Genomic DNA, 57,671 nt, shown 5'->3' on the forward strand with positions numbered 1-57,671 from the left:
GAATCGTGGGACCAAGGACTTATTAAAATGTATGAAGGTCTCGCTAATGATTTTGCATACACGGCGCCAAAAGCGATAATGGCTTTTTTAGATAATCATGATAAAAGTCGGGTGTATACCGAACTCAATGGCGATCTCGAAAAAACGAAAATGGCCTTGAGTTATTTGTTAACCATGCCTAGAATTCCTCAAATTTATTACGGTACCGAAATTTTAATGGATGATTTTGATAATCCAGGAGATCATGGGCTTATCCGTACAGATTTTCCGGGCGGCTGGCATGGAGACCAAGTCAATGCTTTTACGGGCAAAGGTTTATCGACAGCACAGAAAGAGATGCAGTTGTTTTTAAAACAGATTCTTAATTATAGAAAGACGAGTATGGCCTTGCAAGAGGGGGAAACCTTGCATTTTGCACCTGAAAATGGAATTTATGTTCTAGCGCGTAGTGTGACTAATGAAACCGTAGTTCATATTATAAATAAGAATGAAAGTCCACAAGACTTAGAGCTCTCTCGATTTGAAGAGTTAGGACTTCAAGGGAAGACCTTGACCAATATTGTAACCCATGACAATATTGTTTGGGATAAAACCCTACAATTAAAAGCGAAAAGCAGTGTCATACTATCCTACAAGGTAGCAGAAAGCTTATAGTTTTAAAATCTATTTATGAGAAATTTACTTTTAATATTCAGCATAGCGTTATTTACGATTGCCGTAACGGCTCAAAATTCAGACCGTAGGTTTGAAGCCTTTACGTGGCATGAGGATAGCCAACCGACGGTAGTTGTTAATGATGGAGTTTATGTGTTTAAAGCGTATACTTCAGAAATCATAGAAACCACATTTATTCCAGAGGGCGAGGCGCGTAATACCAAGTCGCATGCCGTGGTGGCTAAGCCTGATTTTTCCATTTTTGAAGTTTCAGAAGCTGATAAAAGCATCACCATACGTACTGATGCCGTAAAGATCGTGATTACTAAAAGACCATTTCAGATTGCCTATTACTATAAGGATCAACCGCTAATTTCAGAAAAAAAAGGCTATGTCAAAAATGACAGTTTAGAAACCCTTGAATTTAATCTTACCAAAGATGAAGTCTTATACGGCGCCGGCGCAAGAGCTTTAGGAATGAACCGTCGCGGTCATCGCCTGCAACTTTATAATCGGGCGCATTATGGTTATGAAACGCATAGCGAATTAATGAATTATACCATGCCCGTCGTCTTATCTTCAAAACAATATATGCTCCATTTTGATAATGCACCAATCGGATTTTTAGACTTAGATAGTAAAGGCGATAATACTTTAAAATACGAAACCATTTCTGGGCGTAAAACCTATCAGCTTATTGTTGGAGATTCTTGGTATGATATTACGAATAATTACACCAAATTAACGGGGAGGCAACCCATGTTACCGCGTTGGGCATTGGGGAACTTTTCTAGTCGTTTTGGTTACCATTCTCAAGAGGAAGTGGAGATGACCATTCAAAAATTTAAGGATGAAGATATTCCTGTGGATGCTATTATTCTCGATCTATATTGGTTTGGTAAAACCCTTAAAGGTACGATAGGGAATTTAGAAGTGTTCCGGGATTCATTTCCGGATTTTGAAGGTATGGTAAAACGTCTTAATCGTAAAGGTGTAAAAACCATCACCATCACAGAACCTTTTGTGTTAACGACCTCTAAAAAATGGGATGAAGCGGTTAAAAAAGAAGTCCTTGCCACCGATAGCACAGGGCAAGCGGCGCAATACGATTTTTACTTTGGAAACACAGGGCTTATAGACATTTATAAACCAGAAGGCGAACAGTGGTTTTGGGACATTTATAAAAACATCCTTAATATGGGTGTTGCTGGCATATGGGGCGATTTAGGAGAGCCTGAGGTGCACCCCGATTGGGTACAACACCATACCGGTTCGGCTAATGAAGTTCATAATATTTACGGACACGATTGGGCACGTTTAATTTACGAAGGTTATCAGCGCGATTTCCCAAATACAAGACCGTTTATTCTTATGCGTGCAGGCTATTCCGGTTCTCAACGTTACGGCATGATTCCGTGGTCTGGTGATGTCAATAGAACTTGGGGAGGCTTACAAAGTCAGCCTGAAATTGCCTTACAAATGGGTATGCAAGGTTTGGCGTATATGCATTCGGATTTAGGTGGATTTGCAGGCGATAATTTAGATGATGAACTCTATGTGCGCTGGTTGCAATACGGTGTTTTTAATCCTGTGTTTAGACCACACGCTCAAGAAGATGTGCCTAGTGAACCCGTTTTTAGAAGCGAAAAAGCAAAAGCTTTAGCCAAAGAAGCCATTGAATTACGTTACAAATTGTTGCCTTACAATTACAACTTGGTGTATGAAAATAATCAATTTGGAAAACCCTTAATGCGTCCTCTGTTTTTTGAAGAATCCGATAATCCTGAATTATTCAACTATTCAAAAACCTATTTATGGGGAATTGACATTTTGGTGTCCCCAGTGTTAGAAGCAGAATTAACGGAACAGGAGGTTTATTTTCCGAAAGATCAGGTCTGGTTTGATTTCTATACCCATGAGAAAATTGAAGGTGGACAAACAAAAACGATTCAACTAAAAGAGAATTCCATCCCCACCTTTGTGAGGGCAGGGGCTTTTATTCCAAGCTCAGCGGGACTTCAAACCACATTAGATTATAAGGATACATTTTATGAGCTTCACTATTATTACGATGAAAGCATTACGACGAGTGCTCGAGATATTTATACAGATAATGGTTTAACACCTCAGCCTATAGCGGATGAGAACTACGAAATACTGAAATTTAAAATGCAGCAGGACGCTAAGCAATTAGAGTTTCATATTAATGATGTTATAGGAGAAAACACCAAAGCGAAGGACCGCGTATTTCAACTTATAATACATGGCCTTCAAGAAAAACCTCGAAAAGTACGTGTCGGAAAAAGCCGTGAATTTACTTGGATTGAAGCCACTAAAACCCTTCAGATTCCTGTAGAACGTCGTCCACATGAAAATACTGTAGTAAAAATTAAATTAAAAAAATAATCAGATGCAGATAAAAACTCTTAACGCTATGGCACTGGTTTTTGTGTTATTTTTAGCTTGTAAAAATGAAACCAAAGAATCAGATATGCAGCCCCAATTAAATAACACTAGCCTGAAAAAAGAAATGAAGAAAAAAGAAGTCGTGTATCAGGTCTTTACACGTTTATTCGGTAATACAAATACCAACAATAAACCTTGGGGAACTTTAGAAGAAAATGGGGTTGGGAAATTTAACGATTTTACGGATAAAGCCTTAAATGAAATTAAAGATTTAGGAGTGACGCACATTTGGTATACAGGTGTTCCGCATCATGATGTTATTACAGATTATACCGCATATGGTATTTCTAACGACGACCCAGATATTGTGAAAGGGCGTGCCGGTTCTCCTTATGCTGTTAAGGATTATTATAATGTAAATCCGGATTTAGCTAAAAATGTGGACCAACGTTTAGAAGAATTTGAAGCCTTAATTGCACGTTCTCATAAGGCCGGTTTAAAAGTGATTATTGATATCGTTCCTAATCACGTGGCACGGAACTATCAAAGTCTGACGAATCCTGAAGGAACGACGGATTTTGGTGCTGAAGATGATACCACAAAAACCTATGATGTTAATAACAATTTTTATTACAATCCTGGGGAAGCTTTTAAAGTTCCAGAATGGAAAAATGGCTACCAACCTTTAGGAGGGGAAGCCCATGTTATGGCTGATGGGAAATTTAAAGAAATACCTGCAAAATGGACAGGAAACGGCTCTAGAGCATCACAGCCCGATATGAACGATTGGTACGAAACCGTAAAAGTGAATTACGGGATTAGTCCTGATGGAGAAAAAGGTTATGACGAGTTACCAGAAGGGTTTGATAACGAAGATTACAAAAAACACTACGAATTTTGGAATGCTAAAACCGTTCCAAGTTCTTGGATAAAATTTAAGGATATTGCCTTGTATTGGACGGCAAAAGGAGTTGATGGTTTCCGTTATGATATGGCAGAAATGGTGCCTGTAGAGTTTTGGAGTTATATGAACTCACACATTAAAATGGAAAATCCAGACGCATTCTTACTCGCTGAGGTGTACAACCCGAGTTTGTATCGCGATTATATCCGTAAAGGAAAAATGGATTATTTGTATGATAAAGTCCAGTTGTACGATACCTTAAAACACGTGATGCAAGGCCACGGAAGTACGGATAACGTGCCGCCAATTTTAGACGATTTAAGAGATATTGAGCATCACATGCTTCATTTTTTAGAAAACCATGATGAGCAACGTATAGGAAGTCCAGATTTTGCAGGTCATGCAGAAAAAGGAAAACCAGCCATGGTAGTTTCAGCAACATCATCAACGGCACCAACCATGATTTATTTCGGACAAGAATTTGGGGAGCCAGGGGCAGAAGATTTAGGTTTTGGAGATCCAACACGAACTTCAATTTTTGACTACGGAAGTGTACCAAGTATGGTACGTTGGGTCAACGATAAAAAGTTTGATGGCGGACAGTCTACTCAAGAAGAAAAAGAACTTCGTGATTTTTACAAACGCCTGTTGAATTTCACTATTAATAGTTCGGCTTTAATGGGCGACTATCAAGATATTCAGCATTTCAACCAGCAACACACCGAATGGTATAATGATAAAGTACTGTCATTTGTCCGTTGGAGCTCTGATGAAAAACTGATTATCATTTCAAACTTCAATGCCGATAATACCTATGGATTTGAATTACAATTACCTGAAGATTTAGTTCAGAAATTAGAACTTACAGACGGTGAATATGAGGTAAAAGACCAATTGTATCAGCAATATACTTCAACATTAAAAGTTGAAACTGGCAAAGCGGAAGTAAGAATAGATATTAAACCTCTAGAGTCGTTTATTTTAAAAATTAAATAAAGTCTAGTCCTCGCAGGTTTCAAAACTCTAGCAGGACGTAAAACAAAGTAAGTCCTAGCAAGTTTTATAACCCTAACAGGACATAAGCAAAGTAAGTCCTCGCAGGTTTCAAAAACCTAGCAGGATGTAATCAAAGTAAGTCCTAGCAGGTTTCAAAAACCTAGCAGGACATTCAATATAAAAACCAATCGTCACTACGATTAAACATAATCGGCAAGATTTCACAACCCTTGTCGGTTTTAAAAAATTGATTTAACCAAAATAAAGAGCCCCACATTAGTGGGCAAAATATATATGAAAAAACTATTTTTATTAACCTTAATCCTAATCGCTTTGAGTTGTAAAAACAATGATACGGAACACAAGGTTGCTGTTGCAGAGCCAGAACAAACTATTGAAACACCTTTTGTTTGGGAAGGTGCTAACCTCTATTTTTTATTAACGGATCGGTTTAATAATGGAGATCCTACTAACGATGTTAATTTTGATAGGACAGAAACTCCAGGGAAATTGAGAGGTTTTGAAGGGGGAGACCTTAAAGGTATTACTCAAAAAATTAAAGAAGGCTATTTTACCGATTTAGGCATTAATGCCATATGGATGACGCCGATTGTAGAGCAAATTCATGGTGGTACTGATGAAGGTACAGGCTTAAGTTATGGATTTCATGGCTATTGGACTAAAGACTGGACGGCTATTGACCCTAATTTTGGAACGAAAGCAGATTTACACGAATTGGTAAAAGAAGCCCACGCAAAAGGGATAAGAATTGTTTTAGATGCTGTGATTAATCACACAGGACCTGTAACGGAAAAAGATCCGGTATGGCCAGAAGAATGGGTAAGGACAGACCAGCAATGTTCATATGATAATTATGATAATACCATTAGCTGTACTTTGGTTGCAAATCTTCCGGATATAAGAACAGAGCGTAATGAGGATGTCGATTTACCACCGCAATTAGTGGCTAAATGGAAAGCTGAAGGACGCTATGAACAAGAGGTTAAAGAACTCGATGCGTTTTTTGAGCGTACCGGACATCCACGAGCACCACGCTTTTATATTATGAAGTGGTTAACCGATTATATTACAGAATTTGGTGTAGATGGTTATAGAGCAGATACCGTAAAACATACGGAAGAATATGTTTGGCAAGAGTTTAAGGTAGAATGTGATTATGCCTTTTCACAATTCAAGAAAAATAACCCAGATAAAGTACTTGATGATAACCCATTTTATCTGGTTGGTGAAATCTATAATTACGGGGTAAGTAGTGGACAATATTATGATTTTGGAGACAAAAAAGTGAATTATTTTAATCCGCCGAGTTTTCAAAGTTTAATTAATTTTGAATTTAAGTACAACGCAAAAGAGAAAAGCTACGAAGCCTTATTTGCCTATTATTCTGAAATTTTAAAGGATGAATTAAAAGGTTTCGGAACGCTTAATTATTTAAGTTCTCATGACGACGGAAGTCCGTTTGATGCTGAAAGAACAACGCCTTATGTTACCGCTAATACATTGTTATTGGCACCGGGAACTTCACAAGTATATTATGGTGATGAATCTGCACGATCTTTGGTGGTAGAGGGGACCCAGGGCGATGCCACCTTACGTTCGTTTATGAATTGGGAGGCGATTGCTACAGAACCTGAAACAAAAGCCATTTTAACACACTGGCAAAAATTAGGGCAATTTAGAGCTCAGCACCCTGCAGTTGGGGCCGGTGCGCATCAAATGCTTTCAGAAGCGCCTTATTATTTTTCTAGAAGTTACCAAAAAGGGGATTTCAAGGATAAGGTGGTTATCGGTTTAGAGCTTAAAAAAGGTAAAAAAGTGATTGATGTTTCTAAGGTCTTTCAAGAACGCGTTATGTTACGTGATGCCTATTCAGGAGAAACAGCAACTGTAGAAAACGGGACCATTACTTTAGATACAGAATTTGATGTGGTACTTTTGGAAAAGGAATAAAACAATTACAGGTTAAGACCAAGACCAAGACCTAGCAGGTTTTTCAAACCTAGCAGGTCTTATTAACAAATTAAAGACCTACCTAACAGGTCTAAATAAAAAGTAACAAATAAACGAAAATGAACCTATTAGGTTTTTTGCGTTGATGACAATCAGTAATCCTAAAACTTAGCAGGTCCAAAAAAGATAAACATGAAAATCTACATTTCAATTTTAGTAATGGCATTAGCATTAGTCTCGTGCAATTCTGAAGAAAAAAAAGTCACAGCAATCACATCGCCTAATGCTAATGTGAAGGTTAATTTTAATGTCAACACTGAAGGACGACCATTTTATACGGTGCAATTCAAAAATAAAACGGTTGTTGATACCTCTTATTTAGGTTTCGAGTTTAAAGATCTGCCGGCATTCCATAAAAATTTCATCATAAAAAACACAAGTAGTTCAAGCTTTAATGAAACGTGGCAAATGCCGTGGGGAGAACAGTTAGATGTGGTTAATAACTATAACGAACTTAAGGTTGAACTTCAAGAAAAGACAAGTCCAGAACGGTTTTTAAACATTGTTTTTAAAGTCTATGATGATGGTTTAGGATTTCGATATGAATTCCCAAAACAAAGTCGCTTAAAAGGGGAGGTGTATATCACGGAAGAGCACACCGAATTTAACCTTACAGAAGATTATAAAACCTTTTGGATTCCTGGAGATTGGGATATCTACGAGCATTTATATAACACCACTAAACTGTCTGAAATTGATGCTTTAAAACTTGCTAATCATAAGAATTTAGCACAAACTTACATTCCAGAAAATGCAGTCAATACGCCAGTAACTATGGTAGGAGGTGACGGCACGCATTTGAGTTTTCATGAAGCGGCTTTAGTTGATTATTCAGGGATGACGTTAAAAGTAGATACCGAAAATCTTAATCTCGAAAGTCATTTAGTCGGGTCGGAAAATAGAGATTATAAGGTGAAGCGTAGCATGCCATTTAACACGCCTTGGAGGACCATCCAAATAACGGATAATGCACCAGATTTAATAGAATCTAAACTGATAGTAAATTTAAACGAACCGAATAAATTAGAGGATGTATCTTGGTTTAAACCTATGAAATATACCGGGGTTTGGTGGGAAATGCATTTGGGAAAATCATCTTGGGATTATGGTATGACGCAAGATATGAGTACTTGGACGGATGGCGGAACTTCTAATGGAACGCACGGCGCCAACACCGAAAATGTAAAGCGTTTTATTGATTTTTCAGCAAAACATAATATCGGTGGAGTTTTAGTTGAAGGTTGGAATACAGGTTGGGAACATTGGATTGGTTTTGAAGATCGTGAAGGCGTTTTCGATTTTGTAACCACATATCCGGATTATGATATTGATGAAGTGGTCCGTTATGGAAAGGAAAAAGGAGTGGATATTATTATGCACCATGAAACTTCTGCAGCTACAGAAACCTATACCAAACAACAAGATACGGCTTTTGCTTTAATGCAGAAGTACGGGATGCATACCGTTAAAACGGGCTATGTGGGTAAAATTTTACCTAAAGGCGAATATCATCACGGGCAATATATGGTGAATCATTATAATAACACCGTTGAGAAAGCCGCGAAGTATCAGGTGGCAATCAATGCCCATGAACCTATTAAAGCTACAGGATTAAGACGTACCTATCCTAATACTATTTCTCGAGAAGGTTTAAGGGGTCAAGAGTTTAACGCTTGGGCTACCGATGGAGGAAATCCTCCAGAGCACCTTCCTATTGTAGCGTTTACGAGAATGCTGTCGGGACCGATTGATTTTACACCAGGGATTTTTAATATTAAATTCGATGAATTTAAGAAAGACAATCAGGTGAATACAACTATTGCGCAACAGCTAGCCTTGTATGTGGTGATTTATAGTCCGGTGCAAATGGCTGCCGATTTGGTAGAGCATTACGAAGCCAACCCAGGACCTTTACAGTTTATTGAAGATGTTGGTGTCGATTGGGAAACTACTAAAGTCTTAAACGGTGAAGTGGGCGATTATGTAACCATTGCAAGGAAAGAACGTGGTACGGGCAATTGGTTTATTGGTGGTATTACAGATGAGAATTCTAGAACTATAGACCTAACATTAGACTTTTTAGAAGAGAATCAAACCTATGAGGTGCGTATTTACAAGGATGGTGAAAAGGCGCATTGGGATGATAATCCTTTAGATATCGTGATTGAAAATGTAGTGCTTAAAAAAGATGCAACCTTAACGTTAAAGTTGGCTGAAGGTGGTGGTTTTGCTATGAGTTTAAAAAAGAAATAATAGCACCGAGAATTCGGTTAAAATGTTCGTTTTTACATTAATTTTGCGCTGTAATCATAGCACCTAGTTTACGACTAACTTATTTTTCGTAACTTAGGTAAACATCAATAATTTAGAATTGGACATTAACAATCACATAGAATCCCCTTTTACTATTAAAGTGAGCTTTAATAAAATGTTAGAACGGTATGAAGAATTAATTCATGCCGATAACGATTTTATTGCTGGTAACGCTAAACGTGTCCTTGCTATAGCAGAAGAACATCCTATTTTAAGAGAAGGGTTTAGTGAATTTTCTGTGTTTAAAACGCATGAAAAGGAAATTGAAGGCATTTTACAAGATGCTTTTAATCCGTTGTTAACACAGAATGAAATTAAAACAGCGGCCTTGCCGTTTTATAATTTTGTTTTTAATCCATCAGAACGCTTTAAGTCTATTTTAAAATCGGCAGGCGAAGATTTTGAATTAGAGATTAGAAATATGCCTACCGAGCAAACCTATATTATTGCTTGTAGCATTATTCTTAATTTTTGTTATGGCTATTCCTTAAACTTTAAACGTCCGTTTTTCTACGAAATTCCAGATGAACATGGCGTTATGCATTACTATAAGATTTTATATAATGCAGATTTTACCGAAATAAAACCGAAGCCTGGTGCACCAAAAATTACGCAAGCAGACTACGATGAGCTCATTGATAATTTTGATAATATTGACTTATGGAAGGAGAAATTTCCGCCTAATAGTTATGAATTTGAAGGCTTTATTATTTCTAACATGTTCGATGTTACGGATGATCAATCGATTTCCAATATTAAATCGGGCTTAATTAAAGAAGTGAAGGGGAAAGATCGAAATTTTCTCAATAATTTCCAAGAGATATTTCGTTCACTTTTAGGCTTAAAATCTATCAAAGTTGGTTTTTCAATGTATGTTAAAGAAACCGATTCTTTTGAACGTGTTTATGGGGTTGGTGTCAATAGTTATTTGCTTAATGAATTAGAAACGGCCCATTGTTCAGATGCACTTTGTAATTGGTCGTATAACCAATTATTGGTGGAAAAAAAGTATTTCTCGGTGTCTGATGTTAAACGGGCATTAGCTAAAAATGATAAGCAGCCACCACATATTAAAGTTCTAGATCAGCAGAATATTCAGAGTGCTATTTTTGCGCCTATTGCTAATGAGAACGGTTTAATGGGGATTTTAGAAATTGTTTCTGAAAAACCTAAGGTACTAAATAGTATCAATGCGAATAAATTAGAGGACGTTATGCCGTTTATAGAATCGGCTATAGAACGCTCAAAAACGGAAGAGGCCAATTTAATTGAAGCTGTAATCCAAAAAGAATGTACCTCAATTCATTCTAGTGTGTATTGGAGATTTGTTGAAGAGGCTAAAAGTTATATTAGAGCTCAGACCAATAAGAACGAATCGGCAACCTTTAAGAAAATCACTTTTGATAATGTTTATCCGTTATACGGACAAATTGATGTGAAAGGTTCTTCTGATGCCCGTAATTCTGCGACCCAAAAAGATTTGCTGTTACAGTTAAATCTTGCGAAGAAAATTCTTCAAAAGAGTATTGATGAAAAAAACTTACCTATATATGAGCAGGTGATGTTTCAGGTGTCAGAATTTGGTAAAGACTTAACCACTAATTTTAAGGTAGATAGTGAACATGAAATTTCACTTTATCTAAAAAATGAAATTAAGCCTATTTTCGAATTAATAGCGAAAACCCAACAGGCCCTTCAACCCGATATAGAAGATTATTTCAATAAAATTGATTCAGATCTCGGCGTTATTTATTACTACCGTAAGCATTATGATGATACCGTAAAACTGATCAACAGAAATATGTCTTCGTTATTAGACGAAAAACAGATAGAGGCTCAAAGGATGTATCCGCATTTCTTTGAACGCTTTAAAACCGATGGTGTTGAACATAACATGTACATAGGGGAGTCTATTACAAAAGAAGATAGCTTTGATATGCTCTATCTGTACAATTTAAGGCTATGGCAGTTGCAGGTTATGTGCGAAATGGAAAATCAGTATTACCACGGTCAGCACGAATATCCTACGGCCTTAGAAGTGGCTTCTATGATATTGGTTTTTAATCAGCCCTTATCGGTTAGGTTTAGAATGGATGAAAAGCGTTTTGATGTCGATGGAACTTATAACGCCCGTTATGAAGTGGTGAAAAAGCGTGTGGATAAAGCGTTTATCAAAGGCACTGAAGAACGAATTACTCAAGCCGGAAAAATTACAATTGTCTATTCGCAAAAAGAAGACGAAGCAGAATATGTAAGGTATATTAAGTTCCTACAATCTAAAAACGTCTTGGCAGACGATCTGGAATTTATAGAGTTAGAAGACTTACAGGGTGTAACGGGTTTAAAAGCCTTACGCGTAAGTTTACTGTATCACAAAGATCATGACGAGAAAAACTTTTATACTTACGATGACTTAATGACTACGATAGCTTCTTAAAAGCGGCTATCGTCATGTTATTTTCTAAGGTGTTGGATTGCTGTATTTGAGTGGTTTCCGGAATAACATCATCAATATCTACCCCAGGATTGTTTTTTATAGCAATTGCAAATGAGATGAGCGATACAATAATACCAATCATAAAAACGGTATAGGTAATACGTAGTAAGCGGTATTTACGTTCTAAAACCACGCCTAAAAAGTATAAATCCTTGGTTAATGCTTTGTAGATATAGTCTTTATCGCGTACCATTTCTTTAATGGCCCACTCAAACTCATCAAGTTCCATTTTATGGAAATTTCCGAAGAAACTTAGATTCACTTTCTGATCAATAACATCTTGCTTGGTAAATTGACCACTTGTAACATTAGGGCGTGTAGCAATAATGGATAATATCATTGAGATAACACAGAACAAGGTGAATATAACCGTTGGCCAAGTCAGGTAAGGATTGTTATCTAATTTAGAAATAAGGTTCGCTAAAACCACCGAAATGATAATGGCATTTACCGATAATAAAATATTGGCCTTAGTATCGGCAATATCACTTAGTTTTATATGATTACGTAAAGCGGTTCTGTAAAAAGTCTGAACGCCACGCTCTGGACTTTCATTTTTATACTGGGTTTTATATTTTGCTTTTAGCTTTTCAACATTTAATTTCTTTTTGCGCTTTTTTTTCTTTTTCAGCAACTTTGCTAAGTTCTTATCCTTAGTTGCTTGCCAGTTTTTTAAAGCGTAATCGGTGTAATATTTATGTTTTTCGGTGAGAACTTTGATGTTTTCACGTCGCCATTCCGAAGGCTTAAAACTCTTTTTTCCTAGTAACTCTAACTCTTTTCGTAAAAATTCGGAAGCTTCATTAAAGTATTTCTTTCCAAAGTGAGAGGCATCAGCATCTCGTAAAATTTTCTCAAGTTGTGTTTCAGGTTCTACATTAATATCCGTAGCTAAAATACATTTACTAACCTCTTCTATAACCGAATTGTCTACGTCTTTATCTTTTAAAAACGCAGCAGCAATCTTTACACTCTCTTTTTCATGGTCTTCACAACTCTTAGTGTAGCCTGTATCATGTAAAAGGGCACTTAATTCTAAAATTAAAATCTCCTCATCACTTAATTCTGAATGCTCAACAATCTCTCTAACGCTTTTTAAAACCCGTGTGGTATGGGTGTAATTATGGTACAAAAACGAATTAGGAAGCTCTGTCTTAAGCAGGTTGAATACAAAATTTTGAGTGTCTTTAATTAAAGAATTTGACATGAGGTGCTTTAGGTTTTAGTAATCAGGTGAATTTACAAAAAAGTTCTAAGACTTAATAAGATGTTTCACAAATGAGTTACAATCAAATCGTATTTTTATAAAAAAAATAACTTTTGAAATGTTCTGAGTTAATAGTCGACTGATATGTGGTAACATTTCATTTTTTATTATCAGAAATTTACACTGCGCAACAATGCCCTATATGAAATTAAATATACGAGATACTTTTAATTGTGAATTACCTTCAGATCCACAACGTGAAAACTCTAGACGTCAGGTTCATGAAGCAACACATTCATACGTCAAACCAAAAGTACCTTCGCAACCTCAGCTGCACCATGTTTCTAAGGCTATGGCCGAAGCACTTGGGTTAACCGATGAAGATCTTAAGTCTGATGAATTTTTAAAAGTATTCTCAGGAGCAACAATTTATCCAGGAACGGAACCTTATGCCATGGCATATGCCGGACACCAATTTGGGAATTGGGCGGGGCAATTAGGCGATGGGCGCGCTATCAATTTATTTGAAGTTGTGCACCAAGATCAGCGCTGGGCCGTGCAACTTAAAGGTGCCGGAGAAACACCATACTCACGCCAAGGTGACGGTTATGCCGTTTTAAGATCTAGCATTCGCGAATACCTTTGTAGTGAAGCCATGCATTATTTAGATGTGCCCACAACACGAGCCTTAAGTTTAATGACTTCTGGCGATGAGGTGCTTAGAGATATGCTTTATAATGGCAATGCCGATTATGAAAAAGGTGCGATTGTGTGTAGACTCGCTCCAAGCTTTATAAGATTTGGAAATTTTGAATTATTCGCCGCTAGAAACGATATTAAAAATCTAAAAAAACTAACGGATTATACCATTAGCCATTTTTATCCTGAATTAGGGCCACCAAGTAAGACGAGCTATATTGAGTTCTTTAGGACGGTGACCCAAAAAACTTTAGATCTTATTATTCATTGGCAACGAGTAGGATTTGTACATGGCGTAATGAATACCGATAATATGTCTATCTTAGGCTTAACCATAGATTATGGTCCTTATGGTTGGTTAGAAGATTTTGATTTTGGTTGGACGCCAAACACAACAGACAATCAAAATAAACGCTATCGTTATGGCAATCAGCCTAACATGGGACTTTGGAATTTACTGCAACTTGCCAATGCTTTGTATCCCCTAATTGAGGATGCCGCACCTATAGAAGCCATTTTAAAGCAATATCAAGTTGATTTTGAAACAAAATCCTTGCAAATGATGCGCTCTAAATTAGGCATCCAAAAGGTCTCAGAAGAGGACGCGCAACTTATGATGCAATTGGAAGATTGCCTTTTGTTGTCTGAAACCGATATGACTTTATTTTTTAGGCTGTTGTCGCAATACAAAAAAGGAACTCCAGAACTAGGGGTATCCTTAATTAAAGACGCCTTCTACCATCCTAATGAAATACAAGCAGAACGCTTACAGCAATGGGAGACTTGGTTTAAGGCTTATGATTCAAAATTACAAAACGAGACGCTTACCGATGTAGAACGTCAAACCAAAATGAATGCCGTTAATCCCAAATATGTATTACGCAATTATATGGCTCAATTAGCTATAGATAAAGCCGACGGTGGCGATTTTAGTTTGGTAGTGGAGCTGTTTCAGGTGTTAAAGTCACCTTACGAGGAGCAACCACAATATGAGCAATGGTTTGCCAAACGACCAGATTGGGCGAGACATAAAGTAGGCTGTTCTATGTTGTCTTGTAGTTCTTAATAGTAACAAATAAAAAAATAAATGATGGATTTCTCAAAGCTTAAAGTACTGTATATTAATTGCACTTTAAAGAAGGCACCCGCAAAAAGCCACACTGAAACACTTATGCAAGTTTCTCAGAATATTCTTAAAAAAGAGAAGGTAGCCTTTGAGACCATTCGTTTAATAGATCATAATGTGGCGTCCGGGGTTTACCCTGATATGACCGAACATGGTTGGGAACAGGATGCCTGGCCAAAAATTTACGAGAAAGTAAAAGAAGCTCATGTTTTAATTATCGGAACTCCAATATGGTTGGGAGAGAAATCTTCTGAAGCTCAAAAATTAATAGAACGGCTTTATGCGATGAGCGGAGAGACCAATGAGAAAGGCCAATATGTGTATTACGGTAAAGTAGGAGGCTGCATGATCACCGGAAATGAAGATGGTGTAAAACACTGTGCAATGGGAATTCTGTATGCGCTGCAACACGTGGGTTATTCTATACCACCTCAGGCTGATGCGGGTTGGATTGGAGAAGTTGGACCAGGGCCGAGTTATGGGGATAAAAAATGGAAGGACAAGGAAATAAATCCACCAGTAGGTTTCGATTCTGAATTTACCAATAGAAATACCACTTTTATGACTTATAATCTGTTGCATCTGGCAAAAATTTTGGATGAAAATGAAGGTTATAGTAATTACGGAAACTCGCGTGAAGCATGGGATAGCGGTACGCATTGGTCTTTTGAGAACCCAGAATACAGATAAAATTTTAGATGGAGCCACTAATTGCGTTTCCATACCTCTTTTAACCATTTAAAAATAAACGCCATGAAAGCCATTTGGAATTCAAAAGTTATAGCTCAAAGTGATGAAACCATTGTTATAGAAAACAACCATTATTTCCCGCATGAGAGTCTTAATAAAGCATTTTTTAAGCCTAGTAAAACTAAATCTGTTTGTCCCTGGAAAGGAACGGCGTCTTATTATACCGTAGACGTTGAAGGCAAAGAAAATAAAGATGCCGCCTGGTTTTATCCAGAAGTATCGGAATTAGCAAAAGGAATTAAGAATTATGTGGCGTTTTGGAAAGGCGTTCAAATTGAAGATTAAACGGAGGATATGAAAAGTACAAAACTAAAAATACAAAATAGAAAAGGACTAACCTTAAATGCTCATTTAGAAGTCCCGGCCAATCAGAAACCGAATTACTACGCCATATTTGCGCATTGTTTTACCTGCAGTAGTAGTTTAAAAGCCGTTAGGAATGTAAGTCGTGCATTAACCCAAAATGGCTTTGCCGTCTTGCGTTTTGATTTTACAGGATTAGGACGAAGTGAAGGTGAATTTGCAGACAGTCACTTTTCTGCCAATGTGGAAGATTTGTTAGATGTGCATGCTTATATGGCGAAGCATTATCAAGCTCCGGGCCTACTTGTGGGGCATTCTTTAGGTGGTGCGGCAGTTTTGGTTGCAGCTTCAAAATTGGAAAGTGTGCAAGCTGTAGCAACGGTAAGCGCCCCAGCAACGGTACAGCACGTTAAGAATTTATTTTCTCATCAAGTAGAACAGACCGATGAAAAAGGTCCGGTAGAAGTTTCTATTGGAGGACGGCCTTTTGTAATTAATCAGGAGTTTGTAGCGGAATTTGATAAAACAAATCTGCCGTCCCTAGTAGAGCAATTGCGTAAACCTTTATTAATCATGCATGCGCCCTTTGATAAAGTGGTTGGTATTGAAAATGCTGAAACTTTATATAAAACCGCTCATCATCCTAAGAGTTTTATCACTTTAGATCAAGCCGATCATTTGTTGACACAAGATATTGATAGTCAGTATGTCGGGGAAATGATAGGAACTTGGGCAAAGCGTTATTTTCCTAAGGTTGAAAATATAATGCTGAATCCCGAAGGTGAACAACTTGTTGGACATTTAAATATTGTTGAAGATAATTTTACTACTTCTATTCAAACTAAAAATCACACCCTTATTGCAGATGAACCGGTCAGTGTTGGAGGAAGTGATTTCGGACCCTCGCCCTACGAGTATCTCAATGCGGCATTAGCAGCATGTACGGTTATGACCTTAAAGATGTATGCCGAACGAAAACAATGGGACTTAAAAGAAGTCTATGTTTATATCTCGCATTCTAGAAAACATAGTGCCGACTTAAATCTTGTTTTAGAACAACCGAAGTATCTCGATCATATCAGTAAAAAGTTAAAATTTATTGGCGATATTAGTGAAGAACAAGCCCAACGCTTAAAGGAAATAGCCTCACGTTGTCCAGTACATAAAACGATTGCCAGCGAAGTTATTTTTGAAACAGAAATCTTATAAATCCAATACGTGCAAGCTAAGACCATCCCTTCCATAACACCAGAACGATTTTTAGAAATCAGAAGTAAAACCGAACAGATTTGTAGCTCATTAGAGCCTGAAGATGTCGCCTTACAACCTGCCGATTTTGTATCGCCACCTAAATGGCATTTGGCGCATACCACATGGTTTTTTGAACAATTTGTGCTCTCTGAATTTGATAAAAACTATAAAGTCTTTAATCCGGATTATGCCTACTATTTTAATAGCTATTACAATACGGTAGGAGACCGCGTATTAAGAGCAGAACGTGGATTAATGACTCGGCCAACTTTAAAATCGGTCTTAGACTACAGAGCTTATGTCAATGCATATATGGCCTCTTTTATTCAAAAAGGCTTAGCGTCAGATCTTGAAGGTATTATTGAGATTGGTTTGCAACACGAGCAGCAACACCAAGAGTTATTAATTTACGATATTAAATACATCTTTGGAAATCAACCCGCTTTTCCAACCCTTCATCATACGGTGCCTTTAACGGCAGAGCCTCAAACACAAGATTTTATTCCAATTGAAGAAGGTTTGTATACCATAGGGCATCAAAATGAAGGCTTTTGTTTTGATAATGAATTAGGCCAGCACAAGGTTTTTCTTCATGCTTATAACATTTCGAATCGTTTGGTGACCAATGCAGAATATATAGAATTTATAGAAGCAGGTGGTTACGAAGATTTTAATCTTTGGCATGCTGAGGGATGGGATTATATTCAAAATGAAAAAATAAAAGCACCGCTATATTGGCATAACGTTAATGGAGCATGGATGCAATATACCCTTGGCGGTTTTACTGCAGTAGATGGTCATTTGCCTGTTGCCCACGTGTCGCTTTACGAAGCTTTTGCCTATGCGCAATGGAAAGGTTGTAGACTACCCACCGAGTTTGAATGGGAAGTAGCTTCAAGTCATTTTAACTATGGTCAACTTTGGGAATGGACCAATAGTGCTTACTTGCCTTACCCTCATTATAAAAAAGTACCCGGAGCTTTAGGCGAGTATAACGGTAAATTTATGGTGAATCAAATGGTGTTACGTGGAGCTTCCGTAGCAACCGCTAAAAACCATAGTCGAGCCACCTATCGTAACTTTTTTCAAGCGCACTTACGATGGCAATTTTCAGGAATTAGACTCGCTAAATAAATAGACCAACACAACAATAAACAACGCTTCACTAATTTTTACACCTTTATGACCAACACATTTGCACAAGACATTCTCGAGGGCTTATCGGCGACAGAGAAACATTTGCCATCTAAATATTTTTATGATGATAATGGCAGCCGCATATTTCAGGATATTATGAACATGCCCGAATATTATTTGACGAATTCTGAATTCGAAATTTTATCCATGCAATGTCAGCAAATTGTTCAAGCTTTAGAGTTTTCAGAACCTTTTAATATTTTAGAGTTAGGTGCTGGTGATGGGTTTAAAACCTTTAAACTTTTGGAGTATTTGGTCGCTCAAAATATCGATTTTAATTATGTGCCTATAGACATTTCTCAAGAAGCCATGGACATTCTTGAAAAACGCTTAAAAGAGCGCTTGCCTGGGCTTAACATAAAACCTCAAGTTGGGGACTATTTCAAGATTCTAAAAGAAAATAAGCAAAGCGAATTTCCCAGTTTATTATTGTTTTTAGGGAGTAATATTGGTAATTATTTGGAGCCAAAAGCCGAAGAGTTATTAGAACTCTTCAACAAAAACATGAAAAAAGGAGATAAGCTCCTCATCGGTTTCGACTTAAAGAAAAACCCAATTACCATTCAGCAAGCTTATTTTGATCCGCATGGCATTACCAAACGTTTTAATTTGAATCTATTATTGCGGATTAACAGAGAACTAGAAGCCGATTTTAAAATTGATGATTTCGATTTTTTTGCCCATTACAACCCAATAACCGGAGATGTAAAAAGTTATATTATTAGTCTTAGGGCGCAAACCGTACAACTTAAAGCTATTAATAAATCAATTACCTTTGATTACAATGAATTAATCTGGACCGAATTATCCAAAAAATATGCGTTAAACGAGATTGAAGCTTTAGCGCATAAAACGGCCTTTAAAGTGAATGCTAATTTTTTAGATTGCAAACACTACTTTACTGATAGTCTTTGGGAAAAAGGATAAAGATTAATTTTATAAGGATAAGAGTCAATACTTTCATTTTTAAACATCTTATTTTGTATTTTATTAAACCTATGAGAAAACACTATCTACCTTTAGCACTATTGACCTTATCGCTTTTTACAGCGTGTGCCACCTTTGAAGCCCAGTTTTTAAACGATTCTTTAAAAGAAAATAAAGCACCCGAAAAAGAAGTAGAAAGACGCTTTTATCTTATAGGCGATGCCGGAAAGGTAGATGAAGGCGAAATGTCTAAAGGCTTAAAAGGGTTTAAAACCTATATAGCAGGAAAAGAAACTAAGGACGATGTGGTGTTGTTTTTAGGCGATAATATTTATCCTGTTGGGCTTCCTGAAGAAGGAGATGCCGATAGAGCTGAAGCTGAAAAAGCTTTAGATGTTCAGGTGGAGGCTGTAAAAGATTTTAAAGGCGATGTGTTATTTATCCCAGGAAATCACGATTGGTATTCTAATGGCTTAAAAGGTTTAAAACGTCAAGAAAAATATATTGAAGATGCATTAGGAAAAAACACGTTTCAACCTGAAAGTGGCTGTCCACTTGAAGATATTGATATAGGAGATCATATCAAGCTAATTATCATAGACACCCAATGGTATTTAGAAAATTGGAATAAGAATCCCACGATTAACGATAAATGTGAAATAAAAACGAGAGAACGTTTTTTTGAAGAGCTTGAGGGTGAAATAAAAAAAGCTCAAAATAGAACTACAGTAATTGCCATGCACCACCCAATGTATACCAATGGCGTCCATGGAGGCTATTATGGGGCAGAGAAACACCTTTATCCTACACAAAGTAAAGTGCCACTTCCTGGCTTAGCAACGTTAATTACACAAGTAAGAACACAAGGCGGGGTGTCTATTCAAGACCGCTATAATGAGCGTTACAATGAATTAATGAAACGTATAGAAACCTTAACTTTTGATAAGGATAATATTGTCTTTGTTTCGGGCCACGAGCATACTTTACAGTATCTAGAAAATGAAAATATCAAACAAATTGTATCAGGGTCGGGCTCTAAAAAAGGCGCGGCTGCTTTAGGGACTCATGGTTTATTTAGTTATGGAGGTCAGGGTTTTGCTGAGTTGATTGTGTATAAAGACGGGAGCTCTTGGGTGAAATTTTTCACGGTTGAAAATGACGAGCCAACGCTTGTTTTTGAGCATGAAGTTATAGGCTTAAAACCTTCTTACGACATTTCAAAACTACCCGATACCTTTCCTAATGAAGTGACTGTATCTGTATATAGTAAAGAGGAAACTGAGAAATCTGGTTTTTTTGAATCCGTATGGGGCGATCATTATAGAGATGTATACAGTACTAAAATAAGAGCAAAAGTGGCCACTTTAGATACGCTATATGGCGGCTTAGAAATTGTACGAAAAGGGGGAGGGCATCAAACCCGCTCCATGCGATTAAAAACTAAAGATGGTCGCGAGTTAAACATGAGAGCGCTACGAAAAAGTGCGACGCAATATTTACAAACTGTATTATTCAAAGAAACTTATATTCAAGATGAATTTGAACGCACTCAGGTAGAAGATCTCGTTTTAGATTTTTACACGGCAGCGCACCCTTATGCCTTTTCTGTTGTTCCAGATTTATCAGATGCGGCTGAGGTTTACCATACCAACCCTAGACTTTTCTTTATTCCTAAGCATAAATATTTAGGGGATTACAACGAAGAGTATGGTGGCGAACTTTACATGATTGAAGAACGTCCTGAAGAAAATTATACCCACGAGCGTAATTTTGGCTATGCGGATGATATTGAAAGTACCCACGACATTATTGAAAAAGTTAGAGAAGACGAGGAGTATAAAATTGATGAGGTGGCATTTATACGTGCTCGTTTATTCGATATGCTAATTGGAGATTGGGACCGTCACCAAGATCAATGGCGTTGGGCGCAATTCGATCAGCCTAATGGCGATAAACTTTACAGGCCTATACCTAGAGATCGCGATCAAGTATTTTCAAATTTTGACGGTGCTTTATTAGATGTGATGCGTACTATAGCGGGTTCTGCAAAGCAACTTCAAATTTATGATGATAAGTTAGAGAATATTAAATGGATGAACAACGCGGGGATTAAACTAGATCGTACGCTTATTCAACAATCGGGTATAGAGACATGGGTAGAGCAGGCGCAGTTTCTTCAAGATCATATTACAGATGCCGTTATTGAAAAAGCCTTTAAAAAAGTGCCCGAAGAAGTTCAGGATAAAACTTTAGAGGAAATCAAACAGAATTTAATCGGAAGACGCGGTAATCTGGTTGATATTGCCAAACGTTACCATAATTATTTAAATGAATTAGTCATTCTAACAGGGACGGATAAAGATGATTATATAGAAGTGATCCGCCAAGGTAAAAAGGAAACCCGCGTCGTAATTTCTAGAATTAAAGGTGGGGAAAAAGAAGATACTATTGTGGATCGGATTTTTAATAAAGACATTACGAAAGAGCTTTGGGTTTACGGTTTAGATGATAAAGATGTCTTTGAGGTAAGCGGAAAAGGAAGCCGAAAAATATTTACACGTTTAATAGGAGGTCAAGAAAACGACACTTATAAAATAAAGTCGGGCCAACGCATTAAGGTCTACGATCACGAAAGCAAGAAGAATACCATTGAAGAAAATAAAGGTGCTATAGTACGCTTAACGGACGTTTATAAGTTGAATTTATTCGATTTTAATAAGAATATACTTTACCAAAGTGTATTGACTCCGGCGGTTAATTATAACCCTGATGACGGGGTGTCTTTAGGGCTGTCTTATGTTTTAACCAAAAATGGGTTTCAGCGCAATCCTTTTTCAAGTCAACACCGGTTTAAAGGGGGCTACTTTTTTGCAACCGAAGGCTTCTCTTTAAATTATGATGGTGAGTTTTCAAATATTATGAACGATTGGAATCTTCAGGTAGGAGGTCAATTTACTTCAGAAAATTACACCAATAACTTTTTTGGGTATGGAAATGAAACCGTGAATAATGATGACGACTTAGACTTGGATTATAACCGTGTAAAAACCAGTATTATTGAAGGCCATGTTGGGATTTCTAAAAAAGGAAATTTTGGTAGCGATTACGGTATTCAAGCTGTTTTTGAAGCTATAGAATTAGAGGCCACAGCGAACCGATTTATTACGGATTTTGTACCGGAGTCTTCAGAAGAATTCTACGAACGACAATATTTTACAGGTATTGAAGGGCAATTTAATTACGAGAGTTATGATACGCCTTTAAATCCGACACGTGGGATGGAATTCTTTATTCACGCTGGTGGGAAGTCGAATATCGATGACTTTGATCAAACCTATGGTTATATCAATGCCAACCTTGGGTTTTATAATGCCATATCTAAGAATAGAAAATTAGTCTTAAAAACAGATGTTAGAAGTCAGTTTAGAATTGGCGATGATATGATGTTTTACCAAGCCGCAAATATTGGTGGACACACCGGCTTACGTGGTTACAGAACGGAACGTTTTACCGGAATGAAGTCCTTAGTAAGTAGTGCTGATCTGCGATACAGTTTTAATTCGTTTAAGACTAGAGTGCTGCCTTTACAAATTGGTGTTTTTGGCGGGTTCGATGTTGGTAGAGTATGGTTAAGAGATGATACTTCTAAAAAATGGCATAACGATTATGGTGGTGGATTTTGGGTCACCGCAGCAGAGTCTCTTTCCGGAACCTTTAATTTATTTAATGGTGAAGATGGACTTCGGTTTTCGTTTGGCTTAGGTCTTAACTTTTAATCTTATATATTGAAAAGCTACCTCTATAAAATATGGAATTCTCTAGAAAAACTAGAAAGTAATATTGCTTTTTATCCTTCTATAATCAGTGCCTTAGGCTTAATGTTTGCCTTTGTCATGATTTATTTAGAAAGTCGTGGAGTCTCCAAATATTTAGTAGAGCACGCCCCCATATTAGTTGTTAATAATACGGAAACGGCAAGAAGTTTATTAACTACATTTATTGCGGGTTTAATTTCTATCATGGTATTTAGTTTTTCCATGGTGATGATTTTACTTAACCAGGCGTCAAGTAATTTCTCGCCAAGGGTATTACCTGGATTAATATCTAATAGACGGCATCAAACCATATTAGGGATTTATAACGCCACCTTACTATACTGTATTTTTATTTTAGTTTCTATCGCGCCACATGGCAAGTCTTATCAAGTGCCAGGGTTCTCCGTATTGCTATCCATCATTTTTATGACCCTTAGTTTGGGAGCGTTTATTTATTTTATCCATTCCATTTCACAAGAAATTCAGGTCAATACCATGATGGATAAGATTTTTAGAGCCTCTAAACGACGCTTAGAACATCTTATAGATTCAGAAAAACATATTGACGTAGACTTTGAAGAAACTTCAGATTGGAAAGCTATTTCCGCTGTAAGTACAGGGTATATGCAAGATGTGAATTTAAAGAGTTTAATGACCTTAGCAGAAGAGCATCAACTGAAAATTGCCATTGTGCCCGTAAAAGGCGCTTATATCTTAAAAGGTTTACCGGTTTTAAAGTATAAAGGAAAGGTTGATAAGGATAAAGACGACGATTTAGATTTAGAAAAACGATTGGTAGAAGCCATTACCTTTTCTAATAACGAGCTTATTGAAGACAACTATATTTTAGCCTTTAAGCAAATTACCGAAATTGCTTTAAAAGCTATGTCACCAGGAATTAATGACCCCGGAACCTGTATAAATGCTATAGATTATTTAACAGAATTGTTTGCCTTACGCTTGCAAAAAAAAGACCGTAGCTATTATTACAATTCGGACGATGAAGCGCTTATTCATATTCAAACGGTAAGTTTTGAAGACTTACTCTATAATGTTATGGCGGCCATGAGAACCTATTGTAAGCACGATATTATTGTAGTTCAGAAATTGTTTGTGATGTTTCAATACCTCTTACAAACCGAAAGTGTTTTAAACACGGGGTACAAAGAATGTATTATTAAAGAAGTGATTCATCTTAGAAATGACGCTTTAAATAATCACCAAAATGATAGAGATATTGAAGTGATTAAATCCTATATTGCGAAGCTTAAAAATGTAACGCCTTCAGAATATTCCTTTGATATTTAATAGGGCTTGTTTACATTTTATAGGTGAAATTCTTAATTTGTAAATCACAGTCTATGTCTAGTGTCAAGGATGTTATAATAATTGGTGGAGGAGCTGCAGGTTTTTTTGCGGCGATTAATATTGCTGAAAAGCATCCTGAACTATCCGTCGCTATTTTAGAACGCGGGAAAGAAGGATTACAGAAAGTGAAAATCTCTGGTGGTGGACGCTGTAATGTTACCCATGCCGAATTTATACCATCGGAATTGGTACACAATTATCCTAGAGGCGAAAAAGAACTTTTGGGCCCTTTCCATAAGTTTATGACAGGAGATACGATTGCTTGGTTTGAAGAGCGTGGTGTGGCCTTGAAAATTGAAGATGACGGTCGTATGTTTCCAGCGTCAAACTCCTCACAAACTATTATTGATTGCTTCCTCTATGAAGCTAAAAAGCATAAGGTAGAAATTTTATATAACCACGCTGTAAAAAATATAGAGGCTTTAGAACAGGGTTTTACCATTGAAACGTCTCAAGGTACATTTGAAACGGGTAAAATGGTATTGGCCACAGGAAGTAATCCTAAAGTGTGGAAACTATTAGAAAATTTAGGACATACCATCGTGAAGCCTGTACCTTCATTATTTACCTTCGATATTAATGACAAACGGATTAAAGATATTCCTGGAGTGGTGGCAAAAGATGTGCAAGTAAAAATCTTAGGCACTACACTAGAGTCGGAAGGGCCTTTGTTAATTACACATGTTGGTATGAGTGCTCCGGCCATTTTAAAACTCTCCGCTTTTGGTGCTGTAGAACTGGCACAAATGAATTATAACTTCAACATTGAAATAAATTTTATCGGTCTAGATGCTACAGCTTGCTTAGAAAAGTTAAAAGACTGTAAACAGGAAGAAGCAAAGAAAAATGTGGTGAATTTAGCACTGTTTAATCTGCCTAAACGCCTTTGGAAACAATTAGTATTAGCAGCTCATATTGATGAGAATGAGCGTTGGGCTAATTTAAATAAAGCGCAATTAGAAGCTTTGACAAATCAGTTAACTTCCGCTGTTTTTAAAGTTACCGGAAAAAGTACCTTTAAAGACGAGTTTGTGACGGCTGGGGGTATCGATTTAAAAGAAGTGAATTTTAAAACTTTTGAAAGTCGTCGTATTCCTAATCTCTATTTTGCAGGTGAAGTCCTCAATATTGATGCTGTTACAGGAGGTTTTAATTTTCAGAACGCTTGGACTAGTGCTTATATCGCTTCAGAATCTATAGTCTTACGATAAATACTGTTGGTTTGACTGTAGGTAGTGATTACCGTTTTAAAGTCTTCAAAGATATAAGGTTTCGTAATAATATGGTTGATGCCTGCAGCTTCCGTTTTATGCGCAATTTCATTAGAATTTAAGGCCGTAAGCGCTAAAATAGGTATGCTTGTATTAAACATTCTAATATGCTTGGTCACTTCATAACCATCCATATCGGGCATGTTAATATCCATTAAAATCAAATCAAAATCCATACGTTTTACAATGGATATCGCTTCTTTTCCGTTGGAGACCGTTTCGCAGGTATAGCCCTCAATTTTTTCAATATTTTTTTTGGTAATCAGAAGATTGATTTTATTATCGTCTACAACCAAAATACGCATGTCTTTACTAGGGGTTACAGTAGTAAGGACCTTTTTATTTTCGCTAGCCACGGTGATGAGGTCAAACGTAATTTCAAAGAAAAAGCAAGTTCCTTTATTAGGAGCCGATGTAAAATCTATTTCCGAGTTGTGACTCTCTAGTAAAGTCTTCACAATATGTAAGCCTAAACCAGAACCACTACTGTTTTTATTTAAGAAGGCTTTATTTTCAAAAGCACTAAAAACAATAGGGCGGTGTTCTTCTTTTATCCCAATTCCTGTATCTTTTATTTCAAATTTTAGGGTAATTGAATCTTCTGTACGCGCTTTTTCAAAAACGTTTATAGCAATATGTCCTTTTTTAGTATAACGAATAGCGTTGTAAGCTAAGTTGATAAGAATTTGACTAAAAGCAACCTTGTCAATAAGGATTTGTTCCTCTTCAGGCGATTCATCGATATGAACTATAAGCTCTAATCCCTTGTTTTTAGCAGCGACAGCCACAGTGCTCATAACATGCTGAACAATTTTACTCATTTTCCCAGGTTTGAGTCGGAGACTTTTCTTATCAAACTTTAAGCGGTTAGCCTGAAGAATATTATCAATTAAAATAGATAAATAGTTACTAGAGGATATTAAAGAATCTAAATACGACTGTTTCTTTTCTTCATCATTCTCTTGGTCTATTAAAGTGGCTAGCCCACTAATCCCATAAATTGGAGTGCGGAGCTCGTGGCTTAAAATGGAGAAAAATTCCAAACGATCTTTATCAATGGCTACAAATTTTGAATTGGAGGCCTTTAGAGCCTTATTCATTTTTTCAATGTTCTTTTTAGCTTTAAAATAGAAGTAAAATGTGCCTAGAGTTATAATAAATAAAATACTAAAAACGATGGTGGTAATTAAAAAGGTCTTAGAATTTTTAGCATCCTTTTGTTGGATTTCTTGCGCTAAATTTAACTTTTGTTCTGCATTGATAATTTTATGCACTAATTCCCCATTTCTGGTGGACTCGTTTTCTATTTCAATAATAGCGTCGTACTTATAGCTATCGGATTTTAATAAATATTTAGTGGCAGAATCTAAGTCTTTCTGGGCAAGGGTATAATAGAGATATTTATAATAATTAAGGGTAGCAAGCCTTCTGTAAGAACTAATATCTGAATTTAAAATGGCTTTAAAGTCCTCGTCATTAATGGCTAAGATGTCCTTGTAGTTTTTAGGATCCTTGTTATCCACCTTAATTTTAGCAATCGCATTAAAGTATTTAAACGATTGTACAAGTTTGGGTTTAAGATTTTCCTCGCGGTAACCTTTAGAACTGTTTAAGCTTGAAAAATCTTGATGCTGTAAAATTTTTACAGCTCTAGACGTGGTAGCTAATAGACTGTCGTTATTATTACTATAATAATAGCGCTTTATAAGATTGTTGAGATTTATAAAATAGGTTTCGCTATTTAAGGATTTAGATAAGGATTCTGCAATGGGATATAAGCTATCAAATTTAGAATAATTCTTACTCCCTGTGTACGCTTCAACTAAACCTGTTAACGCTACATCTTTTCCTTGGTTATCTTGAAGGGAATCAAATATATGAAAGGCTTTACGGTAATACGTTTCTGCCTTTTTATAATTAGACATCTTATTTAAGACGGTTCCTAAAGCATTGTATGCTTGAGCTTCAGTTGTAATTAAATTGTTTTTCTTTGAAAAACTAATGGCGTCATTAACGAGCATGGTAGCGACGTAAAGGCTGTCTTTGCGTACGAGCCAGTCTAGTCTGTAGCTGTCAAATGAATTAGGTTTACTCTTATGATTTGTTGCTGGCGTTTCTTGCGCATTGACATTAAAAACGGTTAAAACAGAGAAAGCCAATAAAATTATAAAAGCGTTGGATTTAGGGAAAAACATGTAATTCAACGTTTAAGGCTGTAAAACTAATGTTTTCGTATGATATAAACACACTTTATCGAATTAATTTGCATTTCAAAGATTTAAATTAACTAGAAAACAGGTTTTTGACTGTGGTTTTGGGTTTTATTTAGCTGTTATTTAATGCTTTATATTTGTTTTAAGTGGTTCTTCAAAAAAAACATATTTTTGAGATGCTTACAGCTTAAACTTTAAGCCTCAAACCGATAACGCCATTGGCGCTATAAACTTTAGTAAAACCATGAAGATCGAAGAAAAATCAGCTCAAAATTATATCGCTTTACTAAGAGGTATAAATGTAGGAGGGCACCGTAAAATAGCTATGGCAGAGTTGCGTAGCTTATTGTCTGAAGCCGGATTTACTAAGGTGAAAACTTATATTCAAACCGGGAATGTAGGCTTCCAAGCTAAAGCACAAGATAAGCTTGTTTTAAAAGCGCGTTTAGAAAAACTTATTAGGAAAGGTTTTGGATTAGACGTCCCTGTGGTGGTCCTAACACAGCAAGAGTTAAAGGTTATTTTTGACGAGAATCCTTATAAAGCGGAAGATCAAAAACAGAATTATTTTGTGCTGCTCAGTGCTGTTCCGCGAGAGGAAGACGTCTTAGAAGCGTCAAAAAAAACCTATTCGCATGATGTATATAGCATTCACGGGCAGTGTATTTATTTGTATTGTCCTCAGGGTTATGGGCAAACTAAATTCAATTTAAGTTATTTCGAAAAAAAACTTCATGTCAATGCAACCGGAAGAAATTATAATACCATAGTAAAACTATTATCTTTGTCCGATATTTAAAAGAGACATGATAGCAGAAGACTTTATTCTTAAATCTTACCACACGGATCTTCAAAACGGAACCGTTAAATGGGTTTCGCCAAGTAATATTGCTTTAGTAAAATACTGGGGGAAGAAAGCAGACCAAATTCCAGAAAATCCATCTATAAGTTTTACACTTTCTAATTGTAAAACGGTAACGGAAATTAGTTTTACTAAAAAAGAAGATGACGGCTTTCAGTTTGATGTTTATTTTGAAGGGAAAAAAAATGAAGCCTTTAGACCTAAAATTCAAACCTTTTTTGAACGTATAGCGGTCTATATGCCTTTTTTAAAAGATTATCATTTTAAAATTGAAACTTCAAATACGTTTCCGCACAGTTCGGGTATTGCCTCTTCGGCTTCAGGAATGAGTGCTATTGCTTTATGTTTAATGAGTATAGAAGCGCAGTTAAGTCAAGAGTCAAATGCCCTAAGCTCAGATTCGACCTATTTTAAGCAAAAAGCCTCGTTTTTGGCACGTTTAGGTTCGGGTAGTGCTTGTAGAAGTATAGAAGGTGAGCTTGTTGTTTGGGGCGCTAATGAGTGTATTAAAGACAGTTCAGATTTATACGGAGTTAAATTTACGGAGTCGGTTCATCCTAATTTTAAAAATTACCAAGACACTATTTTATTGGTTGATAAAGGTGAAAAACAAGTGAGTAGCACAGTGGGGCATCAGTTAATGTATGGGCATCCCTTTGCACAAGAGCGTTTTAAACAAGCCCATGATAATTTGGCCAAGTTAAAAACGGTGTTAGCTTCTGGAGATTTAGAAGCTTTTATCACTATTGTAGAGAGTGAGGCTTTAACGCTTCATGCCATGATGATGACCAGTTTGCCTTATTTTATTTTAATGAAACCTAATACCTTAGAAATTATTAATAAAATTTGGGCCTATAGAGAAGCTGAGCATTCTAAGCTGTGTTTTACTTTAGATGCGGGGGCCAATGTACACCTGTTATATCCAGAGCAAGAAAAGGAAAATGTCTTAGAATTTATTAAGAATGAATTGGTTAGCTATTGTCAAAATGAACATTATATTTGCGACGAAATAGGCTTGGGTGCCAACCAAATCTAATTTTAATACGTATATTTGTTAAAGTAATTGCTTTAAATTCATGAAGGGACCATTATTTTATTCTAAGATTCTTTTATTTGGTGAGTATGGAATTATCCGTGACTCCAAAGGCTTATCTATTCCTTATAATTTTTATAATGGTGCACTGAAACTGAGTGATAACCACACCGAGCAAGCTAAAGCTTCTAATGCCAGCCTAAAACGTTTTGCTACGTATTTAGAAGGTTTAGATAGTGATTTGGTGATCTTTAATACTAGCAAATTACACAGTGATCTCGAGGAAGGTATGTACTTTGATTCGTCTATACCTCAAGGGTATGGTGTAGGAAGTAGTGGTGCTTTAGTCGCAGCGATCTATGATAAATATGCAAGCGATAAGATTACGGTTTTAGAAAATCTTACCCGCGAAAAACTTTTAAAGTTAAAAGCGATTTTTTCAGCGATGGAATCTTTTTTTCATGGTAAATCTTCCGGTTTAGATCCTTTAAATAGTTATTTAAGTCTTCCTATTTTAATCAACTCTAAAGATAATATAGAAGCCACAGGTATTCCTTCGCAAAAAACAGAAGGTAAAGGTGCTGTGTTTTTAATAGATAGTGGTATTGTTGGGGAAACGGCACCAATGGTGAGTATTTTCATGGAAAACATGAAAAACGAAGGGTTCCGTAGTATGCTAAAAGATCAGTTTATAAAACATACGGATGCTTGTGTTGATGACTTTTTAAAAGGAGATGTAAAGTCTTTATTTAAAAATACCAAACAATTGTCTAAAGTAGTTTTAAATAACTTTAAGCCAATGATTCCTAAGCAATTTCATGAGCTATGGAAAAAAGGTTTAGACACCAATGAGTACTACTTAAAACTTTGCGGTTCTGGTGGCGGTGGCTATATCTTAGGATTTACCGAAGATATTGATAAAGCTAGAAAAGCCCTTGTGGGTCAGAAATTAGAAGTTGTTTATAATTTCTAAGGTTTTAGTCTTACCTTAGTATTCAAATTTTGTGACACGAGACTAGCGTTTGGTGTAGGCAACTCAAAAGTATTTCAGAATATTTCATTAAGACAACATGTTATCAAGACGGCAGAAACACATTTTTCTTAAATTTTTCAGCCTGTTTTCAGTAGTTCGAGGGTATAATGTACTTGTCGTTGTTATTGCCCAGTACTTAGCGGCAGTTTATATTTTTGCACATCATATTCCGGTTAAAAAAGTCCTTTTAGATCTTAATTTACTCATGTTGGTCTTGGCGTCTTCAGCAACTATCGCCTCGGGTTATATTATTAATAATTTTTACGATTCAGAAAAAGATTTAATTAATAAGCCTAGAAAAACAATGCTCGATCGTTTGGTCAGTCAGAATACGAAGCTATCGTTTTACTTCATCTTAAATTTTCTGGCCGTTATTTTTGCGAGCTATGTTTCCTTTAAAGCGGTAATCTTTTTTTCCATTTACATTTTTGCGATTTGGTTTTATTCCCACCGTTTAAAAAAACGACCTATCGTGGGTAATTTGGTCTCTGCAGTACTTACGGTAACCCCATTTTTCGTCATTTTTATCTACTATCAAAATTTTGAACCTGTTGTTTTTGCACATGGTGTGTTCTTGTTTTTACTGATTTCTATGCGCGAACTGACTAAAGATTTAGAGAATATTAAAGGCGATTTAGCTTTAAATTACAGAACGATTCCTGTGGTGTACGGAGAGAAACGTACCAAATTAATGCTAACCATTGTCGGGGTCTTAACCATTGTCTCGGCAGTATTATTGGTCTTGTTTTTCGATATAGGGCACATGTATTATTTCTTTTATTTGAGTATGGCATTAATTATACTCTATCTCGGAATCTTGTTAATTTCAAATAAAAAACCCCATTATTTAATTCTGCATAATATTTTAAAATTTATCATCGTTACGGGTGTTTTTTCAATACTACTTATCGATGTTTCTATTGTTTTAAATAGAATTTAGAATGAAGATTAGCCTATTTTTAATATTGTAGGGCATTGGGCTTAAACAACTTTAATAAATAACGGCAAGATGTAAACTATTGTTTACCTTTGCGAAAAATTTAGAACATGAGCAGAAATCAAGGAAGCAAAGGCAAAGGAAAAATTTCAGGAAGAGGAAATGCAAATAGTAAAACAAATAGTTTTGCTAGAGGTAATGCTCCCGTGAAGAAAAAAACAGTAAATAAACCATCTCAATCTGATGAGATTCGTTTAAATAAATATATAGCCAATTCTGGTGTTTGTTCACGTCGTGAGGCGGATGAGAATATAGCGCTTGGATTAGTCTCTGTTAATGGCAAGGTAGTCACAGAGATGGGGTATAAAGTAAAACGTAGTGACGAAGTTCGTTACGATGGACAACGTATAACACCAGAACCTAATGTTTATGTATTGTTAAACAAGCCTAAAGGTTTTGCGACGACTACAGCGGAAGGGAAAGGTAAAACCGTTATGGATTTGGTAGCGAATGCGACTAGTGCTAGAATTAAGCCTATTGGCCGTTTAGGTCGGAATTCTTTAGGGTTATTATTGTTTACTAATGATGATAAAGTGGTACAGAAATTTACCAATTCTAAAAATGGTGTATCACGATTATTTCAGGTAGAACTTGATAAGAATTTAAAGTTTGAAGATTTAAAAAAGATTCAAGAAGGTTTTAAAGTAGAAGGGAAGTTAGTTTCTGTTGAAGAGATTAGTTACATTCAAGGGGAGTCTAAAAACCAAGTGGGTATTAAGATTAAAAATACCGGAAATACTATTTTACGTACTATTTTTGATGAATTACATTACGATATTGTAAGAATCGATTGTGTAGCTATTGGGCATTTAACTAAAAAGGACATTCCTCGTGGACACTGGAAGCATTTAACAGAACAAGAAATTAATACCTTAAAAATGCTTTAAAAGCGTTGTATTCTATTTGAACGTATAGAGTATTAGAGACATAAGATTAAGGCTTTGTAGCGCGTTATTAAACAAGCTACGAAGCCTTTGTTGTATCTGGACGTTATGTGTTTATAAAAGCTAGTTTTTTTAGTGGTGAGATTATTAAAGCTTGAATTCTATTAAAAAACAAAACCCTAGGATTTGAATTTATTCAAACCATAGGGTTTTTATCATACTCATTATAATGAGAGGGTTTAAAACACGTTTACAGCCAATTGTATGCGGGCTAATTTTTGAGAGGGATTCCACATAGTTGTTGCTGAAACAGGTATGCTAATGTCTGAAAATTTAAGTGTTTTTGTAGCGGTAAAACCAACATTTACAAAGTCGAAATTTTGTTCGCCATCACCATAAAGATGAGTGTCACCATTTAATGAAAAGGCTGCACCGGCAAACGCATTTAGATTAACTTTTGAATCTGTGATAATAGGGTAAGACGCTTCAACATAAGTTGAGTAGCGTTGCTCACGATCTCCATTAGTATCAAATTGCGAATCTGCTGTTCCGTACAATAAGACGTCTGCTTCTAAACGTAAAGGAAATGAACCTTGAAACACATACGACGTTCTTAAATCAATTAAGTGTGTTGTGGTATTTTGGTCGTAATTCCAGATGTCTGGAGTTTCTACGCTACGGGTATTAAACAAATCCCATAATCCAATAGATAAGCCGTTGTCTGCATATTGCACGTAATAGTTAATCTCTTTATAAGACGTTCCATCACTATCGTTAGAAAAAGCCATTCCGCCCCAAAATCCGGTGGTGAAAGTTCCTATGTTATTCAATTTAAGTTGTGAAAATACAGCCGCCATTGGTTTATCAGTAATAATTAAGCCTCGCCATAAGTGATTGGTCTTTAGATCTAAATTAAAATCAATTGGACTGTCTTTAAGTTCAGGTTCTTGAGCATAGCTCATTTGCACTGTGATCAGTGCTAAGCAAAGAAATAATAAGTTTTTCATTTGTTGTACAGTTAATTGTTTAAAGCCATGTAAAGAAAAGATGCTATAAGTGCCCCGATTATTGGGCCAACTATAGGGATCCATGAATACGACCAGTCACTAGATCCTTTAAAAGGAAGGAGACTGTGTACAATTCTTGGTCCTAAATCTCTAGCCGGATTTATAGCGTAGCCCGTGGTACCACCAAGTGCTAAGCCGATAACCCATACAAGAAATGCCACTGGGATAGCGCCAATAGAACCAAGTCCTATAATGGCATCTGTAGTCCCTTCTATACCTAAGCTAATGCTTGGTCCGGCGATGTAAAAAATCACAAAGATTAATACAAAGGTTCCAATAATTTCACTCGTTAAGTTAGATACGGTATTTCTTATGGCTGGTCCCGTACTAAAACAGGCTAATTTTCCACCTTCATCGTCCGTGATTTTAAAGTGGTCTTTATAGACAACCCATACAAAGAATGCACCCAACATGGCACCAATTAATTCCCCTGCAATATATTCTGGTACAACAGACCAAGATATTCCACCGGTAGTCGCTAAGGCTACGGTAACAGCTGGGTTTAAGTGTGCGCCACTATAAGGGCCGGCCACAATAACGCCTAAAAATACACCTAGAGCCCAACTTGTTGTAATTTCAATCCAACCAGAGCCGTGACCTTTAGTGCCTTTTAAAACGGCGTTTGCAACGACACCATTACCACATATAATGAGGATCATGGTGCCTAATATTTCTGCTATTAATATTGACATTTTTATTAAGATTTATAGTTGTTGTTTAGAGTCGTTTATTCTTCAATCCAGTTTTGTGCACATTTCACGGCTTTATGCCAATAGTGAAGCATGTTGTCAACTTTTTCTTGAGGTGCTTTTGGGTAGAATTCTTTTTCTATAACCCATTGCGATTGAATATCATCAATGCTATCCCAGTAGCCTACAGCTAAACCAGCTAAATAGGCAGCGCCCATTACGGTAGTTTCTAAGGTTTGTGGTCTTATGATTTTAAATCCGAATAAATCCGATTGAATCTGCATTAATAAATTACTCGCCGTAGCACCACCATCAACTCTAAGTTCTATACTCTTTTTACCAGAATCGGCTTCCATTGCTTTTACAATATCGTAAACTTGGAAAGCAATACCTTCTAATGTCGCTCTAGCAATATGGGCGTCTGTAGTTCCTCTTGTAATTCCTAACATAGCACCACGTGCGTATTGATCCCAATACGGAGCTCCTAAACCAGTTAATGCAGGGACAAAATAAACGCCTCCATTATCTTCAGCCATTTCAGCTAAATGATTAATTCCAGGGGCGGTTCTTACCATTCTAGCACCATCACGTAACCATTGTATAGCAGCACCTCCAACAAATACACTACCTTCTAAAGCGTAAGTTGTTTTCCCGTTTATTTTCCAAGCGACTGTCGTTAGTAAGTTGTTTTTAGAATACACGGCTTCTTCTCCAGTGTTCATTAGTAAGAAACATCCTGTTCCGTAGGTGTTTTTTACCATTCCTGGTTTCGTACACATTTGTCCGAATAAAGCAGCTTGTTGATCTCCTGCAATACCAGCAATTGGAATTTTTGTTGAAAATAATGTTGTTGCTGTAGTTCCGTAAACTTCACTACTTTCCTTAACTTCAGGAAGCATCGCTTTTGGAATGTTGAAAAGGTCTAATAATTCATCATCCCAAGCCATGGTATGGATATTAAACAACATGGTTCTACTCGCGTTAGACACGTCGGTGATAAACATTTTTCCTCTAGTAAGTTTCCAGATTAACCATGAATCTACAGTTCCAAAACAAAGTTTTCCAGCTTCAGCCTTTTCTCTTGCGCCTTCAACGTTATCTAGGATCCATTTTAATTTTGTTGCAGAAAAATAGGCGTCAATAACTAAACCTGTTTTTTTCTTGATCATATCTGTATGCCCAGCATCCTTTAGCTCATCACAGTAACGTGCTGTTCTTCGGTCTTGCCAAACGATAGCATTGTGTATAGGTTCACTAGTTTCTCTATCCCAAACCACAACAGTTTCTCTTTGGTTGGTAATTCCTATAGCGGCAATAGATTCTCCGTTAATACCGTGTTGTGCAATAACTTCTGCTGCCACTGAAATTTGTGACGACCAAATGTCATTAGGGTCATGTTCTACCCAACCTGGTTTAGGGAATATTTGTTCAAAAGGTTTTTGAGATACTTTTACGATTTCTCCGCTGTGATTAAACAAAATAGCTCTAGAGGAGGTTGTACCTTGGTCAAGTGCTAAAATTAATTTGTCCTTCATTTTAGTTCGGTTTAGTGATTAGAATTTGTTGTTTATATAATGTAGTTAGACGTTGTTTTGGTGTAATCTGCAACTTGTTGCTTTTGCCAAGCATCGTCTTTGCCTAATTCAGAGGCCATGATTTTTGCGACTTCGGGTGCCATTTTTAGACTTTCTTTAGCGTCTAGTAATTGGCAACGTACACGTCTAGCAAGAAAATCTTCAATGTTTAAAGCCATTTCATTTCTTACGGCCCATACCACTTGGGCTGGTATAACTTTCATGGTATCGCTTAACGGAGTGTCCCATCCGTTTTGCTTAGAGAGTTCTACAATAGGCGCCTTGTCGCTTCCGTAAAAATATAAGGGGTCGTTATAATTGGTTATTTCTTTATAACCGTGGATTTTTAATTGTTTCGTTTTTGTTGGGATATGTTTCCAATCGTGATTCTTTTCAGCTTTATCAACAAGATCTTCTCCCATTTTTCTAAAGGTGGTCCATTTTCCTCCAACGATGGTTAATAAGCCTGAGTCTGCCGTATAGATTTTATGAGATCTAGAAATTTCTTTCGTTTTACTACCGTCAGATTTTGGTGCGGCCAACGGACGTAATCCTGCAAATACACTTAAAACATCGCTACGCTTAGGCGCTTTGGTTAAATAACGACTTGCGGTATTAAGGATAAACCCAATTTCTTCTTCAAGAGCTACAGGTTCTAAAGATTCTTCTTTTAATGGTGTATCTGTTGTTCCTACAATGACTCTGTTATGCCATGGTACTAAGAATAAGACACGGCCATCATCGGTTTTTGGAATTGTAATAGCATCATCTCCAGGTAAGAAAGATTTGTCTAACATAAGGTGAACCCCTTGACTTGGCGCAATGGTTTTATCTGCACCCGGTTTGTCCATACGTAACACATCATCAGCAAATACTCCGGTAGCATTAACAACTTGCTTTCCTTTTATTTCGAAAGTAGAACCGTCAACTTCATCCTTAGCTTTTACACCAACAACGTTTCCGGCAGCATCTTTTAGTAAGCCGGTTACACCACAATAATTTGCAGCTTCTGCTCCCATAGAAACGGCAGTTTGTAGGGCGTTTATAGCCATACGAGAATCATCAAATTGACCGTCGTAATACACAACACCCGCTGATATTTTGTCGGGATTAATAAGCGAAATACGTTTTAAAGTCTTCGATTTTGAAATTCTTTTAGAACGTCCTAAACTTAATTTTCCTGCTAATAAATCATAGAAAGTTAAGCCTACTGTATATAAGATTTCATCAAACAAACCATGAGTAGGTATTATAAAAGACTGTGTTTTAGTAATGTGAGGGGCGTTTTTAAGCATGAGTCCTCTTTCTACAACGGCTTCTCTTACGAGTCCTACATCGCCTTGTGCCAAATACCTTACACCACCATGTAATAACTTGGTTGCTTTACTTGAGGTTGATTTCGTAAAATCAGATTTTTCTAGTAGTGCTACAGAATAACCTCTTGCAGAAGCCTCAAGTGCAATACCGATTCCGGTGGCGCCACCACCTATAATTACGAAGTCGTAAGTTTTAGATTCGCTTTTTAGCGCCTTCATCATTTTATTTCTATCCATGACTTGCTATATTAATTAGGGGTTATGGTTTTGTTATGTTTTGTTTCAGAGTATAAAATTACAACAAAACGAAACTTAAAAAAAGTTTTTTATTGTTATTTTCAGTTTTTTTTCAATTCGAAACTAGATTTACGTAATAAATCGATGTGTTTTTTCTCAAATTAGGAATGTGGAGTGCTTGTTTTTTCGAATTTGATAAGTGATTTGTGAATATAAAAGGGAAAGGTTTCGAAATTAATTAGGGTTTCTATAGGCGTTTGAGGTGGAGAACTATTATTTTTGTATAAAACATAGATTATGGCCCTAAATATCATTGATCGACACAAACTGATCTTAAAAAAGCTCAAGGCTGATGGGTTTGTAACTGTAAATGACCTCAGCGAGCAGTTTAACGTATCGTTAGTGACTATTAGAAAAGATCTTAAACTTCTTGAAGAAAAAAAATTACTCTTTCGTTCGCACGGAAAAGCTATTCCGGTGAATCCTTATATTACAGAGAACCCTGTACAAATTAAGGAAAAGATTAATGCCACGGAGAAAAATAAGATTGCTATGGCTGCTGTGCAAACCTTAGAACCGCATGATAGTATTATTATTGCTTCTGGAACTTCTGTTATAGAATTTGCAAGGCACATAAAACCTTTGGAGGGTTTAACGGTATTATCGGCTTCCTTGAGTACGGCTTTAATTTTAGCAAAAAATAAAGATATTGAAGTGATGCAATTGGGAGGAATGGTTCGTCCGAGTTCGGCTTCGGTGATTGGACCTATTGGCGAAAAGATGTTGGCAGAATTTACTTTTACCAAATTGTTTTTAGGCGTTGATGGTATCGATTTAGAGTATGGGCTTACAACAACCAATCTGATGGAAGCGTCTTTAAATAAAGCGATGATAAAGGCGGCTCAGAAAATTATTGTTTTGGCTGATGCTTCAAAATTTAATAAAAAAGGGTTTGGTAGAATTTGTGAGCTCAATGAAGTAGATCAAATAATTACGGATTCTAATATTGATGCCAAAACGAAAAGCCGTTTAATTGAATTAGGGGTGGAGTTAACTATCGTTTAAAAGCTATAGGCTGTAAGTGTTGTGCTTTGTCTTGTGAGGTGTAATTTAATAGTTTGAGGTGTTGTGTATGGTGAGTTAATTTGTCAAATCGTTATTTTATTTTTCCATCTTTACATCCGTACTCATCACTATTTTAAGTTCTAAGTTTTTAAAGACTGCGATGACTTGGACCGCATTATTTTTCAATTCGTTGGTGTTGAATTGAATTTCAAATTGATTAGTCGTTTGATTTTCTAGAATAAGTTTATCAGGTTCCAAATCCGAAGTTGTGGTATAAACCTCATATTCAGGAATGGTTTCAGGGTCTTTGAAATAGAAAAACATTTTTCCAGAATTATTTGCTGAATATTTTTCCTTATCAGGATTTCCAACCATTGTTGAATTCGAGAGCTTTTCGTACGTCTCATTTTTTAATGAGTCTTTAAGTTTTTTTTATTTCGGATTTCAGTTCAGGTATTTTGTTTTTAAAATTCTCTTCATTCTCATTTTTACAAGAACCAAAAGCTATTAATAGGGTTAGAAATATTACAATTCTATATTTTTTATATGGATTAATTTTCTTCATTTTGTGAATGTTTGCCAACATCCTAATATAAGCTTCAAGACGTGGCTAGAGTATTAAAAGACCCATTGTTAAATAAAGGAATGAGGTTATTAAGACTTTGAGCTTAATTTTTGTTTTCTTCCAATAAAGAAATAGAGTAGTACGCCTAAAAAATTTCCAAAGAGGACAACCAAGGTCCATACAATTTTGTTATTGCCTTTAAATTCATATTTCAAAATATCAATAAGAGCGATAACCATAGGGATTACTCCTAAGCCAAGGGTGATTAAAATTATAATGAGTTGCCATGGTCCGATCATTAAGAAGTGATTTGTCATTGTGAATAGTTTTTAGGCCTTAAAAGTCTTAGGCTTAGTGATAATGGAGACTAATGTAAGAAAATTCAAATAGAATAACGAAAGGACATCAACTTCCTGATTATTTTATTTGAGGTAGAGGATGAGGATATTAGGTGTTACCCTTAGGTTTCTCTTGCATTTATTAGCGCATGTTGTCTTGATGATGCATTGGGTTTTTATAGCAAACCGTAAAACATTAGCACTCTAAAAGGATTTAAATACGATAATTATTGGATTTAGTTTAAGAAAGTGGAATGGTAATAAATTGTTGATAAGGTCAGTAATAATAGGTCTTTAATTGTTTACAAACGATTACAAGTAATTACAAATGGATGTAAATATGTAAATACCGAATGTTTCTTGTGAAGCTCAAGATCTTTGTAGTGTAGAATCGGAAGTGGTTCTAAAAACATAATCTGTTAAATCATTAAAACTTAGAAATTATGAACACGTTAAGAAACAAAGTACAGTTAATTGGGAACTTAGGAAACGATCCAGAAATTACAAATTTTGAATCTGGTAAAATGCTAGCGAAATTTACTCTAGCCACCAATGAAAGTTATAAAAATGCTAAAGGAGAGAAAGTTGTAGATACGCAATGGCACAATGTTGTGGCCTGGGGTAAAACAGCACAAATTTTAGAAAAATACGTTACTAAAGGAAAAGAAGTCGCTATTGAAGGAAAATTAACATCGCGCTCCTGGGAGGATAAAGATGGTATTAAGCGCTACATTACAGAAGTGGTGTGTAATGAGCTTTTAATGTTAGGCAAGTCCTAATCCTAAAAGCCTATGAGGTAAAAGAAAACTGTCGTTCCGATGGTTTTTTTTTATTCTAATACGATTTGTAATGCTTTTTTAATCTTGAGTTAATCTGCGGCTAAAGCGGGCATAGGTCTCAAAATTAGGCTCATGCTATTGAAGGACTTAATTAGATCTCATTTCTACAAGGCGTAGACACTGTATCGCGTTGTGAGTTTGACGGTATTCTTAGCTGAGCTTTAGATTGTACCTTAGTGTAAGACGATGTTATGGCGCCGTAGCATTATAATTTATAACGCAGTTTGAAACCGCTGTACCAATTTCTCGGCATTCCTGGGTAATAGTAGCGTGGTTCTGCGTCTCCAAAGCCAACAGCATTAATGAGTATGGACGAGGCATAATGTGCTGAAGTTATATTGTTGAGTCCGAAATAGAGGTCTAATGCAAGCTGTTTGCTGAGGTTGTTTTTGTAGCTTAATTTTGAATTAAGAACGGTGTAAGGCTCTGTATAAAGTGTGTTAGCATCATTCATGGGCATGGTACCAACATGTAAGCCGTTGGTGTTAAGTTGAATGTTTTTATAACGAATAACACATCCGGCATTCATTTTAAATGTAGGAACTCCCGTGAGGGCATTGCCCGAAAAGTTAGAGGCGTTATCAATAAATTTAACAAACTTATGGTCGTTAAGTTCGGTGTTTACATAGGGGGCAAGGCTAAAGTTGGCGTTGAGCTGATGTTGAGATGACAGCGTTAATTCTAGTCCTTTGTGCTGGGTTTTTCCTGCATTTCGACCAATATATTGGTCTTCTCCAACCCGATCTGCAACAAGTAAATTGTCGATATCTAAAATATAGGCGGCGATGTCTAATTTTACCTGGCGTTTAAAGAAAAAGATCTGGCTACCAAGCTCATAATTTATACCGGTTTCAGGACCTAAATCAGGATTAATGAGGCCTTCTGGGGTTAAGGTTTCTTCTATGCTAGGGGAGTTAAATCCACGACTAATATTGAGGTAGGTTTTTAAGTTTTTAGAAAATTGATAAGCAAGATTCAGGCTTGGGGCCACAATGGTTTTAAAATCACGATTAGCGTTTTTATTCAGAATTCCGGAATTAAAATGATCTCTAAATCTGTAGTTGGTGTTGTTTATATTTAAACCTATTTGGGCGCTAAACTGCGGTGTAAAAGGAAGGGTTGTAGATGCAAAAAGGTTAAGGTTTTGTCTGTATTCTACATTATCACTTAGAACTTGGCCTTCAAGACTTCCGTTGTTTCCATTGGTCTCGTATAGGTTTTCTAAAGTTTGCCAACGGTATGCATCGCTATAAATTTCGCCTCCAAAATAGAGATGGGCCGATTGGTTTAAGAATGTAAAATCTTTTTCAAACAAACTTCTTGCCCCGTAACCGTGTGAGTATTCCTCTAAAATATTAAAAGGCCGTGGTTCATAATGGTCTAAATAACTATAAAATACGGATGAGGTATTGCTAAAATCTTCTGAAAAGTGATGGGTGTAATTCAGTCCAATTAAAGTGTGCTTATTGGCCTCATAGCCTTGGGTCGTTTTCCAGGTGTAAGCGGCTTGGCTAGGGTCGTTATTAAAGTCTGTTCTACTAATAGAGCTGGCTATTTGGGCATCATAATCGATGTGGTTAATAAGTAGCCCCAGACGGCTTTTCTCATTTAATTTATAATTTGCCTGAAGCAAAGCGGCTTTTCGGTTGTAGGCACTATTCTCTCGAAATCCATCCGTTTTTAAATAATTATAACTGAAACTCAACTCTAAGTCATCATTGGCGGTAGCAAAGTTTAAACTGTTTTTAATCAGTCCGAAACTTCCTAAACTAAGCGCATTTTTTAGTTGTGTGGTTCCTTTTTCAGCATGTTTCGTGTTAAGCAATATTGTACCCCCTAAATTAGTGCCGTAAGTGCTGGCTTTTGGGCCTTTAATAAGGTGTATGCGCTGTAGGTTTTCGGCATCAAAAGCATCTATCGTGGTGCTCCCTGTGCCATTGGTAATCGGGATTCCGTTATAATACGCACGTATTTTATTTGTGCCATAGAGGGTTCTAGAGCCTACACCTCTAATGACTATTCTGTTGGTGTTTAAAGCACCATTCAGAATATATACTCCAGGAGTTTCATTAATGGCACTTACCAAATCAATGGGGCTATAGCGTTCTAAATTTTCAGCATGTAAAGTTGTGGTAACGGCAAGGAGTTTCTGTTTGTTTTCTGAATTAAAGGAAAGGTTTACGGGCGCTAAGTTCTGAACCTGCTCTAAACGCTGAAGCAGAAATGTAGCGTTAGTGCGTTTAAAAATGACGCTCTTTTGCTGATAATCCGGATGATGTAATGTGAGTTCTACGGGCGGTTTGATGGTATTTGGTAGCACAAATACACCCTTGGCATTTGTTTTGGAAATAATGTTAGGACCAAGATGAACCTCAACGCCTACAATGGGCGTTGCGGTTGCTGTCTGTACGCGGCCGTATAAGGTTTGGGCTTCTAAACCATAAATAGCAAAACTGATGTAAAATAAGAGTAGTGTTTTAAATAAAGTAACATACATAAGGTTTTAAGTATGGCGTTGTGCTATTAAATATAAGCATTAAAATAGCGTAATTTAAAACGAAGTGGTCTAAAATCAGACCCCAAGCAGATTTAAAATTTAAACATCTAATTCTACAACCTTACCTTCATTAGCACGAATGTTAAACACGGTCTGATCTTCAAAAATGAGGTATTGTCCTTTTATACCTACTAATTTTCCGGAGTATTCTGGAGTTTTAGTGAGGTTAAGACTTTTTAATTTTGTTGGATATTGCTCTACTGGAAAATTAATATGCGTTTCCGTATTATTTTCAATAAAATAAGGCTGGGCTTCTTCAGGAATATAAGCTTTTAGTTTTTGCTTCCATTCTAATAAATCTTCATCCTTAATATCGTTTTTTAACATGGTACGCCAATTGGTTTTATCGGCCACATAATCTTTTAACGCGACTTCGGTAATTCCTGCTAAATAACGGTTAGGTACTTCTACTATTTCTAGAGCTTCATGCGCCCCTTGGTCAATCCATCGGGTGGGCACTTGGGTTTTACGCGTAACGCCAACTTTAACATTACTAGAGTTTGCTAAATATACAATATGAGGTTGTAGCTGTACCCGTTTTTCGTATTCTAAGTCCCGATCTTCCTGATCTAAATGCGCCGTACTTAATTCTGGACGCATAATCCAATCGCCGGCCACGGGCTTATCAAAAAAACAAGATTTACAAAAGCCTTGTCTATAAATAGGACGATCTAAGCCACAGCTTAAGCATTGATGTCCAATAAGCTTTATGCTGATGGTTTTATTGAGTAATTGATTTACGTGGATAAAGTCGTTCTTAAAAACCAGATAATATTGAATTGGCTCTGAAAATTCGGTTTGCATTTTTGTGAGAACTCCTGAGTAAACCATAAAAGAATTTAGTATTTTTAGCATTAATTAATAGCGTAAAGATAGCCAATCCATGCCAATTCCTATTGTAAATTCTATTGCGTCTTGGTTTTTAAAAAAACGGTTTCATCAAATTGAATTGTTTTTAAAATACCCAAACGAAGTTCAGAATGAATTACTTTTTAGTTTATTAAAAATCGCAAAAGATACAGAGCTTGGTAAGCAATATGATTTTGAATCTATTAAGAGCTATCGCGAATTTAATGAGCGCGTGCCTGTTGTAAATTACGAAGGCTTTCATCCCTTAATTGAGCGCTCTCGTAATGGCGAACAAAATATCTTCTGGCCTAGACCTATTAAATGGTTTGCCAAATCTAGTGGTACGACTAATGCCCAAAGTAAATTTATTCCTGTAAGTTTTGAGTCGCTTGAAGATTGTCATTATGCCGCCAGTAAAGATTTACTGTGCATGTATTTAAATAACAATGAAGATGCACAATTGTTTACGGGTAAAAGCTTGCGTTTAGGAGGAAGTAAGGAGCTTTATAAAGAGAAGGGAACCGTTTTTGGAGATTTAAGCGCTATTCTTATTGATAATATGCCGTTTTGGGCCGAATTTAGTAGTACGCCGAGCAGTAGAGTGTCGCTTATGAGCGATTGGGAGACTAAAATGCAGGCTATTGTTGAAGAAACCATTGAAGAAAATGTGACGAGCTTAGCTGGTGTGCCATCATGGATGTTAGTGTTGCTTAATAATGTGCTCGATAAAACCGGGAAAGATAGTATTTTCGACATCTGGCCTAATCTTGAAGTTTACTTTCATGGTGGGGTAAGTTTTAACCCTTATGTAGAACAGTATAAAGCTATTTTGCCGTCCGATAAATTTAGATATTACGAAATTTATAATGCCTCTGAAGGCTTTTTTGCCATTCAAGATCAGAATAATTCTAGCGATTTATTACTGATGCTTGACTATGGGATTTTCTATGAATTTATCCCTATGGATGCTTATGGTACGGAAGCTCAAAAAATAATTCCGCTAAGTGAGGTGGAGTTGAATACCAATTATGCTGTGGTGATTACCACCAACGCAGGATTGTGGCGTTATAAAATAGGAGATACCATTCGGTTTGTGAGTTTACGTCCGCATAGAATTAGAGTTTCTGGGCGTACCAAACATCATATTAATGCCTTTGGTGAAGAACTTATTATAGAAAATGCAGAAGAGGCGTTTAAACGCGTTTGTAAACGTACGGCTTCGGAAATTGTAGATTATACGGCAGCACCTATTTTTATGGATGGTAAAGAAAAGGGGGCGCACGAGTGGATTATTGAGTTTAAAACTCCACCGAGCAATATGCCTTATTTTGAAGAGCTTTTTGATAATGCTTTAAAGTCTTTAAATTCGGATTATGAGGCCAAGCGCTTTAATAATATGACCTTAAATAAACCTAAAATTCACAGTGCTAGACCAAATTTATTTTACGATTGGTTAAAGCAGAATAATAAATTGGGTGGACAACATAAAGTACCGCGCTTGTCTAATTCGCGGGTCTATGTTGAAGAATTATTGGCTATTAATCGTGTGTAGTGCTTTGTGTTAATGCAAGGCTTATTAAAGGGGTGTCTGTGGTCTACGGCGCAATCCGTTTCGCTATACCTTGCTGATTTATGCTGTTGGTTCTTAATCGGTTTAAAAAGTATAAGCACACCTTATAACGATATTCTTAAGAGTTTTATCTAAAAGATAGAGTAAAAATTTTCTTACTTAGTAATTGCTGATATATTCGTAGCGCACTGCGGTGCAGTTATGATAACATTGTTTAAGACCACGTAAGATTTTGGCACTCAATATTTATTAATTAATCATTCCCTAAACACTAAAAAGCCACAACTTCTAAAAAGAAATTGTGGCTTTTTTATTTGTAGGGTATCTTGATTTAAGACACCGCTTTCAGTTTTTTAAGTGTAGATTTATTTAAACGATCTTCAGCATAGGCCCTAGTCACATTTAATTTCGTCTCTTCAGAACTAGGAAGGTCAAACATGGCTTCGGTTAAAATCTCTTCGCAAAGGGATCTTAAACCACGAGCTCCTAATTTATATTCAATAGCTTTATCTACAATATAATCTAAAGCTCCATCGGTAATGGTAAATTCAACCTCATCCATTTCAAACAATTTCTTATACTGTTTGATGATAGCATTTTTAGGTTGCGTTAAAATAGAACGTAGCGTTTTAGCATCTAAAGGATCCATATACGTTAATACAGGAAGACGTCCAATAATTTCAGGAATCAATCCGAAGTCTTTAAGATCTTTAGGGATAATATATTGAAGGATATTGTCTTTATCAACAACATCGGTCTTCATAGCGCTATATCCTATAGCTTGCATATTAAGACGTTTTGTTATAACACGTTCAATACCATCAAAAGCACCACCGGCAATAAATAAGATATTCTCTGTATTAACTTCAATAAATTTCTGATCAGGGTGTTTACGTCCTCCTTTTGGTGGAACATTAACTACGGTTCCTTCTAATAATTTTAATAAAGCTTGCTGAACGCCTTCACCAGAAACGTCTCTTGTAATAGAAGGGTTATCACTTTTACGTGCAATTTTATCAATCTCATCTATAAAAACAATACCGCGTTCGGCCTTTTCAAGGTTGTAATCTGCGGCTTGTAATAAGCGGGTTAAAATACTTTCTACATCTTCACCTACGTAACCAGCTTCTGTTAATACCGTGGCATCAACTATAGCTAAAGGTACATTTAACATTTTAGCAATGGTCTTAGCCATTAATGTTTTACCTGTACCGGTTTGCCCAACCATAATGATATTACTCTTTTGAATTTCAATATCATCTTCAGAAGGGGGTTGTAATAAACGTTTGTAATGATTGTAAACTGCAACAGACATAACACGTTTTGTGTTTTCTTGTCCTATAATATACTCATCTAAAAAGCCTTTAATTTCCTTAGGTTTTTTAAGCATGAGTTCTGCACTTAAGTCTGAATTACCAGACTGCTTAGATTCTTCCACCACAATACCATGTGCCTGCTCTATACAGCGATCACAGATATGAGCGTCTAAACCTGCAATGAGCAAGCTTGTTTCCGGCTTTTTCCTACCACAAAATGAACATTCTAATTCTTCCTTTGCCATCTTAATATTAGTTTAAGCTTGAAGGTAAAAACCTTCAAGCTTATTAATTTTTAGTTTATAAAAACTTTAGTCGAAAATAATGGGGATTACTTGCGCTCTAAAATCTCATCAATCATTCCATAATCTAATGCTTCTTGAGAGCGCATCCAGTAATCTCTGTCTGAATCTTTTTCAACCTGTTCAAGAGATTGTCCAGAGTGATTAGCAATTATGGTATATAATTCTTCTTTAACTCTTATCGTTTCTTTTAAAGCAATCTGCATGTCGCTTAACTGCCCTTGTGTTCCACTACTTACTTGGTGAATCATTACACGAGAGTGTTTTAAAGCAGAACGCTTTCCTTTTTCTCCCGCACATAATAATACAGCTGCCATAGACGCTGCAATACCTGTACAGATTGTAGCGACATCTGGTTTTACAAATTGCATGGTATCGTAAATTCCTAAACCAGCATATACGCTTCCTCCTGGAGAATTGATGTAAATCTGAATATCTTTAGAAGCATCTACACTTTGTAAGAATAATAATTGGGCTTGTATAATGTTAGCAACTTGGTCATTGACACCTGTTCCTAAAAAGATAATACGATCCATCATTAAACGCGAAAACACATCCATTGCTACGGCATTCATCTGACGTTCTTCAATAATGTTTGGCGTTAAGTTGGTTGGATTCATACTTGTAATTATTTTTTGGTAATAATTACTGTTGATTCCTTGATCTTTAGTGGCGAATTTTTCAAATTCTTTTCCGTAATCCATATAAATTCTAAGGCTTTAAATTAATGATAATTGTTGTTCTATTTAGACGCTAAACTATTTTCAACGCCACACTATTTCAACGAAAAAATAGTATTAAAAAAAGCGTAAAACTAGACTAGTTTTACGCCTTAAAGATACTAATAATTTTTAGCTTACCGTTTTCACGGTAATGACATTTTAAACTTTTAAGATTTTGTTTAAAATTGAAATAAAAACTAGCTATAGAATTCTTTTACGAAATCATCATAAGTGATTTCTTTAGTTTCTGTGTTAGCTTCAGCTTTATATAAGTTAAGTAATTTCTGGCTCATTAACTGCTCAGAGATACGTTTTACTTCATCTTGGTTTCCTAAGATACGTGCTGCAATGTCTTCTAACTCTTTATCAGAAGGATTCATTTGACCAAATTGAGCCATCTGTCCTTTAATCATTTCCATTGCAAATGATTTCAATTCTTCAAACTGAACTTGTAAGTCGTGCTTCTGAATTAATTTACCTTCAATAAGTTGGTAACGCATGCTTTTTTCAGACTTTTCATACTCTTCTTTAGCTTGCTCTTCAGTCATCACTTCTTCACCTGCTGTTTGCATCCATTTTTGTAAGAATGCCGATGGAAGATCGAATTTTGTGTTCTCTACTAAACTTTCAGTAACGTCGTTTAATAACTTTTGGTCACCTTGTTGCTTAAATTGCTTTTCAGAATCTTCTTTGATTTTATCTTTTAATTCCGTTACAGAAGTTACTTTTCCTTCTCCGAATAATTTATCAAATAATTCTTGGTCTAAATCAGCTAATTCACGTTCGTTAATCTCAGTAATTGTAAAGTTAACTTCGATTTCTAAACCGTGAGCATCATCATGAGGTACTTTTAAGAAGGTCATTAGATCATGATCATCATTAAAAAGTCCTTTTGTTTTTAAGGTGATAACGTCTCCAACTTTTGCTCCGATAAATTTCTTAGGATTTCCTTTTCCTTTTAATTTATCTAAAGTAAGTGTTACGGTATTTTCAATTTCTTTTTCCTCGTTAGTAAAAGTACCTGTAACTTCTGAAGTTTCAGTAACCTCTTCTTGAGAAACGATTTTACCATATTGTTTTTGGATATGCGCAATCTGATCCTCGATCATTTTGTCATCCGCTACAATATTATAGTGTGTGATTGGTGCTTTGCTTTTTAACTCTACTTCAAATTCTGGAGCTAAACCTAATTCAAACTCAAAGGTAAATGCTTCAGCATCCCAGTTTAAATCATCTTGAGCTTTTGGTAAAGGGTTTCCTAAAACATCTAGTTTTTCTTCAACTAAATATTTTCCAAGAGCATCTTGTAATAATTTATTTACTTCATCAACCAATACGGCTTTACCATATTGCTTTTTTACCATTCCCATTGGTACATGACCTTTTCTAAAACCAGGAATGTTTGCAGACTTACGGTAATCCGTTAAAATTTTCTCTACTTTATCGCTATAATCTTCTTTAGCGATATCCACTTTCACAACTGCATTTAATGCATCGATGTTTTCTCTTGTAATGTTCATTCTTATTGAAACTAAAATTGGGCTGCAAAAATACAATATTTTTTGCAACCCAACAACAGTTTTAAATGTTTGGCTTTAAGCTACTTTTTATCTTCTTTTAAGAACGATTGTAATAAAGATTGTAAAATAGATAAGAGTATACTAAAGAGTAGGGCCGTCCAGAAACTAGAGACGCCAAAACCGTCAACAAGTTTATCGGCTATTAAAATGATCACCGCGTTAATAACTAATAAGAATAGACCTAAGGTAAAAAGCGTAGCAGGTAAGGTAAAAATGACCAGAATAGGTTTTACCAATAGGTTGAGGATTGCCAAGACGAGCGCAACAATAATGGCACCGACATAACCGTCTACTGTGACCCCATTAAGGATGTTAGCAATGACAAAAACGGCTAAAGCATTTAGTAAAAGTCTTAAAATGAGATTCATAATAGTGTTGTTTTTATGGTGTTAAGCGATAAATTGTATGACAGCGGCATAGAAATCTTTTGGGTTTTCAGCATGCAGCCAGTGTCCGGCATTAGTAATGGTAATTATATTTGAATTGGGAAAATGACGCTGTATTAAAGCTTCGTCCGTTTGCCCAATGTACTCAGAACGATCACCTCTTAAAAATAAAGTTGGTTTGTCAAAAGTAGCATGCGTTGGGAAGGCTTCCCCCACTTCAGCAACATTAGCTTTTAAGACCTCTAGGTTAATGCGTAGGCCTAATTGGCCTTTCTCTACCCAATATAAATTTTTAAGTAAAAACATTCGGGTTCCGGCATCATCCACATATTCACTTAAGGCTTTATCGGCTTGGCCACGCGTTTTAAGGCTGGTAAAGTCTAAGGCACTTAAACCCTCTAAAATGGCATCATGATGCACCGGATAAAAACGTGGTGAGATATCGGCGATAATTAAGTTTTTTACCAACTCTGGATATTTAGAGGCAAAAAGCATAGCGGTTTTTCCACCCATAGAGTGGCCTAATAAAACAATATCCTTAAGCTCATGGCTGTCGCAATAGGCTTTTAAATCTTCGGCTAAAATATCATAATTAAAGTCCTCGGAGTGAAAACTACGGCCGTGGTTACGCTGATCTACAAGGTGAACCTCATAATCAGATTCTGAAAACTGCTTGGCTAAAGTTTTCCAATTGTCTCCCATTCCTAGAAAACCATGAAGGATAATAAAGGGTTGCCCTTCGCCTATAATATTAGAGTGTAATGTCATTGTTTTTGGTCTTTTGTGGTTTATTTTAGTTTCTCTAAATAAGAACTAATCACCTTTTCAACGCCCATATATAAGCTTTCAGCAATCAAGGCGTGTCCAATAGAGACTTCTTGTAAACCAGGAATGTTTTCTTTAAAAAACTGTATGTTTTGCAACGATAAATCGTGCCCTGCATTGATTCCTAACTGTAAGGTGTTGGCTAAACCAGCACATTCCATATAAGGATTAATGGCCTCTTTATTACCTAAACTATATTGGTGTGCAAAGGCTTCTGTGTAAAGTTCTATGCGGTCTGTACCTGTGGCTTTGGCACCTTCAATTTGATGCAAGTCAGGGTCTACAAATATCGATGTTCTAATTCCGTTAGACCTAAAGGTTTGAATTACCTCGGTTAAAAAATCCTTATGTTTTATAGTGTCCCACCCTGCGTTAGACGTAATGGCATCTGTAGCGTCTGGAACTAAAGTAACTTGTGTTGGTTTAATGTCTAAAACCAAATCCATAAATTTAGGAATAGGATTCCCTTCAATATTATATTCCGTATAGACTTCCGATTTTAAATCGTAAGCATCTTGGTAGCGGATGTGTCTTTCGTCGGGTCTTGGGTGTATGGTAATACCTTCTGCACCGTAACTTTGGACGTCTTTAGCAAATTGTAAGAGGTTTGGGACATCGCCTCCGCGACTATTTCTTAATGTCGCAATTTTATTGATATTAACACTTAACTTAGTCATCTGTATCTTAATTTATCTTACAAAAATACAGAACTCCGCTTTAGTTTTAATTTTTAAGAGAAAAGATTCAGTAAGCCTTAGGTTCTTTTTGTTGCTTTTTCACATTTAGGAGCTACTAAGGCTGCGAGTTCTCCTGCCTTTAAAGGCCGTATTGTGGTTATTTTTCATTAATTTGCACCTTATTATAAATACCGTTTTATGGAACTTCAAGATTACATCATAAATGATATCAAACCTTTGAGTGTTACGGATAAGGTTAGTGACGTGAAAATGCTTTTTAATCAGCTGACGTATTCTCATATTCCTATTAATAAAGATGGGGTTTATATGGGGTGTATCTCAGAAACGGATGCCCATTGTTTTGAAGCTGAAAAGACCATTGGTGATTGCCATTATGCTATGGAAGGTTTTTTTGTTAGGCCTACCACAATTTGGCTCGATGTGCTAGAAGCCTTTGCTCAAAATGACACCAATATAATGCCGGTTTTAGATGAAAAAAATAGCTATCTCGGATATTATGAACTCAATGATATTATTCACCTCTTTAATGAGACGCCGTTCTTTTCAGAACCTGGTGGGGTTATTATTGTTGAAAAAGGCATTAATGATTATTCCTTTAGTGAAATTAGCCAAATTGTAGAATCTAATGATGCTAAAATATTAGGGGCTTTTGTTTCTAAAATTGATGGCGATTTAGTAAGAATCACCTTAAAAATAGGCAATATTAGCCTTAATGAAATTATTCAAACCTTCAGACGCTATAGTTATAATATTATTTCGGGGCATGAAGATGATACGTATTTAGAAAGTCTTAAATCGCGTTCTCAGTATTTGGATAAATACCTTAATATGTAATGATAAAAGTCGCAGTATACGGTCAGAATTATTCAAAAGAAATTACACAGCAGGCTGTTGAGAAATTAATTGATGTTTTAATTGAAAAAAAGGCTGAAATTTATGTGGAAGCTGCTTTTTTGGAGACCCAATTTCAGCAGGTTAAAGCCAATGCTAAAATCAAAACTTTTGATGCCTTAGATGCCAGTTTTAATTTGCTTATTAGTGTGGGTGGCGATGGGACCATATTAAGAGCGATAACCTATGTGCGGGATTTAAATATTCCTGTTGTAGGGATTAACACCGGACGTTTAGGATTTTTAGCTACCATTCAGATTGATGATATTCAGTCGGCCTTAACCGAGATATTTAATGGTGCCTATAAAATTTCTGAACGTGCCTTATTAAGTGTTTCTACAGATCCCGAACATGAAGATGTTGTAGAAACCCATTTTGCCCTCAATGAAATTGCGATTAGTAGAAAAAATACCACCTCTATGATTACTATAGAAACCCATTTAGATGATGAGTTTCTAACTACGTATTGGGCCGATGGACTTATTTTATCTACACCAACGGGATCTACAGGGTATTCTCTAAGTTGTGGTGGGCCCGTTATAGCGCCAAATGCAAAGAATTTTGTATTAACCACTATTGCTCCTCATAATTTAAGTGCAAGACCTTTAGTGCTGCCCGATAGTAAAACGGTTACTCTAAGAGTAGACGGTAGGGAAGATCAGTTTTTAATGTCTTTAGATTCGCGTATCGTCACGCTTTCTAATACCACTACAGTGACGGTAAAAAAAGCAGACTTTGTTATAAAAATGGTAGAATTGCTAGACGAGTCCTTTTTGGCAACGCTTAGAAAAAAGTTACTTTGGGGAGAAGATAGGCGTAACTAACTGCAAATAATACAATAATTAGTTTCAAAAACAGTTTATTTATAGGACCAAATTTGCGTCAGATGACTGTACGCAAATCAGAATTGTTATATTTGCAAACTTTGAAAATTTTATGAAGTACTTTATTTTGTTTTTATTAGGTGCTATCGCCACTAGAAATGCCCATGCTCAAATTTATGAGGTTGGTATCATTGCGGGTGGAACTAACGTTATAGGTGATGTTGGAGCAACCGATTATATAGCGCCCAATCAGTTTGCTATTGGGATCTTAGGGAAATGGAATAGAAGTGCAAGGCATTCGTTTAGAGCCTCAATTTTATTTTCAGACCTTAAAGGCGTTGATGCGGAATCTGACGATCCGAGACGAATAGCTCGTGATTACGAGTTTAGTACAGATATGTTAGAACTATCAGCAGGTATGGAATTTACATTTGTGGAGTTTGATTTGCATACGCCCGGATTTAAAGGAACGCCCTATTTGTATTCAGGAATAACAATAACCAATCACGATAATTATTATTTTTCCTCTAACGGAACCTATACTTCAGAAGGAACAAGTAGTTGGGCTTTCGGTATTCCGATGACCCTAGGCTATAAAGCGCGTATTGCCAATCAGTTTATTTTGGCAGCAGAACTAGGAGCACGCTATACTTTTTCTGATGAGTTAGATGGTAGTGTGCCTGACTCAGAAGATCGCGAAACCTTAAGTTTTGGGAATACGAATAATAATGATTGGTATATGTTTTCGGGAATTACATTAACTTACACCTTTGGAAGAAGGCCTTGCTATTGCAATTTTTAAATGAGTTTAAAAGAACAAATAAATAAAAAGAAATTACCAAGCCATGTAGCAATCATCATGGATGGTAACGGACGTTGGGCAAAACAACAAGGTTTATTGCGAGTTATTGGTCATGAAAATGGAACAAAATCCGTAAGAGAAGCCGTAGAAGCTAGCGCAGAATTAGGAATTAAAAACTTAACGCTTTACGCCTTTTCAACAGAAAACTGGAACCGACCAAAGCTAGAAGTACAAACCCTAATGAAACTTTTAGTAAAGTCCTTAAAGAAAGAAATTAAAACTTTACAGGACAATAATATTAAACTGAATGCTATAGGTTGCCTTAAAGATCTTCCTAAAAAGGCACACCAAGAACTCTTAGATGTTATTGAGAAAACGAAGGAGAATACAAATATGACGCTTACTTTGGCGTTAAGTTATGGTTCTCGTGAAGAAATTGTTAATGTTATTAAGGAATTATCAGTTAAAGTTAAAAATAATATAATTTCCTCTGAAAGTATTGACGAATCAATTATTAATAAGCATCTTTACACGCAAAATTTACCAGATGTAGACCTACTTATACGCACAAGTGGAGAGCAACGAATTAGTAACTTTTTGCTCTGGCAGATAGCTTACGCAGAATTATATTTTACAGATATTTTATGGCCAGATTTTAAAAAAGAAAATCTCTATGAGGCCCTTATAAATTATCAAAACAGAGAACGAAGATTTGGAAAAACAAGCGAACAACTTACCTAACCACGCAGTATTGACGTCATTTATTCAACGCATTTGTATTGCACTCCTTTTTACAATTTCCCTTAGTGGTTATGGACAAGTAGAAGATGGAGAAACCTATTTAATTAAGGAAATTAATGTTACCGGAAACACCAATTTTAGTGCTCAAACTATTATTGCCTATTCTAAATTAAGAAAGGATGAAGAAATTCAGGTGGGAGGCGAAAAAATAGCCAATGCCGTAAAGACGTTATGGAAGTCTAACTTGTTTAGTAGTATTGATATTTATATCACTAATATAGATGGCAATACGGCCAATTTAGAAATAAACCTTAGCGATTTACCCGAGCTAAAAGAGTTGAGCATTATAGGTGTTAAACGTGGTAAAAAAGATGAGATTATCAATGAAAATAAGCTGAAACCTGGACAAAAGGTAACAGAAAACCTTATTGCAACGACTAAAAATTACCTTACTAATAAGTACCGTAAAAAAGGATATTTAAATACTAAAGTAAGAATTACAACCTCTGAAGTGGTAGACTCTGTAGAAAAAGAACGTGTTAATATGCGTTTGGTACTTGATCAAGGTGAAAAGGTAAAAATTAAGTCTATTAATTTTGATGGTAACGAGAAAATAGCAGATAAGAAGCTTCGTAAGGCGATGAAACATACGAAGCAAAAGAATTTTATTCGTATCTTAAAACGTTCTAAATATATAGAAGACGATTTTAGAGAAGACCTTGTTAGTGTTATTGACTACTATAAAGAAAATGGATATAGAGATGCAAGAATAATTTCAGATTCTATTTCTTATGTCGATGATAAAACCATTAGCCTAGATATTAAAGTTGAAGAAGGAGAGAAGTATACCTTTGGTAAAATTTCTTTCGTAGGAAACACGGTGTATTCAGATCAACAATTGTCTAATCTTTTAGGTTTAAAAGAAGGCGATACATATAATGGTGTAGAATTAAGAGAGCGTATTGCAGATAATTCTAATCCAGATGCTAATGATATTACCAATGCTTACCAAAACTGGGGGTACATGTTCTCTTCTATTAACCCTGTAGAAGTTAGTGCAGAAGGTAATGTTATCGATATGGAGATTCGTATTTCTGAAGGAAAACCAGCTTACTATAATAATGTTACTGTTGTAGGTAATGATGTGACTAATGATCACGTGATTTATAGAGAAATAAGAACACGTCCAGGAGAACTTTATAGAAAATCTGAAATTATCAGAACCATTAGAGAGTTAGGACAATTAGGATTTTTTGATGCGCAGCAAATTGCACCAAATGTAAAAAATCCAAACCCAGTAGACGGAACCTTAGATATTGAATACTCTGTAGTAGAGCAAGGGTCTAGCCAGATCCAACTACAAGGGGGTTACGGTGGCGGTGGCTTTATCGGAACTTTAGGTCTTTCATTTAATAACTTTGCGATTAAAGATATCTTTAAGAAAGATGCCTATAAGCCGGTACCTCGTGGTGACGGTCAAAGTTTAGCCTTAAGACTTCAGGCTAGTCAGTACTACCAAACCTATAGTTTCTCATTTAGTGAGCCATGGTTAGGAGGTAAAAAACCATACCAATTATCATCGTCACTTTCGTATTCAAGACAGTTTTTATATGATTCTTCAACAGGAAGTGCAGATAAGAGTAAAAGTTTTAACATTACCGGTTTAACCGTTGGATTATCAACACGACTAGCAGAGCCAGATGATTACTTCTTATTATCTCAAGCCATAAGTTTCCAACATTATAACTTAAAGAATTATAGTACAAGCTTATTTACCTTTGGAGATGGGACGTCTAACAACTTATCTTATACCATTGGTTTAAGTAGAAATAACCTTTATACAGATCCTATATATCCAACAGGAGGTTCTAACTTCTCAGTGTCAGCAAAATTCTCTTTTCCTTACTCTTTAGTTAACGGTGTAGATTATGAAGCTTTAGCTGAAGAGCGTGCCGATTCCAATACTACTGCTGAAAGAATCTCTGAAATTGACCAAGAACGTTTTAAGTGGTTAGAATTTTATAAGATTAAATTTAAGGCCGATTGGTACCAAGCCTTAACGAAAAAGTTAGTCTTGCGTCCTAGTATAGAATTTGGATTCCTTGGTGCTTATAACAGTGACCGTGGTGTTATTCCTTTTGAGCGTTTCTTCTTAGGAGGAGATGGTTTAGCCAACTATTCTTTAGATGGAAGAGAAGTAGTGCAATTACGTGGATATCCTAACCAATCGTTATCAGATGCTGATGGAGGATCTATTTACAACAAGTTTTCTTTAGAGCTTCGTTACCCTATTACCTTAGGAGCACAGGCTAAGATTTATGCCTTATCATTTTTAGAAGCAGGGTCTTCAGTGAATGATTTTAAAGATTTCGATCCGTTTAAACTTCAAAGATCTGCAGGTTTTGGACTTAGAATCTTTATGCCAGCATTCGGTTTATTAGGAATTGATTTCGGTCATGCCTTTGATGAGTCACCTTACGGGACGGCCGTTAAAAATTGGGAAACACACTTCATCATTGGACAACAATTTTAAGTTTGGCACGATATTTTCTAATATCAAAATAAGGATTTCATCAGTTTGTTAAAATTTTTAAGATTATATTTCGTTAAATTTGAAGATTAGTATTGCTAAGTAGATAATCCATTTAGTTTTACGGTTAAATTGTCTCAAACTATGAAAATACAAATGATGAAATTTAAAGTTCTTTTTTTACTCACCATATTAGGATTAACTAGCTTTAGCGTATTTGCACAACGTGGCGTTAGAATTGGTTATATCGATACCGAATACATCTTACAAAATGTACCCGAGTATCAAGAAGCCTCATCACAGTTAGATAAAAAAGTACTGCAATGGAAGTCTGAAATTGAAAAAAAGCTCAAAGCGATTCAGCAGAAAAAAAATGAGCTCGACAATGAAAGTGTACTTCTTACAAAGGAATTATATGACGAACGTTTTGAAGATATTTCTTTTGAAGAGGCTGAGGTATTAGATTACCAACAAAAACGTTTTGGGCCAGAAGGAGATTTAATGATTCAGAAACGCCAACTTATTGAGCCCATCCAAGATCAAATTTTTGCAGCGGTACAAGAAATTGCCGATTCCAAAAAATACGATTTTGTATTTGATAAGTCCGCAGATGTTGTGATGTTGTATTCCGCAGAACGCTATGATATCAGT

Annotated in this window: 45 protein-coding genes (2 of these 45 only partly in view); 29 read left to right on the forward strand and 16 right to left on the reverse strand. The window is 36.1% G+C overall.

What is annotated here, in order from left to right; genetic code table 11:
• The 6 genes from DFQ08_RS03730 to DFQ08_RS03755 form a co-directional block, all read left to right on the forward strand.
• On the forward strand, positions 1–654 hold the 3' end of the coding sequence (locus DFQ08_RS03730) for a glycoside hydrolase family 13 protein (protein WP_114308439.1). It extends 1,296 nt beyond the left edge of the window; the window shows 654 of its 1,950 coding nt (coding positions 1,297–1,950); its start codon lies beyond the left edge, outside the window; it ends in the stop codon at positions 652–654.
• Positions 655–669: 15 nt separating this feature from the next.
• Positions 670–3,060, forward strand: coding sequence for a glycoside hydrolase family 31 protein (locus DFQ08_RS03735; RefSeq protein ID WP_114308440.1), 2,391 nt, complete (start codon positions 670–672; stop codon positions 3,058–3,060).
• A gap of 4 nt (positions 3,061–3,064) precedes the next feature.
• Positions 3,065–4,960, forward strand: a complete 1,896-nt coding sequence (locus tag DFQ08_RS03740; protein ID WP_114308441.1) for an alpha-amylase family protein — start codon at positions 3,065–3,067, stop codon at positions 4,958–4,960.
• Positions 4,961–5,254: 294 nt separating this feature from the next.
• On the forward strand, positions 5,255–6,931 hold the full coding sequence (locus DFQ08_RS03745) for an alpha-amylase family glycosyl hydrolase (protein ID WP_114308442.1): 1,677 nt from the start codon (positions 5,255–5,257) through the stop codon (positions 6,929–6,931).
• 192 nt (positions 6,932–7,123) lie between these two features.
• Complete coding sequence (locus tag DFQ08_RS03750; RefSeq protein WP_114308443.1) at positions 7,124–9,244, forward strand: glycoside hydrolase family 97 protein; 2,121 nt, start codon at positions 7,124–7,126, stop codon at positions 9,242–9,244.
• A gap of 175 nt (positions 9,245–9,419) precedes the next feature.
• The gene (locus tag DFQ08_RS03755; protein ID WP_245935359.1) at positions 9,420–11,741 is read left to right on the forward strand and encodes a GAF domain-containing protein; all 2,322 of its coding nucleotides are present in this window, start codon (positions 9,420–9,422) and stop codon (positions 11,739–11,741) included.
• Here DFQ08_RS03755 and DFQ08_RS03760 read toward each other — a convergent pair.
• Positions 11,725–13,008, reverse strand: coding sequence for a Pycsar system effector family protein (locus DFQ08_RS03760; RefSeq protein WP_114308445.1), 1,284 nt, complete (start codon positions 13,006–13,008; stop codon positions 11,725–11,727). The two genes, DFQ08_RS03755 and DFQ08_RS03760, sit on opposite strands and share 17 nt — an antisense overlap.
• 202 nt (positions 13,009–13,210) lie before the next feature.
• On the opposite strand from DFQ08_RS03760, the gene DFQ08_RS03765 reads away from it, so the two are divergent.
• From DFQ08_RS03765 to DFQ08_RS03805, 9 genes are all read left to right on the forward strand, one after another.
• Positions 13,211–14,773, forward strand: coding sequence for a protein adenylyltransferase SelO (locus tag DFQ08_RS03765; RefSeq protein WP_114308669.1), 1,563 nt, complete (start codon positions 13,211–13,213; stop codon positions 14,771–14,773).
• A 24-nt stretch (positions 14,774–14,797) separates the two neighbouring features.
• Positions 14,798–15,523, forward strand: a complete 726-nt coding sequence (locus tag DFQ08_RS03770) for a flavodoxin family protein (protein WP_114308670.1) — start codon at positions 14,798–14,800, stop codon at positions 15,521–15,523.
• Positions 15,524–15,586: 63 nt separating this feature from the next.
• Entirely contained in the window at positions 15,587–15,868 is a 282-nt protein-coding gene (locus tag DFQ08_RS03775; RefSeq protein WP_114308446.1) for a DUF427 domain-containing protein, read from the forward strand.
• Between the two features lie 9 nt (positions 15,869–15,877).
• Complete coding sequence (locus tag DFQ08_RS03780; RefSeq protein ID WP_114308447.1) at positions 15,878–17,095, forward strand: bifunctional alpha/beta hydrolase/OsmC family protein; 1,218 nt, start codon at positions 15,878–15,880, stop codon at positions 17,093–17,095.
• A gap of 9 nt (positions 17,096–17,104) precedes the next feature.
• A complete protein-coding gene (gene egtB / locus DFQ08_RS03785; protein WP_245935360.1) occupies positions 17,105–18,271 on the forward strand; it encodes an ergothioneine biosynthesis protein EgtB in 1,167 nt (388 codons plus the stop codon).
• A 48-nt stretch (positions 18,272–18,319) separates the two neighbouring features.
• Complete coding sequence (locus DFQ08_RS03790; protein WP_114308448.1) at positions 18,320–19,261, forward strand: L-histidine N(alpha)-methyltransferase; 942 nt, start codon at positions 18,320–18,322, stop codon at positions 19,259–19,261.
• 71 nt (positions 19,262–19,332) lie between these two features.
• On the forward strand, positions 19,333–23,037 hold the full coding sequence (locus DFQ08_RS03795; RefSeq protein ID WP_114308449.1) for a metallophosphoesterase: 3,705 nt from the start codon (positions 19,333–19,335) through the stop codon (positions 23,035–23,037).
• 9 nt (positions 23,038–23,046) lie between these two features.
• The gene (locus DFQ08_RS03800) at positions 23,047–24,384 is read left to right on the forward strand and encodes a DUF2254 domain-containing protein (RefSeq protein ID WP_114308450.1); all 1,338 of its coding nucleotides are present in this window, start codon (positions 23,047–23,049) and stop codon (positions 24,382–24,384) included.
• Between the two features lie 53 nt (positions 24,385–24,437).
• Positions 24,438–25,655, forward strand: coding sequence for a BaiN/RdsA family NAD(P)/FAD-dependent oxidoreductase (locus tag DFQ08_RS03805; protein WP_114308451.1), 1,218 nt, complete (start codon positions 24,438–24,440; stop codon positions 25,653–25,655).
• Here DFQ08_RS03805 and DFQ08_RS03810 read toward each other — a convergent pair.
• Positions 25,622–27,910, reverse strand: a complete 2,289-nt coding sequence (locus tag DFQ08_RS03810; protein WP_114308452.1) for a response regulator — start codon at positions 27,908–27,910, stop codon at positions 25,622–25,624. The genes DFQ08_RS03805 and DFQ08_RS03810 overlap by 34 nt on opposite strands.
• Positions 27,911–28,172: 262 nt before the next feature.
• Between DFQ08_RS03810 and DFQ08_RS03815 the strand changes: the two genes are divergently transcribed.
• The 5 genes from DFQ08_RS03815 to DFQ08_RS03835 all read left to right on the forward strand — a co-directional run bounded on the left by DFQ08_RS03815 (position 28,173) and on the right by DFQ08_RS03835 (position 32,740).
• Entirely contained in the window at positions 28,173–28,727 is a 555-nt protein-coding gene (locus DFQ08_RS03815) for a DUF1697 domain-containing protein (RefSeq protein ID WP_114308453.1), read from the forward strand.
• A 7-nt stretch (positions 28,728–28,734) separates the two neighbouring features.
• Positions 28,735–29,826, forward strand: a complete 1,092-nt coding sequence (locus tag DFQ08_RS03820; protein WP_114308454.1) for a diphosphomevalonate/mevalonate 3,5-bisphosphate decarboxylase family protein — start codon at positions 28,735–28,737, stop codon at positions 29,824–29,826.
• A 40-nt stretch (positions 29,827–29,866) separates the two neighbouring features.
• A complete protein-coding gene (locus DFQ08_RS03825) occupies positions 29,867–30,796 on the forward strand; it encodes a mevalonate kinase family protein (protein ID WP_114308455.1) in 930 nt (309 codons plus the stop codon).
• Positions 30,797–30,893: 97 nt separating this feature from the next.
• A complete protein-coding gene (locus DFQ08_RS03830) occupies positions 30,894–31,796 on the forward strand; it encodes a geranylgeranylglycerol-phosphate geranylgeranyltransferase (RefSeq protein WP_114308456.1) in 903 nt (300 codons plus the stop codon).
• A gap of 107 nt (positions 31,797–31,903) precedes the next feature.
• Complete coding sequence (locus DFQ08_RS03835) at positions 31,904–32,740, forward strand: pseudouridine synthase (RefSeq protein WP_114308457.1); 837 nt, start codon at positions 31,904–31,906, stop codon at positions 32,738–32,740.
• A 236-nt stretch (positions 32,741–32,976) separates the two neighbouring features.
• Here the strand turns inward: DFQ08_RS03835 and DFQ08_RS03840 are convergent, their stop codons facing one another.
• From DFQ08_RS03840 to DFQ08_RS03855, 4 genes are read right to left on the reverse strand one after another with little or no spacing between them, the layout of a single operon-like run.
• Positions 32,977–33,744: a hypothetical protein gene (locus DFQ08_RS03840; protein WP_114308458.1), complete on the reverse strand. Its 768-nt coding sequence runs from the start codon at positions 33,742–33,744 to the stop codon at positions 32,977–32,979.
• 11 nt (positions 33,745–33,755) lie between these two features.
• Entirely contained in the window at positions 33,756–34,496 is a 741-nt protein-coding gene (locus DFQ08_RS03845; protein ID WP_114308459.1) for an MIP/aquaporin family protein, read from the reverse strand.
• A 35-nt stretch (positions 34,497–34,531) separates the two neighbouring features.
• Positions 34,532–36,028: a glycerol kinase GlpK gene (gene glpK / locus DFQ08_RS03850; RefSeq protein ID WP_114308460.1), complete on the reverse strand. Its 1,497-nt coding sequence runs from the start codon at positions 36,026–36,028 to the stop codon at positions 34,532–34,534.
• Positions 36,029–36,060: 32 nt separating this feature from the next.
• Positions 36,061–37,620, reverse strand: coding sequence for a glycerol-3-phosphate dehydrogenase/oxidase (locus tag DFQ08_RS03855; RefSeq protein ID WP_114308461.1), 1,560 nt, complete (start codon positions 37,618–37,620; stop codon positions 36,061–36,063).
• 297 nt (positions 37,621–37,917) lie between these two features.
• Between DFQ08_RS03855 and DFQ08_RS03860 the strand changes: the two genes are divergently transcribed.
• Complete coding sequence (locus DFQ08_RS03860; RefSeq protein WP_114308462.1) at positions 37,918–38,685, forward strand: DeoR/GlpR family DNA-binding transcription regulator; 768 nt, start codon at positions 37,918–37,920, stop codon at positions 38,683–38,685.
• Positions 38,686–38,781: 96 nt separating this feature from the next.
• Here DFQ08_RS03860 and DFQ08_RS03865 read toward each other — a convergent pair whose 3' ends face one another.
• Both DFQ08_RS03865 and DFQ08_RS03870 read right to left on the reverse strand, forming a co-directional pair.
• Positions 38,782–39,060 carry a hypothetical protein gene (locus DFQ08_RS03865; protein ID WP_114308463.1) on the reverse strand — a complete coding sequence of 93 codons (279 nt, stop codon included), beginning with the start codon at positions 39,058–39,060 and terminating at the stop codon, positions 38,782–38,784.
• 279 nt (positions 39,061–39,339) lie between these two features.
• Entirely contained in the window at positions 39,340–39,567 is a 228-nt protein-coding gene (locus tag DFQ08_RS03870) for a PLD nuclease N-terminal domain-containing protein (protein WP_114308464.1), read from the reverse strand.
• Between the two features lie 464 nt (positions 39,568–40,031).
• Here DFQ08_RS03870 and DFQ08_RS03875 point away from each other — a divergent pair, with 464 nt between their 5' ends.
• Complete coding sequence (locus DFQ08_RS03875; RefSeq protein WP_114308465.1) at positions 40,032–40,367, forward strand: single-stranded DNA-binding protein; 336 nt, start codon at positions 40,032–40,034, stop codon at positions 40,365–40,367.
• A gap of 265 nt (positions 40,368–40,632) precedes the next feature.
• On the opposite strand, the gene DFQ08_RS03880 is transcribed toward DFQ08_RS03875, so the two are convergent.
• Together DFQ08_RS03880 and DFQ08_RS03885 are read right to left on the reverse strand one after the other, a co-directional pair.
• The gene (locus tag DFQ08_RS03880) at positions 40,633–42,924 is read right to left on the reverse strand and encodes a TonB-dependent receptor family protein (RefSeq protein ID WP_114308466.1); all 2,292 of its coding nucleotides are present in this window, start codon (positions 42,922–42,924) and stop codon (positions 40,633–40,635) included.
• 99 nt (positions 42,925–43,023) lie between these two features.
• Positions 43,024–43,815, reverse strand: coding sequence for a DUF2797 domain-containing protein (locus tag DFQ08_RS03885; protein WP_114308672.1), 792 nt, complete (start codon positions 43,813–43,815; stop codon positions 43,024–43,026).
• Positions 43,816–43,867: 52 nt separating this feature from the next.
• On the opposite strand from DFQ08_RS03885, the gene DFQ08_RS03890 reads away from it, so the two are divergent.
• Positions 43,868–45,385 carry a GH3 auxin-responsive promoter family protein gene (locus DFQ08_RS03890; RefSeq protein ID WP_114308467.1) on the forward strand — a complete coding sequence of 506 codons (1,518 nt, stop codon included), beginning with the start codon at positions 43,868–43,870 and terminating at the stop codon, positions 45,383–45,385.
• Between the two features lie 349 nt (positions 45,386–45,734).
• On the opposite strand, the gene clpX is transcribed toward DFQ08_RS03890, so the two are convergent.
• From clpX to DFQ08_RS03920, 6 genes are all read right to left on the reverse strand, one after another.
• Entirely contained in the window at positions 45,735–46,964 is a 1,230-nt protein-coding gene (clpX, locus tag DFQ08_RS03895) for an ATP-dependent Clp protease ATP-binding subunit ClpX (RefSeq protein ID WP_114308468.1), read from the reverse strand.
• 86 nt (positions 46,965–47,050) lie between these two features.
• Positions 47,051–47,725, reverse strand: a complete 675-nt coding sequence (locus tag DFQ08_RS03900) for a ClpP family protease (RefSeq protein ID WP_114308469.1) — start codon at positions 47,723–47,725, stop codon at positions 47,051–47,053.
• A gap of 215 nt (positions 47,726–47,940) precedes the next feature.
• Complete coding sequence (tig, locus tag DFQ08_RS03905; protein WP_114308470.1) at positions 47,941–49,263, reverse strand: trigger factor; 1,323 nt, start codon at positions 49,261–49,263, stop codon at positions 47,941–47,943.
• Positions 49,264–49,343: 80 nt separating this feature from the next.
• The gene (locus DFQ08_RS03910) at positions 49,344–49,691 is read right to left on the reverse strand and encodes a phage holin family protein (protein ID WP_114308471.1); all 348 of its coding nucleotides are present in this window, start codon (positions 49,689–49,691) and stop codon (positions 49,344–49,346) included.
• A 21-nt stretch (positions 49,692–49,712) separates the two neighbouring features.
• Positions 49,713–50,477 carry an alpha/beta fold hydrolase gene (locus tag DFQ08_RS03915; protein ID WP_114308472.1) on the reverse strand — a complete coding sequence of 255 codons (765 nt, stop codon included), beginning with the start codon at positions 50,475–50,477 and terminating at the stop codon, positions 49,713–49,715.
• Between the two features lie 20 nt (positions 50,478–50,497).
• A complete protein-coding gene (locus DFQ08_RS03920; protein ID WP_114308473.1) occupies positions 50,498–51,211 on the reverse strand; it encodes a pyridoxine 5'-phosphate synthase in 714 nt (237 codons plus the stop codon).
• Positions 51,212–51,409: 198 nt separating this feature from the next.
• On the opposite strand from DFQ08_RS03920, the gene DFQ08_RS03925 reads away from it, so the two are divergent.
• The 6 genes from DFQ08_RS03925 to DFQ08_RS03950 all read left to right on the forward strand — a co-directional run.
• On the forward strand, positions 51,410–52,066 hold the full coding sequence (locus DFQ08_RS03925; protein WP_114308474.1) for a CBS domain-containing protein: 657 nt from the start codon (positions 51,410–51,412) through the stop codon (positions 52,064–52,066).
• Between the two features lie 2 nt (positions 52,067–52,068).
• Positions 52,069–52,947 carry an NAD kinase gene (locus DFQ08_RS03930; RefSeq protein WP_114308673.1) on the forward strand — a complete coding sequence of 293 codons (879 nt, stop codon included), beginning with the start codon at positions 52,069–52,071 and terminating at the stop codon, positions 52,945–52,947.
• 112 nt (positions 52,948–53,059) lie between these two features.
• Entirely contained in the window at positions 53,060–53,749 is a 690-nt protein-coding gene (gene porG / locus DFQ08_RS03935) for a type IX secretion system protein PorG (RefSeq protein ID WP_114308475.1), read from the forward strand.
• Positions 53,750–54,490, forward strand: coding sequence for an isoprenyl transferase (locus DFQ08_RS03940; protein WP_114308476.1), 741 nt, complete (start codon positions 53,750–53,752; stop codon positions 54,488–54,490). It begins immediately after the preceding gene.
• Positions 54,462–57,023, forward strand: coding sequence for an outer membrane protein assembly factor BamA (gene bamA, locus DFQ08_RS03945; protein WP_114308477.1), 2,562 nt, complete (start codon positions 54,462–54,464; stop codon positions 57,021–57,023). The genes DFQ08_RS03940 and bamA overlap by 29 nt, the downstream gene beginning before the upstream one ends.
• A gap of 141 nt (positions 57,024–57,164) precedes the next feature.
• On the forward strand, positions 57,165–57,671 hold the 5' end (the start) of the coding sequence (locus DFQ08_RS03950) for an OmpH family outer membrane protein (RefSeq protein ID WP_245935361.1). Its footprint extends 642 nt past the window's final position; 507 of the gene's 1,149 nt are visible here — the first part of the coding sequence; the start codon lies at positions 57,165–57,167; its stop codon lies beyond the right edge, outside the window.

The organism is Winogradskyella arenosi, assembly GCF_003337305.1.
GTDB lineage: Bacteria > Bacteroidota > Bacteroidia > Flavobacteriales > Flavobacteriaceae > Winogradskyella > Winogradskyella arenosi.

Bases quoted from the DNA above. Each gene is read 5' to 3' on its own strand.
- DFQ08_RS03735 (WP_114308440.1), top strand. From the start codon at position 670: ATGAGAAATTTACTTTTAATATTCAGCATAGCGTTATTTACGATTGCC.
- DFQ08_RS03740 (WP_114308441.1), top strand. From the start codon at position 3,065: ATGCAGATAAAAACTCTTAACGCTATGGCACTGGTTTTTGTGTTATTT.
- DFQ08_RS03745 (WP_114308442.1), top strand. From the start codon at position 5,255: ATGAAAAAACTATTTTTATTAACCTTAATCCTAATCGCTTTGAGTTGT.
- DFQ08_RS03750 (WP_114308443.1), top strand. From the start codon at position 7,124: ATGAAAATCTACATTTCAATTTTAGTAATGGCATTAGCATTAGTCTCG.
- DFQ08_RS03755 (WP_245935359.1), top strand. From the start codon at position 9,420: ATGTTAGAACGGTATGAAGAATTAATTCATGCCGATAACGATTTTATT.
- DFQ08_RS03760 (WP_114308445.1), bottom strand. From the start codon at position 13,008: ATGTCAAATTCTTTAATTAAAGACACTCAAAATTTTGTATTCAACCTG.
- DFQ08_RS03765 (WP_114308669.1), top strand. From the start codon at position 13,211: ATGAAATTAAATATACGAGATACTTTTAATTGTGAATTACCTTCAGAT.
- DFQ08_RS03770 (WP_114308670.1), top strand. From the start codon at position 14,798: ATGGATTTCTCAAAGCTTAAAGTACTGTATATTAATTGCACTTTAAAG.
- DFQ08_RS03775 (WP_114308446.1), top strand. From the start codon at position 15,587: ATGAAAGCCATTTGGAATTCAAAAGTTATAGCTCAAAGTGATGAAACC.
- DFQ08_RS03780 (WP_114308447.1), top strand. From the start codon at position 15,878: ATGAAAAGTACAAAACTAAAAATACAAAATAGAAAAGGACTAACCTTA.
- DFQ08_RS03790 (WP_114308448.1), top strand. From the start codon at position 18,320: ATGACCAACACATTTGCACAAGACATTCTCGAGGGCTTATCGGCGACA.
- DFQ08_RS03795 (WP_114308449.1), top strand. From the start codon at position 19,333: ATGAGAAAACACTATCTACCTTTAGCACTATTGACCTTATCGCTTTTT.
- DFQ08_RS03805 (WP_114308451.1), top strand. From the start codon at position 24,438: ATGTCTAGTGTCAAGGATGTTATAATAATTGGTGGAGGAGCTGCAGGT.
- DFQ08_RS03810 (WP_114308452.1), bottom strand. From the start codon at position 27,910: ATGTTTTTCCCTAAATCCAACGCTTTTATAATTTTATTGGCTTTCTCT.
- DFQ08_RS03815 (WP_114308453.1), top strand. From the start codon at position 28,173: ATGAAGATCGAAGAAAAATCAGCTCAAAATTATATCGCTTTACTAAGA.
- DFQ08_RS03820 (WP_114308454.1), top strand. From the start codon at position 28,735: ATGATAGCAGAAGACTTTATTCTTAAATCTTACCACACGGATCTTCAA.
- DFQ08_RS03825 (WP_114308455.1), top strand. From the start codon at position 29,867: ATGAAGGGACCATTATTTTATTCTAAGATTCTTTTATTTGGTGAGTAT.
- DFQ08_RS03830 (WP_114308456.1), top strand. From the start codon at position 30,894: ATGTTATCAAGACGGCAGAAACACATTTTTCTTAAATTTTTCAGCCTG.
- DFQ08_RS03835 (WP_114308457.1), top strand. From the start codon at position 31,904: ATGAGCAGAAATCAAGGAAGCAAAGGCAAAGGAAAAATTTCAGGAAGA.
- DFQ08_RS03840 (WP_114308458.1), bottom strand. From the start codon at position 33,744: ATGAAAAACTTATTATTTCTTTGCTTAGCACTGATCACAGTGCAAATG.
- DFQ08_RS03845 (WP_114308459.1), bottom strand. From the start codon at position 34,496: ATGTCAATATTAATAGCAGAAATATTAGGCACCATGATCCTCATTATA.
- glpK (WP_114308460.1), bottom strand. From the start codon at position 36,028: ATGAAGGACAAATTAATTTTAGCACTTGACCAAGGTACAACCTCCTCT.
- DFQ08_RS03855 (WP_114308461.1), bottom strand. From the start codon at position 37,620: ATGGATAGAAATAAAATGATGAAGGCGCTAAAAAGCGAATCTAAAACT.
- DFQ08_RS03860 (WP_114308462.1), top strand. From the start codon at position 37,918: ATGGCCCTAAATATCATTGATCGACACAAACTGATCTTAAAAAAGCTC.
- DFQ08_RS03865 (WP_114308463.1), bottom strand. From the start codon at position 39,060: ATGGTTGGAAATCCTGATAAGGAAAAATATTCAGCAAATAATTCTGGA.
- DFQ08_RS03870 (WP_114308464.1), bottom strand. From the start codon at position 39,567: ATGACAAATCACTTCTTAATGATCGGACCATGGCAACTCATTATAATT.
- DFQ08_RS03875 (WP_114308465.1), top strand. From the start codon at position 40,032: ATGAACACGTTAAGAAACAAAGTACAGTTAATTGGGAACTTAGGAAAC.
- DFQ08_RS03880 (WP_114308466.1), bottom strand. From the start codon at position 42,924: ATGTATGTTACTTTATTTAAAACACTACTCTTATTTTACATCAGTTTT.
- DFQ08_RS03885 (WP_114308672.1), bottom strand. From the start codon at position 43,815: ATGGTTTACTCAGGAGTTCTCACAAAAATGCAAACCGAATTTTCAGAG.
- DFQ08_RS03890 (WP_114308467.1), top strand. From the start codon at position 43,868: ATGCCAATTCCTATTGTAAATTCTATTGCGTCTTGGTTTTTAAAAAAA.
- clpX (WP_114308468.1), bottom strand. From the start codon at position 46,964: ATGGCAAAGGAAGAATTAGAATGTTCATTTTGTGGTAGGAAAAAGCCG.
- DFQ08_RS03900 (WP_114308469.1), bottom strand. From the start codon at position 47,725: ATGGATTACGGAAAAGAATTTGAAAAATTCGCCACTAAAGATCAAGGA.
- tig (WP_114308470.1), bottom strand. From the start codon at position 49,263: ATGAACATTACAAGAGAAAACATCGATGCATTAAATGCAGTTGTGAAA.
- DFQ08_RS03910 (WP_114308471.1), bottom strand. From the start codon at position 49,691: ATGAATCTCATTTTAAGACTTTTACTAAATGCTTTAGCCGTTTTTGTC.
- DFQ08_RS03915 (WP_114308472.1), bottom strand. From the start codon at position 50,477: ATGACATTACACTCTAATATTATAGGCGAAGGGCAACCCTTTATTATC.
- DFQ08_RS03920 (WP_114308473.1), bottom strand. From the start codon at position 51,211: ATGACTAAGTTAAGTGTTAATATCAATAAAATTGCGACATTAAGAAAT.
- DFQ08_RS03925 (WP_114308474.1), top strand. From the start codon at position 51,410: ATGGAACTTCAAGATTACATCATAAATGATATCAAACCTTTGAGTGTT.
- porG (WP_114308475.1), top strand. From the start codon at position 53,060: ATGAAGTACTTTATTTTGTTTTTATTAGGTGCTATCGCCACTAGAAAT.
- DFQ08_RS03940 (WP_114308476.1), top strand. From the start codon at position 53,750: ATGAGTTTAAAAGAACAAATAAATAAAAAGAAATTACCAAGCCATGTA.